The organism is Streptococcus sp. 2022WUSS037 (genome assembly GCF_044427225.1).
In the GTDB taxonomy this organism is placed as follows: Bacteria; Bacillota; Bacilli; order Lactobacillales; family Streptococcaceae; genus Streptococcus.
The window spans coordinates 1-57,208 of record NZ_JAOTGJ010000011.1; the positions used below are offsets into that span (position 1 = coordinate 1).

Sequence of the window (57,208 nt, forward strand, 5' to 3'; positions counted from 1 at the left end):
GAACGATGACAGCGGAATTATTTATCAAGTGGTATCAGGAGCAGCTATTGCCATCCTTGACAGAACCCCATGTCATCATTATGGATAATGCAGCTTTTCATCCCAAGAAACAACTAGATGAGCTTGCTGTGGCTAAGGGACACTATTTTCTTCCGCTTCCACCTTATTCCCCGGAACTTAACCCAATTGAACGATTCTGGGCTGGCTTGAAAAGAAAAGTGGCTGAGTTATTGAGGAGATTTCAATCGGTTGAGTATTCTTTGGAATACTATTTTAAAACTAAATGACTATAATAAATGGAAGGACGAAAATCGTTTCTCCAAAATTTTCTTTCGAGACTATCGCAGAGATGTGCAGACTGTCACTTACAAAATAGAGACAGAAATAGAAAAGCAATCAGAAAAGCCCTTCTCTCTCATCGCAGTGATAAAGAATTTCAATAAGTATACTCACTATATTTATGGTGATCAAATTGCTTCTGCTGCGGGATTAGAAGTAGTGGCGCCACGAACAGAGAAGGTTCCTAAAGAGAAGAAAGAGAAAGAACGCAAAGAACGAAAAAAAGATCGTTCGAAAAAGAACCGTCACTCACACAAAGAGCATAAAAAACAACATCGTACCAAAGAATTAACTGGACGTAAAAAATAGATTGGCAGTCAATCTCGGACTGTATTGATAGCGTAGAGGTTAAGGGTTCTCTAAGGAGAATGTATCGGCGGGAGCAAGGTCACCATAGGTATAACCGAGATTAAACCATTTTTTCCTTTGCTCAGAAGTGCCGTGGGTAAAACTGTCTGGAACGGTACGGCCGTAGGCTTCCTGTTGAAGAGTATCGTCACCAACTGCATGGGTAGCATTCATGGCTTCGTCAATATCACCAGCATCCAAGATGCCTTGTCCATCAACATATTTGGCTCAGGCTCCTGCATAATAGTCAGCTTGCAATTCTAAACGAACATTTAGCGCATTGCCTTCCTTATCGGATAGTTGAGCCCGTTTTTGATGGTAAGCCCCAAGAACTTCTAATTCATTTTGAACATGGTGACCAACTTCATGAGCGATGACATAAGCCATGGCAAAGTCACCAGCAGCCTTATATTTGCTAGATAATTCTTGATAGAAAGAAGTATCAATATAAATCTTGCGGTCAGCAGAGCAATAGAATGGACCGGCTTGGGCGGAACCAACTCCACATCCGGTTTGGGTTTGGTTTGTATAGAAAACCAGGGTTGGCGCTTGGTAGGTCAGACCATTTCTTGCAAACTCTTGTGTCCAAAAATCTTCTGTTGAGGCTAGTACCTTACTCATGAATTCTGCATCTGCATCTGCATCTGATACACTGGTACCACTTGTAGTGACTTGACTAGACTGATAAGGATTGGTGTTGGTCGTTGGTGAGAGTAGGCCACCTAGATTAGACATGCCGCCAAAAGCGAAGAGGAGGACCACTAGCACCAATTTTCCTTTCCAACCCAGACGGGAGAAGAGTAGGCTTAGTAAGAGATTACCCCCAGCAGAACCACCAGAGAAAGATGATCCCGAGCTCCTTTGACCTCTGCGGTCCTCAATATTAGAACTTTTTCGTAAATCATCAATTTTCATATAAAACTCCTTGGAATTGCTATTAAAATCCCTATTTTCTCACAAACTATTATATAGTAAAATGCAGAAAAAAACACTGGAAAACTACCAGAAATGTGACGTCCAGTTCTGTATAAAAGTGCATTTTTTGGTATAATAGTAGGGATACAGACAGAAGGAGTGGACATGGTTGAATATTTATCGGTTAGCCATCTAACCAAGTATTTAAAATTAAAATTTGACCGCGATCCGTATTTGGAGAGGGTCTATTTGACTGGGCAAGTGTCCAATTTCCGTAAGCGTCCTAGCCATCAATATTTTTCGCTCAAGGATGATAAGGCGGTCATTCAAGCGACCATGTGGGCAGGCGTCTATAAAAATCTGGGCTTTGAGCTTGAAGAGGGAATGAAAATCAATGCGGTTGGTCGTGTGCAGCTATACGAACCAAGTGGATCCTATTCCATTGTCATTGAAAAAGCAGAGCCAGATGGGATTGGAGCCTTGGCTATCAAGTTTGAACAACTGAAACAAGCTCTGACCCAGGAAGGCTTATTTAAGCAGGAATTCAAACAGGAGTTGCCACGGTTTACTAAGAAAATTGGTGTAATTACCAGTCCGAGTGGTGCTGTTATTCAGGATATTATTACTACGGTCCGTCGGCGTTTTCCAGGCGTAGAGATTGTTCTCTATCCGACCAAGGTGCAAGGAGATGGGGCTGCTCAGGAAGTTGTTGCCAATATTCAAAGAGCCAATGAACGGGATGACTTAGATGTTCTCATCGTTGGTCGAGGTGGTGGTTCTATCGAAGACCTTTGGGCCTTCAATGAGGAAATTGTGGTTCGGGCTATTTTTGAATCCCGAATTCCTATCATTTCTAGCGTAGGTCATGAAACAGATACAACTCTGGCTGACTTTGTGGCAGATAGACGAGCGGCTACCCCAACAGCTGCCGCAGAATTAGCAACTCCTGTGACCAAGGCAGATTTGCTGGGCTACCTCAATCAGCAGGAAAATAGAGCCTATCAGGCCATGACCAATCGTTTGAAATTCCTGAGAGGTCAGCTTGAAAAAATTAGCCAGTCAGTTATGTTCCGCCAGCCTGAACGCTTGTATGATGGCTATTTACAAAAATTAGACCGCTTGACCAATCAATTGCAGACACGGATGAAAGAACTCTATAGCCAGCAGAAACAGGCTAGTCTCCTACTACAGCAACGATTACAAGGTGTGCATCCAGGTCGTAAAGTAGAGAGTTTCCAAGAGAGAATTATCCAGCAGGAACGACTCTTGAAGAGCAATATGGCCAATATCTATGACAATAAGATGGCTAAGGCGGACAAGCTGATCGAGGCCTTGACCATGCTGGATACCAGTCGCATCGTGGCCCGTGGCTACGCCATGATTCGTCAAGATGGTCGAGTGATTGATAGTGTAGAAAATGTACAAATGGGTGAAAACCTAACCATCCAGATGAAGGATGGTCAACTTGATGTGGAGGTAAAACATGTCCAAACAGACGAAAACATTTGAAGAAAACTTAGCTGAATTAGAAGGAATCGTTACCAAATTGGAGCGAGGCGATGTGGCTTTGGAAGAAGCACTTGCTGAGTTTCAAAAGGGAATGGTCCTATCGAAAGACCTACAAAAGACACTAGAAGAAGCTGAAAAGACCTTGGTCAAGGTCATGCAGGCGGATGGCAGTGAAGTGGAGATGGACTAGTGGTTGCCAGTAAATTGCAGCGACTTGAGGAAGCCATGGTAGACTTTTATCAACCTCAGGTAGCAGAACGCCTCAACCAATCGGTTCTTTATTCGCTACAGGCTGGCGGGAAACGAATTCGCCCCTTGCTTTTATTGACTATCTTAGAGTCTTTTGGAATGGAATTAAAACAAGCTCATTACCAAGTGGCAGCATGTGTCGAGTTGATTCATACGGGAAGTTTGATTCACGATGACCTGCCTGCTATGGATAATGATGATTACCGTCGTGGTCGCTTGACCAACCACAAGGTTTACGATGAAGCAACAGCAATTTTAGCAGGGGACAGTCTCTTTCTAGATCCATTTGGTTTCCTAGTCCAAGTTGATTTACCAGCTGAGACAATCCTTGCTCTCGTGAGAGAGCTTTCCCAGGCATCTGGGACCTTTGGAATGGTTGCTGGGCAGGTCCTAGACATGGCAGGAGAAGGGCAATCTCTTTCCTTGGAGCAATTACAAGCCATTCATGCAAATAAGACTGGGAAATTATTGACCTTCCCCTTTGTAGCAGCAGGTATCATTGCAGGTCAATCGGACGTGGTAATCAGCCATTTGCGACAAGCAGGTCAATTAGTTGGTCTAGCCTTTCAAGTTCGGGATGATATTTTGGATGTGACAGCCACTTTTGAGGAAATCGGAAAAACTCCTCAAAAAGATGTAGTGGCAGAGAAGTCCACCTACCCTGCTCTGATGGGCTTGGAGGCCTCAAAAGTATTTCTAGAAGATAGCTTGAATCAAGCAATCAACGAGCTAGATCAAGTGGCTAAACAAGTCCCATTTTCAACAGAAAAAATCAAAGAAATCATAGAAAGTTTACGAATCAATGGCTAAGGAAAGAGTAGATGTACTAGCTTTTAAACAGGGGCTTTTCGAGACGAGAGAGCAGGCCAAACGTGGTGTTATGGCTGGACTGGTTGTATCGGTGATCAATGGCGAACGTTATGACAAACCCGGCGAGAAGATTGATGAGGGAATTGAACTCAAAATCAAGGGGGAAAAACTCAAGTATGTCAGTCGTGGCGGTCTCAAATTGGAGAAAGCCTTGCAGGTTTTCCAAATATCAGTTGAGGGTCAAACGACGATTGACATTGGGGCATCAACAGGTGGATTTACGGATGTTATGTTGCAGGCTGGTGCCAAGCTGGTTTATGCTGTGGATGTCGGTACCAATCAACTCGCTTGGAAATTACGTCAGGACGAGCGCGTGATCAGCATGGAACAGTACAATTTCCGCTATGCTGAGTTGGAAGATTTCGAACTTGGTCAACCAAGTTTTGCGTCCATTGATGTCAGCTTTATCTCCCTGAGCTTGATTTTGCCAGCACTCCATCGTATTTTATCGGAAGGCGGCCAGGTTGTTGCCCTGGTTAAACCCCAATTTGAAGCTGGACGGGAACAGATTGGGAAAAATGGCATTGTCAAGGATAAGGCAGTTCACTTGAAGGTCTTGGAAGATGTGACAAAGATGGCGGTGGAAACAGGTTTTTCTGTCAAAGGACTGAGTTTCTCACCAGTTCAAGGCGGTCATGGCAATATCGAATTCTTGGCTCATTTAGAGAAATCAACTCAACCAAACCAGATTGACAAAGAGGTCATATCAACTACAGTCTATCAAGCACATGAGGAATTTAAAAAGGATGAATAAACGAGAACGATTAGAAGTCATTAAAGATTTGGTAGTCCGATTTCCTATTGATACACAGGAAGAAATTGTTGAACGTCTAGAAGCAATGGGTGTCCATGCGACACAAGCAACGGTTTCACGTGATATCAAGGAATTGGGCATTATTAAGGTTCCATCAGCAGATAAGGGATATATTTACGGTTTACCAAAGGCAGGTCTTGTTAAGGTAAAATCGCAGAATGTTTTTGAAGTCTCAGTGATGGATAAAATGATTAATCTCCGTCTGGTACCCGGAAGTTCTGCTGTGGTCAAACGCCAGATTTTGGAACAATTTCAAGAACATGTTTTTTCAATTATTGCTGACGATGATAGTATTTTAGTCATTGTAAAAGATGAAGGAGTTATTCCAAAGCTTGAACAAACGGTTAGAGGGTGGTAGCCATGTTACTAGAAGTGTCCATTAAAAACTTCGCCATTATTGAGCAGGTATCACTGAATTTTGAAAACGGGATGACCATCCTATCTGGTGAAACAGGTGCAGGTAAATCCATTATCATTGATGCCATGAATCTGATGCTAGGGGCGCGTGCGACGACAGATGTTATCAGACATGGGGCCGCTAAGGCTGAGATTGAAGGTCTTTTTTCCTTTGAAAATAGCAGAGCTCTAGAGCAGATTTTGCTTGAACAGGGGATTGAAGTGGCGGACGAACTCATTATCCGTCGTGAAATCCTACAAAATGGCCGTTCGGTCAGCCGTGTCAATGGACAAATGGTCAATTTATCTGTCTTGAAACAGATTGGGCAATATTTAGTAGATATTCATGGTCAACATGACCAGGAAGAATTGATGAAATCCCAGCACCATATCCGTCTTTTGGACAGTTTCGGAGAAGATGAGTTTTGGAGTCTTAAAGACCGTTATCAGACAACCTTTGATGCCTATCGTAGTCTTCGCAAACGAGTTCTTGAAAAGCAAAAAAACGAGCAAGAACACAAGGCGCGGATTGAGATGTTGGAATACCAAATTGCTGAAATCGAAGCAGCAGATTTGAAGTCTGGCGAAGATATTCAACTCAATCAGGAACGCGATAAACTGCTCAACCACAAACAAATTGCAGATACACTGACCAATGCCTATGCACTGTTAGACAATGAAGATTTTTCAAGCTTGAACAACCTACGCTCAGCTATGAGTGACTTGCAAAGTCTGGAAGAATTTGATCCAGACTACAAACAGCTCTCTTCTAGCCTGACAGAAGCTTATTATGTCGTTGAAGATGTGACCAAGCGTCTCAGTGATGTGGTGGACAATCTAGACTTTGATGGCAATCGTCTCTTGCAATTGGAAAGTCGTCTGGATTTGCTCAATACCATTACGAAGAAATATGGTGGAACTGTCGATGATGTTTTGGATTATTTTAGTAAAATCAGCGAAGAATACAATCTATTGACAGGCAATGATTTATCTGGTGATGATTTGGAAGTTCAGCTTAAGAACTTAGAGAAAGAATTGGTTGAACGAGCAGGTCAGCTCAGCCAATCACGCCATGAATTGGCAGCTGTTTTAGAAGATATTATCCGCCAAGAATTGCAAGACTTGTATATGGAGAAAGCTCGTTTCCAAGTTCGATTTACCAAAGGAAAATTTAATCGAGAAGGAAATGAAACGGTAGAATTTTACATCTCCACCAACCCAGGTGAAGACTTCAAGCCTCTGGTTAAGGTGGCTTCTGGAGGAGAATTGTCTCGCTTGATGTTGGCCATTAAGTCAGCCTTTGCCCGTAAAGAAGGTAAAACTTCTATTGTCTTTGACGAGGTGGATACAGGAGTTTCAGGTCGTGTAGCCCAGGCTATTGCCCAGAAAATCTATAAAATCGGTCAATATGGTCAGGTCTTGGCTATCTCACATTTACCACAGGTCATTGCCATCGCGGATTATCAGTTCTTTATTGAGAAAATTTCCGACGAACATTCGACCGTTTCTCGTGTCCGTCTCTTGACCAAAGAAGAGCGTATTGAGGAAATTGCCAAGATGTTAGCCGGTGACAAAATCACAGATGCAGCCCGTAATCAAGCAAAAGAATTAGTAGAAAAAGGTTAGGTGACTAGCCTTTTTGCTTATGTCCAAAGTTTATTTTTTGGTCAAAATTTGTTATAATAGATGGCAAAATTGAAGAGAATTGTAGGATGAAATATGTCAAAGATTAAGATTGTTACGGATTCAAGTACGACTATCGAACCCAGTTTGGTCGAAGAATTGAATATAACAGTTGTTCCATTATCTGTTATGGTTGACGGAGTCGTCTATTCAGATAATGACCTTACAGAAGGGGAATTTTTGGGATTGATGCGAGGATCGAAAAACTTGCCAAAAACAAGTCAGCCCCCAGTAGGTCTCTTTGCGGAAACTTTTGCTGATTTGGCTAAAGACGGCAGTCAGATTATCGCCATTCTCCTGTCGCATGCCTTGTCAGGGACAGTAGAAGCTGCTAGACAAGGAGCAACCCTTTCTGGCGCTGATGTGACAATACTCGATTCAAGCTTTACAGATCAGGCTGAAAAATTCCAAGTTGTAGAAGCAGCACGCATGGCACAAGCTGGTGCCAGCAAAGAAGAGATCCTTGCAGCTATTGAAACAGTCAAAGAAAAAACGGAATTATACATCGGTGTATCAACCCTAGAAAATCTAGTCAAGGGTGGTCGTATTGGACGTGTTCAAGGGATGTTGAGTAGCCTACTCAATATCCGTGTCATCATGGAAATGAAAGACCATCAGCTAACTCCGATTGTCAAGGGACGAGGCAATAAGACCTTTAAAAAATGGCTGGAAGAGTTCACGGCAACTCTAGCAGATAAAAAAGTAGCCGAGATTGGTATTTCCTATTCAGGAACGGCAGATTTTGCAAATGAAATGAAGAGTCAATTACAAGAGTACGTCTCAAAAGAAATTTCTGTCTTAGAGACAGGCTCCATTATTCAAACTCATACCGGTGAGGATGCCTGGGCTATTTTGATTCGTTATGAATAACAGGAAGTTGATTCAAGGCTTTGTTTACTTTTTCCTCTGTCTTTTAGCTTCTATTTTCCTTTTTCACCACATGATTCCCTCCGCTCCGTCTTTGTTGACAGACAAAGAAATTAGTAGTAAGGAGCGGACAACACTCACCTATCTTGCTTTAGGAGATTCCCTGACGGAAGGTATTGGAGATACAACTGGACAGGGGGGCTTTGTTCCCTTGTTGGCTCAATCTCTAACTAACGATTATGGTTATGAAGTAGATTATAAAAATTTCGGAGTTTCTGGGAATACCAGTAATCAGATTCTTAAGCGAATGAAGGAAGATGGAGAGCTGATAAGCTACTTAAAAACAGCAAATCTGTTAACTCTGACAGTTGGTGGCAACGATTTGCGCAAAGCTATTATTAAAAACATTGCCAATCTCAAAGTTTCAACTTTTGATAAGCCCGCAAAAGATTACGGAAAACGATTGGATACAATTATTAAGACAGCGCGTAAGAATAATCAAAATCTTCCCATCTATGTTGTCGGGATTTACAATCCACTCTACCTCAATTTTCCTGAATTGACAGAGATGCAGACAATTGTTGATAATTGGAATACTATGACAGAACAGATAACTGAAAAATATCAACATGTCTATTTTGTTCCGATCAATGATTTGCTCTATAAAGGATTGGAAGGGGAGGCTGGTATTAGTCAAAATGGTAGCCAAGTTACCAATAATTTACTGTATGAGGAAGACAGTTTCCATCCCAATAATACTGGATATGAGATTATGAAAAAAGCGATATTGGAGAGAATGAATGATACCACGGAAAGCTGGGAACCTTAATATTTGGAAATGGCTATTTTTAGCCCAGTTGGCTTTATTGATTGGTTGCGGAATAGTCCTCTATACACGGATTCAAACAGATAGAGAGGATTTAACGAAGCTCGTTCAGACTAGTACAGAAGATACCAAGGTTGGGACCTTCTCCACTAATAGGGAACAGCTCAACCAAACCCTCACTAACTATCTAAAAGATTATCAGACGGAAGAGTTTTCCTATCAATTATTCGTAACGAGTCAGCAAGTTGTTTTTGAAGGCAGCTATCAGATTTTTGGTGTGACTATCCCACTCTATATTTATTTTCAACCTAGCAAAGTGGAAGATGGCAGTATTTTGTTACGGATAATAGAAATATCAGCTGGCAGTTTATCCTTGCCGAAAGCAGAGGTATTAGCCTATTTACAAAAAAATTATAAACTACCTGCCTTTGTAAAAATAGACTCTGAACAAGCGCAAGTACAGGTTCAACTGACAGAACTGAAGAACAAATTTGGTCTGTATGGAAAGGCGAATACGATTGATTTGTACAACGATCAATTCATTGTTGATATCTACAGAAAAAGACAGTAAAATAGCGTTAAAAACTTGACCAAACGCCTAAAATTCGGTACTATATAGAAGTGAGTAATAACTCAGAAAATTATTGGAGGACTTAGCAAATGGCTAATAAACAAGATTTGATTGCAAAAGTTGCAGAAGCAACTTCATTGACTAAAAAAGACTCAGCAGCAGCTGTTGATGCAGTATTCGGAGCAGTAGCAGACTACCTTGCAGCTGGTGAAAAAGTACAATTGATTGGTTTCGGTAACTTTGAAGTTCGTGAGCGTTCAGCACGTAAAGGTCGCAACCCACAAACTGGTAAAGAAATCGAAATCGCAGCTTCAAAAGTTCCAGCATTCAAAGCTGGTAAAGCTCTTAAGGATGCAGTAAAATAAAACAGTCTGGGGATAGACTGTTTTATCCCTCGCCTAGAAATAAAAGAGCGAGGAATAACGTGAAAAAGCCTATTGTATCAACGTTTCTACGCTGTGCAGTAGGCTTTTTTCTGTATTTTGGGACAAATAAGGGGCAAAAGCATTTTGCGTCAAAAGAGGGAGAAGCTTTATACTCAATGAAAATATAAAGTAGCCTAGGAAACGAAGCCGAAGATAGAACTCTGTTACTTTCTTATTTCAAGGTAACAGGCTGAAAACCTCCACTGGAGTTTTTCACTCATCAAGGCTCTTGACAACGGTTAATTTTGATTTTCGAAGAGTATTAGTAGTTCTCTACAGTACACATTCTCGTTTTAAGACAACAAAAAAACCAGCCTTGGCCAGCTGATTTTTTAGGAGATTTATGAAAAATTTTAGGATACACTTATAGTATACTCGAATTTTCAGATTCTTCATCGGTCTGTAGACCTATTTTGTTAAAAAATAAACATGTGTTATAATAGAAAAAATAAAAAAAAGGGGAGATTTTTTATGACAATCCGTAAAGCTAGACAATCTGATATTCCAGTTTTAAATGAATTGCTTCAAGATATTTTACAGGTGCATCATCAGGCACGACCAGATATTTTTAAAAGTGCAGGTCAAAAATTTTCTGAGGCTGAATTAGTAGCACTTTTGGAAAATCCAGATAAGCCTATTTTTGTCTTTGAGCTAGAGGGACAAGTGGTTGGGCATCTTTTTTGTGAATTATCTACCGCAACAGGCGATGTTTTAGAACCAGTTAAAACCTTGTTTATTGATGATTTGTGTGTAGCCAATTCGGCGCGTGGTCAAAAAATTGGCGAGCAACTGTATGAATTTGCTCTTTCCTATGCTAAGGAGCAGGATTGCCACAATCTTACCTTGGATGTATGGGCTGACAATGCAGGAGCTGTCCGTTTTTATGAACGCCAAGGAATGAAACCGCAAAAGTTCCGTATGGAGCAAATAATAGAGTAAGGCTGGGCAAAAAGCCCAGAACCACTACTCAGAGTTCGTGTCAACATCTCAGCGCAGTGGTTGATTGGCAGATTTGTTCGTGTTTTGCACTCCAAATCTGACCATTACGACTGTTGCGAACAAAGTTCGCTTCATCTCCAACCTCCAAAGGTTCCCCGAACCTTTGGAGCTATGCGGGGGTGGGAGTGAAACAGTCTGGGGATAGACTGTTTCAGCTCAACAACTTAAAACGAAAAATTGTTGACGAACTCTTTTTATTTTGGTCGTGTTCTTTCCCACTCCCAATGTTCTCTCATTTTTGCTAATAAGTTTTGAGCAGTTTCTAGGTTGCTGTGCTTTTCTTTTCGCAGGAGTTGGGCTAGTTGGTCTACTTCATGCTCCTCGGCGCCAGCAAGTAGCGCTAGGGATTTTGCGTGGAGCTTCATGTGACCAGCCTGAATCCCTGAAGTAACAAGAGCACGCAGGGCAGCAAAGTTCTGACAGAGACCGACAGAAGCGATGATAGAAGCTAATTGGCGTGCCTTTGGTTGTTGGAGAAGGTCAAAAGCGACTGCTACCTTTGGATTGAGCCCGATAGAGCCACCGACGGAGGCGATCGGAAGAGGTAGGGTGATGGAGCCGACCAAGTGCTCGCCATCAATAGACCAAGTAGAAAGCCCTTTGTATTGCCCATCACGGCTGGCATAAGCATGGGCCCCGGCTTCGACTGCCCGCCAGTCATTTCCTGTAGCGATAACGACAGCATCTATACCATTAAAAATCCCCTTGTTATGGGTAGCAGCTCGATAAGGGTCCACTTGCGCCAGTTTGCTTGCTAAGGCTATTTTTTGAGCAGTTTCTTGAGCAATGGCAGAGCTGGTAGCCAGACTAGAGATGGCTATATGACATTGGGCGGTTACCAGTGACTCCGTTGCATAGTTGGAGAGGATTCCCATCAAAGCCTGTCCCTTGCTGAGCTTTTCTAAATCATCCTTAATCGCTTCTAACATGTTATTGAGGATATTGGCTCCCATGGCTTCTTGTACATCAACTTGAAGATAGACAATCAAAAACTCATCCTTACTCTCAACAGTCAATTCTCTTGCACCGCCCCCTCGTTTGACAATGGAAGGGTGTGCTTGATTGGCAGTTTCTAAAATACTCTCCTTCTGGTCAAGAATCGCCTGTGTCGCTCTGCTATGGTCCGAAATATCGTAGAGCGCAACTTGTCCAATCATGATACGGTTATGAATAGTCGTTGTAAAACCGCCAGATTTAGCAATGATTTTGGCTCCGAAAGACGCAGCTGCAACCACAGAAGGTTCTTCAGTAACCATCGGTACAGAATAAGTTTGTCCATCCACTAGAAGTTCTGGAAGTACAGAAAAAGGTAAGGAAAACGTTCCTAGATGATTTTCTGCCATCTTTCCCGCAATTGCTTCTGGCAGGTTTTTGTCTTTGTATAGAATGTCTAAGCTATCTTCGGATAGGGAACGATTCTGACGGAGAATATCAATGCGCTCTTGGCGTGATTTTTTATAAAATCCGGAAAAAGTTGACATAGTTTCCTCTTTCTATAGGAAAGCGCCCCTTGGTGAGAGCCAAAGGGCGCCGTTTTGGCTTCTATTTACGATAGATACGTTTGTGATTGTCCACTTTGATAAGGGCAAAGGGAGTTTGGTCTTCTGGTAGGTCAAGGGATGAACCAGTTTCATCAAGGGTAATTTCTTCAAAGAAGACTTGTTCGTATTCCTCAATGCTGAGTTTAGTACGCTGATTGAGTTGTTCTAAGCGATTTTCCTGCAGGTGGTCACGATAGCCTTCCACGAGTTGACCACTGAAAATTTCACAGACAGCACCGCTACCATAGCTATAAAAGAGGATTTGATCCCCTGTCTCTAAAGCTCTGCTATTTTCCAAAAGGGAAAGGAGGGAGAGGAAGATAGAGCCAGTGTAGATGTTGCCGACAACCTTATTATAGACGATTGCTTCTTGGAAACGCTCTGTCAAACGTTCCAATGTTTCTTCGTCCTGAGTGATAGCCTGCAATCCTTTAAGACCTTGTTTGGAGAAAGGAATGTGTAAGCACATGGCAGCAAAATCGTTGAGGGTTTTGCCTGTTTTTTGTTGATAGTAGTCGAAAGTTGTCGTCAAGCAATCGGTGTACTGTTCAGTTGAAAATTTACCATCAACACGTGGATATTTGTCGTAGTTAGGACGCCAGAAGTCGTAGATGTCACGTGTCTGGCAGACATTATCATTGTTGAGGACCAAAATTCGTGGGTTTGCGGTTACCAACATGGCAACTGCACCAGCACCTTGGGTAGGTTCACCGCCAGAAGCGACTCCATATTTTGCAATATCACTAGCAATGACTAGGACTTTTGATTCTGGGAATTGAGCGATATGGCTTTTGGCAAGACTTAGTCCAGCCGTTGCACCGTAACAAGCCTCCTTCATCTCGATGGAACGAGCGAAGGGCTGAATACCGAGTAATCCATGAATGGTGACGGCAGCAGCCTTACTTTGATCTACGCTAGATTCTGTACCGACAATAACCATGTCAATGGTTTGTTTATCTTCTTCTGTCAGAATGGTTTCGGCAGCCGTTGCACCAAGACTGATAATATCTTGAGTGATAGGAGCTACAGCCATTTCAGACTGAAGAAGACCAATCTTAAATTTATTTGGGTCCACATTGCGGGCTTGGGCTAAATCAGCCAAATCTAAAACATAATCGGGTGCCGCAAATCCGATTTTATCAATACCGATGTTCATAATATATCCTTTGTGTACAAATGATAGGTTAACTTGTTTGCGCATTGGAAACGATTAGGGAGATGCCCTGACCGCCTCCGATACAAAGTGAGCAAAGACCAAGCTCTTTTTCTTGCTTGATTAATCCGTGAATCAGAGTGACTAGGATTCGACTACCACTAGCTCCGATTGGATGTCCAAGGGCGATAGCACCACCATTGACATTGACTTTTGCAGGATTAATGCCGAGTTGTTTGACAACTGGAATTGATTGGGCTGCAAATGCCTCGTTGAGTTCAAATAAGTCAATATCTTCGACGGATTTGCCGATTTTTTCAAGGGCTTTTTGACTAGCTGTTATAGGACCTAACCCCATATAGGCAGGATCTAAACCGCTTGTTGCATAGGCCTCAATATAGGCGAGTGGCTGGATATTTAGCTCACTGGCTTTTTCATCAGACATGAGTACCAAGACAGCACAGCCGTCGTTGATGCCAGAAGCATTGGCTGCGGTGACGGTTCCATCTTTTTTGAAAGCTGGACGGAGTGTTGCCAATTTTTCAATTGGCGTCAGACGAGGATACTCATCTGTGGCAAAAATAGTTTCGCCTTTTCGGTTTTTTAGTCTAATAGGAACAATTTCGTCAACAAATCTTCCCTCAGCAATAGCTTTTGCAGCCTTCTCTTGGCTACTGTATGCAAAAGCATCTTGCTCTGCGCGACTGACTTGATAGCGTTCAGCAACATTTTCTGCAGTAATGCCCATGTGATAGTCGTTGAAGGCATCTGTCAAACCATCTGTTAACATGGAATCTTCCAGACTAATATGCCCTAATTTACTACCAAACCGGCTAGTTTTGGATAGATAAGGTGCCTGGCTCATGATTTCAATGCCTCCAGCCACAACTACATCATTGTCACCGAGAAGGATTGATTGTGTGGCAAGAAGGACTGATTTGAGACCAGAACCACAGACTTTATTGACTGCATAGGCAGAGGCTGTCTGAGGAATGCCTGCACGAATAGCAATTTGACGTGCAATATTTTGTCCTTGTCCTGCTGAGAGAACATTTCCGAAGATAACTTCATCAACGCTGTCTGCAGGGATGTTTTTATTAGCTAAGGCTGTTTCGAGGACTTGCGCCCCTAAATCAGCGATTTCAATATCTTTCAGACTACCTCCGAAACTGCCGATGGCAGAACGATAGGCAGACACGATAGCTACTTTTTTCATGATAACTCCTATAGTGGTATCGTTTTGAACTGTCGTGTTCAGCCTTACTATTATACCATTATTTTGTCTTTTTTCTAAGAAGAAAGATAGGTCTAGAGACTGAATTTACATGAAAGAGTAATGAAAGCGTACACAGATTGTGGAAAGGCTGGCATTTTTTTACCTTTTCGTGTAAAATAGAGAAGTATAAGAGGGGAACCTCAAAATTTAAAGGAGAATCCATAAATGGTAAAATTGGTTTTTGCTCGCCACGGTGAGTCTGAATGGAACAAAGCTAACCTTTTCACTGGTTGGGCTGATGTTGATTTGTCTGAAAAAGGTACACAACAAGCGATTGATGCAGGTAAATTGATCAAAGAAGCAGGTATCGAATTTGACCTTGCTTTCACATCAGTTTTGAAACGTGCTATCAAGACTACAAACTTGGCTCTTGAAGCATCTGATCAATTGTGGGTACCAGTTGAAAAATCATGGCGTTTGAACGAACGTCACTACGGTGGTTTGACTGGCTTGAACAAAGCTGAAGCAGCTGCTGAATTTGGTGATGAGCAAGTTCACATCTGGCGTCGTTCTTATGATACTTTGCCACCAGAAATGGCTAAAGATCATGAGTATTCAGCACACACTGACCGTCGCTATGCACACCTTGATGATTCAGTTATTCCAGATGCAGAAAACTTGAAAGTAACGCTTGAGCGTGCTCTTCCATTCTGGGAAGATAAAATTGCTCCAGCATTGAAAGACGGTAAAAACGTATTCGTAGGTGCACACGGTAACTCAATCCGTGCCCTTGTAAAACACATCAAACAATTGTCTGATGACGAAATCATGGATGTGGAAATTCCAAACTTCCCACCACTTGTATTCGAATTGGATGAAAACTTGAACATTGTGAAAGAGTACTACTTGGAAGCATAATTCATTTAAGGCCTGAGTTCGCTCAGGCTTTTTTAGTTTTGAATATCGGATTTTTCATAGAGAGTATGGTATACTGGTGGTATTAAAAGGTAGGAGGAGTTTATTATGACAAGTAAAAAAATGCTACATGCATGTTTGCGTGTTGAGAACTTAGAAGCATCTCAAAAATTTTATGAAGAAGCATTTGGATTTAAGGAAACCCGTCGCAAGGACTATCCAGAGCACAAGTTTACCTTGGTTTACTTAGCACTTGAAGGGGATGACTTTGAGATTGAATTGACCTACAATTATGATCATGGTCCCTATATCGTAGGGGATGGCTTCTCGCATCTAGCTCTTTCTTCGGATGACTTAGAAGGGGACAATGCGAAACATAAAGAATTGGGCTATCCAACGACAGACATCAAGGGCTTGCCAGGAAGTCCAGGTCGTTATTATTTTGTGACAGATCCAGATGGCTACCGTGTGGAAGTCATTCGTGCAGATTAATTTAGAAAAGATTGCCTAGGCAGTCTTTTTCTTTTCAGAAAAAAATCAGAAAATGGCAGAAGGGAGGGCATTAGGAAGTAAATCAATTATTTATACTCAATGAAAATCAAAAGTAGCCTAGGAAACGAAGCCGAAGATAGAACTCTGTTACTTTCTTATTTCAAGGTAACAGGCTGAAAACCTCCACTGGAGCTTTTCACTCATCAAGGCTCTTGACAACGGGTAATTTTGATTTTTGAAGAGTATTACCTAATCTTTTTATGAGTTTTTATAGAACTGTCTTGACAAGAGCCTTTAAATGATTTAGCATAGTTTATATATGTTTTGAATGGGAGGTTGGAGATGAAAAAAGTTAGTTTTTGGTTGGGAATCAACATCGCCTTGCTCGGCATGATGGTAAGTTTGGCTGTATGGTTATTTGCAGGACTTCAAGAAAGACAGGTTAGTCAGTTTATCGAGGAAAAACAACAAACCATCCTTGCTAAAGGAAAAAGCAAAATTCAAGAGGGGAATATTGATACGACCCATGTTGTGGCTGCCTTACCTACAGATGATGCAGGTCAAGTCTTAGGACCTGTAGAAAGTCGAATGATTTCGTATGTTCAAAGACGCTTTGGTCATAAAAAACCAGCAGGAAAAATTCAAAAACTGGTCTTTGTTTCGTCAATAGAGGGAAAAACGAATTTTAAAAATGTAACAGCTCGTGAAATTCAAGCGGAGCACTATAAAGTAGACAACTTGCAAATTAAAAAGCAGGATAAACTCCCGTCTGAGCGTGTGTTGTTGACGCAGGACAATGAATTGTTTACCCTGGAAGATTTATTACCTAATTTATCCTCTGCAGCAAGTATTATTGTTGATCAGCTAAGAGACGCCTTACTTGCTCAAGGAATGGAAAAGACTGATGTAGAAGCGATTGTCAAAAAATTTGAAACAATAGACTTAAATGCTATCTCCTTTAGTTATGGAGACAGCCAATTAAACTTACAATTACCAGATGGTTACGGCATCAACCAGTTGGTTCTACCAATTTCAGATTTGTACCCAGTAGTGAAGAGTGATTACCTAGTAGATGCTGATAAGGTTGGCTATGATGAGTATATGGCTGCACAAGTTGTGGATAAGAAACATTTGAGACAGGTAGCTCTAACCTTTGATGATGGACCAAATCCGAACACAACACCGGTAGTTTTAGATTTACTGAAAAAATATAATGCCAAAGCAACTTTCTTTGTAGTTGGTAAGGCTGTAGCTGGGAATGAAGCTATTCTCCGTAGAATGGTAGCAGAAGGGCACGTCATCGCCAACCATACGTGGAATCATCCTAATCTGGTCACTATTTCTGGGGAGCAAGTACAGAGAGAAATTCAAGATACACAGGCAGCTATTGCTGAAGCTACAGGTATTGTACCAACAATGGTTCGCCCTCCGTATGGTTCGGTTAACCAGGCTGTTGTCAATCAGATGGGAATTCCATCGATTTATTGGTCGGTCGATTCTAAAGATTGGAAGAGTCGCAATCCCCAAGCCATTTTGAAAGAAATAAAAGAACAGACTTGTCCAGGAAGTATTATCCTAATGCATGATATTCATCAGTCAACAGTTGATAGCCTCGAGTCTGTATTGCAATACTTAACAGGTGAGGGCTACAATATGGTTACTGTAACAGACTTACTCGCCAGTCCTCTCAATCCTCAATTAATCTATTATTCACAAGAATTATCTGGTCCAGCCCAGTAAGAATGATAAAAGGCTTAGAATCATGTTAGTAGAAACACTGGTTCTAAGCCTTTTGTATATTGTTCATTATATTTTGTAGAGCTCTTGATTCTTGAGAATGACTTCTTGGACGGAGGCATACTTTTTCAATTGTTTTAATTCGCTAGGACTAGATACTAGGGTGATGACAAGTCCCTCCTTGCCCATGCGTCCAGTACGTCCAGAACGATGAGTGTAGGCTTCTTGGTCAAAAGGAACTTCAAAGTTGAGGACACATTCTAAGTTGTCAATATCGATACCACGTGCGACCATATCTGTAGCAAGTAGAAGATTGAGTTCGTGATTTTTGAAACGTTCGATGATGACCTTGCGGAATTTTACGTTGACATCAGAGGCCAATGAAACTGCATTCACTCCATTATAGAGTAGTTTATCTTCGCTTGCACCAAGGTCTGATAGGCTGTTAAAAAATGCAAGAGCACGAAAATCAGGGATATTGGCAAACTTACGTAGAGTTTCCAAACGTTCACGCTTATCTACCATCATATAGCAATGCTGGATATTATCCAATTTCTGCTCAGATAAATCAATACTTTCAATGTCTTCGGCAATTTTTTGACGGTCAAATTTAGCTGTTGCACTCATGTAGATCAACTGGTGGTCACGAGGTACATAGTTAATAATCTTTTCGACAAACTGATATTGAGAATCGGAGAATAGCTGATCAAATTCATCTAGGATGATGGTGTTAATATTCATCATCTTGATTTTTTTCAATTTAATCAACTCGAAAATACGACCAGGTGTTCCAATCAGTATTTCTGGTCCTTTTTTTAGTCGCTCAATCTGGCGTTTTTGACTGGAACCAGATAAGAATAGTTGAGCAGTCAACCCAATTGTCTCCGACCAAGTCTTACAAACATCAAATATTTGGCCAGCCAGCTCTGTATTTGGTGCGAGGATGAGCAATTGTTGGGCTTTTTTAGGAGTTAGGGCTAATAGGCTAGGCCAGAGGTAGGCAAGGGTTTTACCAGTACCAGTTGGACTAATTGCTAGTAGAGATTGGCCATTTTTAATTGGCTCGAAGGCTTGAACTTGGACTGGTGTAAAGTCCTCAAAGCCAAGTTGAGTCAGCTGGTCTATCCAGCCGGTTGGGAAGTTAGTTTTCATGGGTATCCGCCTTAAAGATTATTCCTGCGTCTTGACGCATGGTGTAAAGTGTTTGATGGACGCTTTCTGCCACATCCAGCCATTCATTGGCTAGGTCGTGATTGCCTGTCTGTATAGCTTGGGCAATGGCTTGTACCTCTTCTAGCATAGCATCTTCCTGAGCTCGGATAGGTAGGACTACTTGGCTACCATCATGTTTTGTGAAAATAGCAGAGCTGATATGCTGGCATGCGTTGAGTGTTAGTGTTCCATCATTTGTATAGATTTCGCTCGCTAGATTGCTCGTAATATTTTTTCCTGCCTGAATGTGGACGATATAGTTGTCATAAATGAGTTGTCCCGAACCATTTAAGTCAATACTAGAAGGTAGCTGTTGTGCTACATAGCGGGCCGTTCTGGGAGTTCCCAAAATGCCGATAGCGGCGTAGAGCGTATAGACACCTAGATCCATGAGAGCACCACCGGAAAAATCAGTTGAAAAGATATTTGGCATTTGCCCACCTAACAATTCAGGCATCTTAGAAGAATACTTGGCATACCCAAATGAACCACCTAAAATCGTTTTATCCGCCAAAAATTCACGGATAATGGTTTGAGCCTGTTCGTGATAGTTTCGAGCAGCCTCAAAGAGGAAAACATTATTTTCTTGGGCAACGCGACGCAATTGTTCTAATTCCTGAGGTGTAGAAACCATGGGTTTCTCAACAATAGCATGTTTACCAGCAGCTAGAACAGCTTTTGCCTGTTCAAAGTGCAGGGCATTTGGACTGGCAATATAGACAACATCAATGGGAGCAGAAAGAAATTTTACCCATTCTGTGTATAAATCGACTCCTTCATACTGCTCTGAAAAGGCAGCAGCAGTTTCTAGTTTACGGGAGAAAACAGCCTGTAGCTGATAATGTCCACTTAAATGGGCCGCCTCTATAAAACGATGAGAGATGTCTGAGGTGCCAACAATACCAAAATTAAGCATAAATTCTCATTTCTTTTGTGTTATCCTTTTCATTATACCATGTTTCATGGTAAAATAGTATTGAAAATAGAAGGAGATGATGATGACTCAGAAACCCATTATTATTGGCGTAACCGGCGGATCTGGGGGTGGCAAGACAAGTGTGTCGCGTGCCATTCTGGATAATTTCCCAAATGCTCGCATATCAATGATTGAACACGATTCTTACTATAAGAATCAGTCACACCTAACCTTTGAAGAACGGATACTGACCAATTATGACCATCCACTGGCTTTTGATACGGATTTGATGATTTATCATATCAGTGAGCTATTAGCAGGACGTTCAGTGGATATTCCGATTTATGATTACACTCAGCACACACGTTCAGAGAAGACCTATCGTCAGGAACCACAAGATGTATTTATTGTGGAAGGTATTTTAGTATTGGAAGACAAACGGTTGCGGGATTTAATGGATATTAAGATATTCGTCGATACTGATGACGATATTCGTATCATTCGCCGCATTAAGAGAGACATGGAAGAGCGTGGCCGTAGCTTAGATAGTATCATTGAGCAGTACACCTCGGTGGTGAAACCAATGTATCACCAGTTTATCGAGCCAACCAAGCGCTATGCAGATATCGTCATTCCTGAAGGCGTCAGCAACGTTGTAGCCATCGACTTGATTAACACCAAGGTGGAGAGTATATTAAGAGAGCGTGGTTAAGATGCCGAAGCAAAGAATATTACCTCATATCATATTAGGGATTATGGGTGCTAGCGGTCAGATGGTAACTGGCAAACAGATTACCGACTATGTTCAACGTGATTTAGGAGAATTTTGGCAGGTAGCTCATAGCCAAGTCTATCCAGAGCTAAAACGCATGACCAAGGAAGAGTTGATTACCTGTCATGCGGTTCCTGGCAACGAAAAAGAAAAGCAGTATGCAATGACTGCCACAGGTCGTCAGATTTTAGACGAATGGTTATCTGTTCCAAATGATGAAACTCCTCAACAAAAGGATTTGTTTTCTATTAAAATGTTCTTTATCCGTGATAAGAATGATCCACGGATACCAGGTTTATTGGAGAATCAAATTGAATTAGTCACCAAGCACTTGAAACACCTAGACAGTCGTAAAGTTGAGTTGTTCTCAACCAAGGAGAGTATCCAAGATAACTACGGTCATTACTTGATTTTGACCCGAGCCATTGAGCGCAATCGTGCCCAGCTCAAATGGTTGGAAGATACCCTAGCAAGTTTGTAACGGTTCGGATTTCCGAATCGTTTTTCCTTGTGTCCTGTTTTGGATTATGTTAGAGTAAGAAGAAATGTGACTAATTGGAGGAATGTATGTCAATCAAACAGATGGTTAGTATGGCGCTAGTAGTTTGGAATTTAGTTGTCTTCATTACCTATGGTATGGATAAAGGAAAGGCAAGAAAGAACGTCTATCGGATTTCAGAAAAGACCTTATTACTCATGTCCTATTTTGGTGGCGGGCTGGGTGCCTGGGCAGGTGGAACCCATTTTCGGCATAAGACACAGAAAAAGTATTTTCAACTAGCCTGGTTTGTCGGTGTCGCCATAGATTTGGCACTTCTTTACTGGATTTGGTTGGCAAGCTAGAAGAGGTTGGCTATCCAGCCTTTTTTTGTTTTCTGAAAATGCGAAAGAACCTATGAAAGCGATGAAAATCACGAATCTTCCACTAAATTGCCGACTATTTCTTGACAACTTACTTTTTTTTTTAGTACAATGATAAACGTGCCTTTTGGCATAAAAAAAGAAATGTAGGCATTTCAAATGGAGGTTTATATGATGAAACGCAAAGAACGGATTGACCGAGCAAGGTTGCACAAATTAGCCAGACTAGGAATTGGGTTGGTAGCTTTTACAGCATTGGGAGGAGTGCAGCACCCGATAGGATTAGAAACTGGTGGTTCAACAAAGGTTTATGCTGAGGAAAGTAAGTCAATAACTTACCGTGTTCACTATTTCCTAAATGACACTAAAGAAAATGGAGGCTTACCATCCTATACAGATATCGCTCCATATAAAGAAGGAACTATCATACAGGGAGAAACAATAACTGAAATTGCACCACAGATAGATGGATATGTTCTAACAAAGGAAACTTGGAATAGTGATAAAGACGTTGTTACTTACGATAAAATGACGGCTATTGAGGCATGGAGTGATGCAGAATATGTTAAGTCCATTATGTTCTTCTACGATAAGGTTGAGTCTTCCGTTGTTGAAAAGCCAGCTGAAACACCAACGGAGCAACCGCCTCAGCCAATCACTTTCCCAGTTCGCTATGTTTCCGTTGACTATGCTGCTGATAAAGGTGTGGTCATTACAGGTGTTCTCTATGAAACAACGGCTACTGTTGAGCCTGGCGGAACTGTCATTATTGAGAATAAAACATTCGATGGTTATAGTCTAGATACAATGGAAGGACCTTGGAAAACCGAGCATAGCTATGAAGATGTTGTAGCTGCAGGCTGGTCAGATGGAATTGACCTTCGGTATTCTGCTAATACACCAACTATTGATAATACCACCGACACGGCTAATAGTTCAGTGGATGTCGCTTTCCAAGAAGCTAGTATCCGACTCTACAACTTGCTGATGACAGCTAGTCGCTTAAATCCAGAAGACTATACAGCAGAATCCTATAATAAATACTATGATTCACACGATGAGTTTGGATTATATGGAACAATTATATCTGTTCTGGACGAATATAAAGAAGTAGTCAATGGGAATATTAAACTAGAGGATAGATGGGATAATGGAGCTTCACCAAAAGCATGGTTGACGGTAGTATACAATGCTAATAGTACCGTTTTAGAGCAGGCTTTGGCAGGATTAGTAGCTATTCAGCAAGAGACACCAAGTGACAGCAGTTCTGCAGGTACAGACGAGGGGACAACTGGAAAAACTTCGCAAACTCCGACAGACAAACCAGTCACCCCTCCAGCTGAAACTCCTTCAGTCGAGCCACCAGCAACCCCACCAGCTGACAGCAAGCCGACAGAGACAAGTCCAGTTACCAATCAGTCAACACAAAATCAACCAGCCCAAACAGGTGATCTTGGTTCCCAAACTGATAAGAAACCAGTCAGTCAACCTGCTCAAGAAAGTCAGTTGGCACAGCTTCAAGTCAAACAGGCAACTGTCAAACCTGCATCAACTAGTCAGTCACAGGCAAAAAGTTTACCAGCTACTGGTGAAGCCAGCTCCGTCCTACATCTGACAGGTATGGGCTTATTGGGACTAGCAGGTCTGGTCGTGAAAAGACGTTCAGGCAAGTCATCTTAATTAAGAACCCTGTAAACGAGATCGACAGGTCTCGTTTTTTGCTGATTTCTAACAATACCTACTGTCAAGCTCCGTCTTTCTATGCTATAATGTTTTTATGACTAAAGAAGAAAAAATTTCAAATTATCAACTATTATTGGCTCAATTGGAAGCTCTTCTTGATGGTGAAACCAATGCTTTGTCCAATCTGTCCAACGCTTCAGCTCTGCTCAATCAAGCTCTGCCTAACTCTGTCTTTACAGGATTTTACTTGTATGATGGTAGTGAATTGATTTTGGGGCCTTTTCAGGGTGGCGTTTCCTGTGTTCATATTGCACTTGGAAAGGGTGTCTGCGGTGAGGCTGCTGCCAAGGGTCAGACCATTCTCGTAGACGATGTTCGTCTGCATGACAACTACATTTCCTGCGATGCGGCAGCCCTGTCAGAAATCGTTGTGCCAATGGTGAAAAACGACCAATTATTGGGCGTTTTGGACTTGGATTCGAGATTGGTAGCTGATTATGATACGATTGACCAAGACTATCTAGCAAAGTTCGTTGCTCTCTTGGTTGAGAAGACGGACTGGAATTTTGCTATGTTTGGAGAAAAACGCTAATGTACCAAGCTTTATATAGGAAGTACCGAAGCCAGACCTTTGGAGAAATGGTGGGGCAGGAGGTGGTGGCGACCACGCTCAAGCAGGCCATTGAGCAGGGGAAAATCAGCCATGCCTATCTTTTTTCTGGACCTCGTGGAACGGGTAAGACTTCGGCAGCCAAGATTTTTGCCAAGGCCATGAACTGTCCTAATCAGGTTGGAGGTGAGCCTTGTAACGATTGCTATATCTGTCAGGCCATTACCGAGGGCAGTCTGGAAGATGTGATTGAGATTGATGCGGCTTCCAACAATGGTGTGGATGAGATTCGTGATATTCGTGATAAATCGACCTATGCACCTAGTCTTGCGACCTATAAGGTCTATATCATCGACGAGGTCCACATGCTGTCTACTGGAGCCTTCAATGCCCTCTTGAAGACCTTGGAAGAGCCGACTGAAAATGTGGTCTTTATTCTAGCAACGACGGAATTGCACAAGATTCCTGCTACCATTCTGTCAAGGGTGCAACGATTTGAATTTAAGTCCATTAAGGTGACGGACATTCAGGAGCACTTGGCTGCAATTTTGACCAAGGAAGGGCTAATCTTTGACGAGCAGGCTCTGACGATCATTGCGCGTCGGGCAGAAGGGGGGATGCGGGATGCCCTATCCATTTTGGATCAGGCTCTCAGCCTTAGTCAGGATCAGCAAGTGACCTTGGAAATTGCTGAGGAAATTACGGGTTCTATCAGCTTGCGTGCCTTGGATGACTATGTGGCAAGTCTGCGTCAAAGGGATAGTGTCACAGCTCTCCAGCATCTACAAACCTTGTTTGACCAAGGAAAGAGTATGAGCCGTTTTGCGACAGATCTTTTGCACTATTTGAGAGATGTCCTTATCGTGCAGACGGGTGGTGAGGATACGCATTTAACAACAGGTTTTTCAGAAAATCTAGCTCTTGAGCAGGCACGGATTTTTACCATGATAGAGATGGTGACCAGGGGGGTGGCGGACATCAAGTCCAGTCCTCAGCCGAAGATTTACGCTGAAATGATGACCATTCGTTTGGCTGAAGATAGTTCTCCTTCGGGGGCAATGGCAGAGCTGCCAGCTGATTTACTGGGTCAACTAGCCAGTCTGCAACAACAAGTTGCGGATTTACAGAAACAACTAGGTCAATTATCTAGTCAACCAAGTACTGTTAAGCCAGTTTCACGCAAGCCACAGGCTCCGAAGAAGTACCGATTGGATACCAGCAAGGTTCATGCAATTTTGCAGGAAGCTATGGAAAATCCAACCTTGGCGCGTGAAAATTTGACTCGCTTGCAGAATGCTTGGGGAGAAATTATCGAGAGTCTGTCAGGAGCAGATCGTGCCTTGCTTGTTGGTTCTCAACCAGTTGCTGCCAATGAAAATCATGCGATTCTAGCCTTTGATTCTCCGCTTAATGCTGAACAGACGATGAAGCGTGACAATCTCAATACCATGTTTGGAAATATTCTCAGCAAGGCTGCAGGTTTTTCGCCACAGATTTTAGCTATTGCTCAGGAAGATTGGGTAAGTATTCGTGCTGAATTTTCGGCGAAAGCAAAAGGGCAAAAGACACAAGAAATCGAAAAAGAAGCTAGTCCAGTCCCAGAAGAATTTGGCTTTCTCGCAGATACAGTTGAGATTAGAAATGATTAGAAAATGAGGCTGAGCAAAAAGCTCAGCACCGCTTCTCAAAGTTAGTGTCAACATCTCAGCGCAGTGGTTGATTGGCAGATTTGTTCGTGTTTTACACTCCAAATCTGACCTAATCAACTGTGCGGGGGTGGGAGTGAAACAGTCTGGGAATAGACTGTTTCAGCTCAACAACTAGAAATAAAGACTTGTTGACGAATTCTTCTATGAATGGTCGAGTTCTTTCCCACTCCCGAATAGTTTTGATAGATATTTTATACTATATTCAATCCTAAATATTTTTCATATCTCCTTAAGAAAGCACCAATTAGATTGGTGTTTTCTTGTTTAGAAAAGACTCGAAACCTATCAAGAAAGCATATAAAAATTCAGCCAGTTGACTGAATTTTTGGTATAATCTATTTTATGAAACTTCCACAATTTCTTTTTTTAGCCATTACAACTATTTTAGCTGTTTATTTTATGAATGCATCGATTTTGACAGGAGATTTCTTGATTGCAGGTATCTACGCCTTTATCGCCTATCGGAATCTTCATTTTGCCTACAAGGTGACTAAATTTATTCGTTTGGTGGAGAAGCAGACCAAGAAGTAAGGCTGATTTCTCCGCTGGAGATAATTTTTGCTTTGCCGTTATCTAACTGGATAACCAGGTTTCCTGTATCAGTAACAGCGATGGCAGTACCCTTAAATTCAACTTGATTTTCTGCAAAGCTCACTTGTTGGCCAACGACAAGTGATTTTTCTTTGTAAAGGGCAATTAGTTCCTTCTCATCGGTTTCTAAGAAGGCTTTCCAGATGGCAGTAATGAGTTGATTGCGGGTAAATGGTGGTTGTTCCTCGAAAAGATTTCCTGCAGATTGTTGTAATTCCTTAGGGAAATCGTCTATGCGGACATTGATGCCGACACCAATAATGACATCGGTTACCCGTTGGTTTTCCATAGAAGAAATAGCCTCAGTGAGGATGCCAGCGACCTTTTTGTGTCCGAGATAGATGTCATTGACCCACTTGATTTGGACGTCCAGGTCACAGAGGGACTGGATGGCCTTCACAACAGCAGCTGCAGCTAAAATGGTGTAGGGCTTAAATTCTAGAAATGGAACATTGGGAGAGAGACGAAGCGACATATAAATGCCACCTGACTTGGATGCATAAAAGGGTCTCCCAAATCGTCCCTTGGCTTTATTCTGATAGGGAGCTAGATATAGGGCAGGACTAGTATGACCTGATTCAATACCTTGTTTGGCATCTAGTTGGGTCGAATCGCTGTTAGCTTTCAGGTAGACAGGCAGTTGGAGTTCCTTTGCAATCAAGTCTGGCAGTAGCAAATCCCCATCGGCCAATTTGTAGCCACGATTGCGGGCAGCCTCAATAGTTAAACCATGCGTTTCTAACTGACGAATGGCTTTCCAAACTGAAGTCCGAGAAATACCCAATTCCTGAGCCAAATCTTCTCCGCTCATGTAGTCGTCTTTTTCTTTTAATAGTAAATAAATCTTCTGGTAGGTTTTCATGTCTTCATTATAGCAAAAAATTCGTCTAAAACGTGATATAATAGTTTCAAATAAGGAGGTTTTCATGAAGACACTTGATTACATTGTTACATTGACCAACACTCCGTCGCCAACTGGTTTTACGACGGATATTATGAATTACATCAAGGCAGAGGTTGAAAGTTTCGGCTATGTTGCTAGTAAGACCGCTAAAGGTGGTGTTTTGGTGACAGTTCCGGGGGAAAATGACCAGGAACACCGCATGGTGACTGCTCACCTGGACACACTGGGGGCCATGGTTCGTGCAGTGAAACCGGATGGCCGACTCAAAATGGATTTGGTGGGAGGATTTGGATACCCTTCTATTGAGGGAGAAAATTGTTTGATTCATTGCGCTAAAAATGGCAAGACTTTCACAGGTACTATTCTCATGCACCAGACCTCTGTCCATGTCTATCGGGATGCCAGTACCGCTGAGCGCAATCAGACCAACATGGAAATTCGTTTGGACGAAAAAGTGACCAATGCGGACGAGACGCGGGCCTTGGGTATTGAAGTCGGAGATTTTATATCATTTGATCCTCGGACCGTCGTGACTGAAACTGGCTTTATCAAGAGTCGTCACTTGGATGATAAGGTATCCGCAGCTATCTTGCTTCATCTTTTGAAAGTTTATAAGGAAGAGGGAGCGATCTTGCCTTATACGACACATTTCTATTTTTCAAACAATGAGGAAATCGGCTACGGTGCTAACTCCAGCATTCCTGCTCAGGTGGTTGAATATTTGGCAGTCGATATGGGGGCAATGGGAGATGACCAGCAAACTGACGAATACACAGTTTCTATCTGTGTCAAGGACGGCTCAGGTCCCTACCATTATGAACTCCGTCAGCACTTGATAGCCTTGGCTGAAAGAGATGGAATTCCTTACAAGCTGGATATTTATCCTTACTATGGTTCCGATGCTTCGGCAGCTATGCGAGCAGGTGCAGATGTTAAGCATGCCCTACTGGGTGCTGGCATTGAATCTAGCCATTCCTACGAGCGGACCCATTTGGATTCTGTAGTTGCGACTGAGCGGATGGTAGATGCCTATTTGAAATCAGCAATGGTAGATTAAGATGAATGAAAGCCGTTTTTTAGAGTTATTCAATGACTTGGATAAGGTCTTGCGTAAGGTGTGCGGTGTTGCGGATGGGGAATATGCAGATGTAGGCTCTATGTTGACCAAGGCAAAGGAATTGACGCGACATAATCCCGTTGAGGCGAACTGGGATAAACTCTATGTGGCTCGTCAGTTGCGTAATCTCATGGTTCATGAGAAACGAACAGGTTTGAAGGAAGTAGCCCAACCTTCGCAGGAATTGATCACTGTTTTGGAAAAAGTGATAGCCCAGTACCAAGAACCGGTTACCATTGTTGACTATTTGCAAAAGACCCAGAAAATTAAGCCGGTTATTTTTGAAGCCAAGGACAAATTGATAAAGGCTTTAGAAATTGTGGAGCAAGAGCATTTTTCTAAGTTTCCTATTTTTTCTGATAAGGTTTATCAAGGCCTGGTTTCTGACAAGGGATTGACAAATTGGTTGGCCAAGGCAAGTAAGGAAACGGGCTCTATACGTGAAAAATTGATGGAGGCTAGTCTTGAAGATGTACTAGCTTGTGAGGAAGATAGTATTCAGGTAATTGTTCTGCCAATAACAGCCCATCTTTATCAGGTAATTAATCATTTTGAGGGGCGTAAGCGCACAACCGTCCTAGTCAGTCGTCAGGCGAGCGGGAAGCTTCATTCGCCAGAGGATATAGTCGGAATTATCACGGCTCAAGACTTAGTAGCAATTTATGGAATGGTGGATTGAGCAGAAAGGAGAAATCATGTCAACAAATCGTTTAGCCTGGGATGAGTATTTTGCGGCGCAGGCGCTCTTGATTGCCAATCGGGCGACTTGTAAACGTGCCAAGGTCGGTGCTGTCTTGGTCAAGGATAATAAGGTTGTAGCAACAGGCTACAATGGCTCGGTTTCAGGGACAGAGCATTGTTTGGAACAGGAATGCCTAATGATTGACGGTCATTGTGCTAGGACCTTGCATGCAGAAGTCAATGCCATCTTGCAGGGAGCAGAAAGGGGCATTCCACATGGATTTACAGCCTATGTAACCCATTTTCCATGTCTTAACTGCTCCAAGCAATTATTACAGGTTGGTTGCCAGCGTGTTGTCTATATCAATGAATACCGAATGGACGACTATGCCCAGTACTTGTATAGAGAAAAGGGATGTGAGTTGGTTCATTTACCGCTGGAAACGGTCAAACAGGCCATTGCAGAAGCAGAATTTATTTAGTAAGGGAGGTTGTCTTGCACACCTCTCTTTATTTTTTGGAAAAATACTAGGATAGTCGCCTAATATATGCTATACTAGAAACGTTATTAAGTCCCGAAAAGGTAGTCCGTAGACTAGTTAATATTTGCAGAAACACATAAAAACAATGGAAGAAACTGGTAACTTTTACTAGTGATTATAAAACTTTATACATTTCAGTTACTTTTTTTCAAATAGGGCTGGACTTATACAGTTTGGTATTGTTTTTGCTCTTTGAGCATCTGGAAATTTCCCTTGCTCAAGACATCTGTCTCTCGCAAAGAACTAGTCTTCGACTAGTTCTTTGTAACCTTAGTAACCCGCTAGTTTCTAGCATATATTCTATTTTAAGGGGGACATGTTTATGTCAGAACGTAAGTTGTTTACGTCTGAATCTGTTTCGGAGGGTCATCCGGATAAGATTGCAGACCAGATTTCAGATGCCATTTTGGACGCTATTTTAGCAGAGGATCCAGATGCGCACGTAGCGGCGGAGACGGCTGTTTATACAGGTAGTGTTCATGTGTTTGGAGAGATTTCAACCACTGCCTATGTGGATATTAACCGTGTGGTACGTGATACGATTGCGGAGATCGGCTATACAAAAGGTGAGTATGGTTTTTCAGCTGAGTCGGTTGGGGTTCATCCGTCACTTGTAGAGCAATCGCCAGATATTGCCCAAGGCGTTAATGAAGCTTTGGAAACTCGTCAAGATGCTAGTCAAGATCCATTGGATTTGATTGGTGCAGGTGACCAGGGGCTCATGTTTGGTTTTGCAGTAGATGAAACGCCAGAGCTCATGCCATTGCCCATTTCACTGAGTCACAAATTGGTGCGTCGTTTGGCCGAGTTGAGAAAATCTGGTGAAATTGCTTATCTGCGTCCAGATGCTAAGTCACAAGTAACAGTTGAATACGATGAAGACAATCAACCTGTTCGTGTGGATACTGTCGTTATTTCGACCCAGCATGATCCAGAAGTTAGCCAGGAACAAATTCGTCAGGATGTCATTGAGCGTGTCATTAAGGAAATTATTCCAGCTCAATATTTGGATGACCAAACCAACTACTTTATCAACCCAACTGGTCGTTTTGTTATTGGTGGACCTCAAGGGGACTCTGGTTTGACAGGTCGTAAGATTATCGTTGATACCTATGGTGGTTATTCTCGTCATGGTGGCGGTGCCTTTTCTGGTAAGGATGCGACCAAAGTGGACCGTTCTGCTTCTTATGCGGCACGCTACATCGCAAAAAATATCGTCGCAGCTGGTTTGGCTAAAAAGGCGGAAGTCCAATTGGCTTACGCTATCGGTGTTGCTCATCCAGTTTCAGTTCGCATCGATACCTTCGGTACGAGTACAGTAGCGGAAAGCAAATTAGAAGCAGCTGTTCGTCAGATTTTCGATTTGCGCCCAGCTGGTATTATTCAAATGTTAGATCTCAAACGTCCGATTTATAAACAAACTGCAGCCTATGGACACATGGGACGTACCGATATTGATCTCCCATGGGAGAAATTGGACAAGGTGGAAGCCTTGAAAACTGCTGTTTTGTAATGAAATAGTTGTCCATTTAGTGAGAAGTTTATGAAAGCGTTAATTGTCTTTGCACACCCTAGAAAAGAAAGCTTTACACATGCTTTGGTTGATAGAGTGGCGGAAGCTCTGCTGGAAAATGGAGCAGAAGTCGTCATACGAGATTTATACGAAATAGGATTCGATCCCGTGTTACGTGGAGAAGATACCATTCATATTGAGGATGGTAAATTTGTACGTCAGGCAACTGTTTTTCCAGCAGATGTTCAAGTTGAAATGGATTTGATTGCCGAAAGCGACTTACTAGTCTATATATTTCCGAGTTGGTGGAATGGAATGCCTGCTATTATGAAAGGTTACGTAGACCGTGTATTTCAACATGGCTTTGCTTACAGTTTTGAATCTGATGAACCACGTAAATTATTTTCCACTAAGAAAGCTATTTTCTTTACGCCAACAGGGCAGCCGCAAAATGCAGATGGAAGTCTGACACCGATTGATCAAGCGATGAAAACCCTGACCTCAGAATGGCTTTTCAACAGCAACGGTGCTCAAGTCATTGACCATATCTTCTATGGGCGAGTACCTTATTTAACGAGAGAAGAGCTGGAGCTGTATCTCGTGGATGCAAGGGAGCAAATTCAGAGAATTTTTCATAAATGATGAAGAGAGATTCACTAATAGTATATAAATATGAAGGACTGAGTTCATTAGCTCGGTCCTTTTGCCTGCACGACAAACGCAAGAAGAAAACATTGTTTTCAGAAAACTTACTTTCATATTTTATCGTCATTTAGTTTTTCTTTTATTACTTCGTTAATTCGCCTTGCCTAACTTCAGTTATATCTGTGGCTCATTACCTCGTACTAAAAGTAAACTAAAAGACTATATACAGTTTTTTAGCAAAAATTTATGCTATAATTAGTCTGAGTTTGAGGAATTACTCATGACTAAATGTAAAAAAACTATGAAAATAAATTAAAAAAATGCATGTAATAAGAAAATGGTTACATGCATTTTCTTCAAGCGTACGGCGTGTTTTGCCTGCTATATAACTAGCTTTTTCCAAGACTTTATGATAGAATGAAACGTATGCCTTTTTAGGCAAATTAAGAAAGTGAATGTTAGTATGAGAAAAATTGTAATTAATGGTGGAAAAACACTGAAAGGGTCGGTTACCGTTAGTGGTGCAAAAAACTCAGTTGTTGCTCTTATTCCGGCCATTATTCTTGCAGATGGGATTGTTACTCTGGACGGAGTACCTGCAATCTCGGATGTAGATAGCTTAGTTGATATTATGGAAACAATGGGCGCGACCGTCAAGCGTGATGGTGAGACGCTTGAAATTGATCCTCGTGGTGTGCAAGATATGCCAATGCCATTTGGTAAAATCAACAGTTTACGTGCTTCTTATTATTTCTACGGGTCACTCCTTGGACGCTTTGGTCAGGCAATCGTTGGTCTGCCAGGTGGCTGTGATTTGGGACCGCGTCCGATTGATTTGCACTTGAAGGCTTTTGCGGCCATGGGTGCTGAAACGACTTATGAAGGTGAATACATGCGTTTGGCAACTAATGGTCAACGCATTCAGGGAGCGCATATCTTCATGGATGTGGTCAGTGTCGGTGCAACAATCAATACCATTTTGGCTGCGGTTAAGGCTGAGGGTCGTACGGTTATTGAAAATGCGGCGCGTGAACCTGAAATTATTGATGTGGCAACTTTGCTTAACAATATGGGGGCACGTATCCGTGGTGCTGGTACAGATATTATCACCATTGATGGTGTGGACAGTCTAAAAGGAACACGTCATCAAGTGATTCCAGACCGTATTGAAGCAGGGACTTATATTGCCCTTGCTGCTGCTGTTGGTGAAGGTATTCGTATCGATAATGTCCTTTATGAACACTTAGAGAGTTACATCGCTAAGTTGGAAGAAATGGGTGTTCGCATGACCATTTCTGAAGATAGTATTTTTGTTGAAAAGCAAGAGAAATTGAAGGCGGTAAGCGTGAAAACTTCACCTTATCCAGGTTTTGCGACAGACTTGCAGCAACCCATTACACCTTTACTGCTTAAGGCAGAAGGTACTGGTACGATTGTTGATACGATTTATGAAAAACGTGTTGGACATGTGCAGGAGCTTGCAAATCTTGGAGCAAAAATCTCTACTCGTAACAACCATATTGCCTTTGAAGGTCCAAATCAACTGACAGGTACATCTGTTAAAGCTACTGATTTGCGTGCGGGAGCCGCAATGGTTATCGCTGGTTTAATGGCTCAAGGGCGTACAGAAATTACAAACATTGAGTTTATTCTACGTGGTTACTCAAATATTATTGATAAGCTGACAGAATTAGGTGCAGATATTCAATTGATTGAGGATTAGAGAGCCTAATTGAGAACTACAATCTCAAAACGTAAACGATTTAAAAAACGAAACAATCTGGGGCTGGGAGTAATTCTCAGCCCCTTGGGTACACTATGACACTTTGGACAAGACTAGCAAAGTTTGCTTGCTTTGAAACAGAACGCTTGATTTTACGCCCATTTTCCTATGAAGATGGAGAACATTTCTTTGAAATTGTATCCAATCCAGAAAATCTTCCCTTTATTTTTCCGGCCTTGGAGGATAAGAACCTGGCTCTTGCGACTATGGTTGGAAAATTCATGCGGTCACCTTTGGGCAAATGGGCTCTGGTGGATAAGGTTTCTAGGCAGATGATTGGTGCGCTTTGTTTTGAAAAATTAGATGAACGTTTGCTAACTGCGGAGCTCAGCTATTTCCTAAAAAAAGACTACTGGAGTCGAGGGCTGATGACGGAAGCGGTGAAAAATCTGGTCTTTCTAGCCTTTTATGAATTCGGTCTGAAGGAATTGACCATCATCACCCATGAGGAAAATGTGGCCAGTCAGATGGTAGCTAGAAAAGCGGGCTTTGTGCAGATCGAGCAATATAAGGGAAGTGACCGTTACAGTCACAAAACAAGAAATTATAGAAAATTTAGCTTGAAGAAGACAGATTTTATATTAGAAATATATGAGGAGAATGAATGATTACCATTAAATCACAACGAGAAATTGATGCAATGAACCGTGCTGGAGATGTTCTGGCTGGTATTCATATTGGTTTGCGAGAGATTATCAAGCCAGGTGTGGACATGTGGGAAGTAGAGGAATATGTCCGTAAAACGTGTAAGGAAAAGAATGTTTTGCCACTCCAAATTGGTGTTGATGGAGAATTGATGGATTATCCTTATGCGACTTGTTGTGGATTAAATGACGAGGTCGCTCATGCCTTTCCGCGTCATTACAAACTTAAAGAAGGTGATTTACTGAAGGTCGATATGGTTTTGAGTGAGCCCTTAGACAAAGCGGTAATTGATGTTTCTAAGCTCAACTTTAATGATGTCAAGGCTATGAAGAAAATCACCCAGACCTATCGTGGTGGTTGTGCGGATTCCTGCTGGGCTTATGCGGTTGGTCAGGTCTCTGAAGAAGTTCAAAACTTGATGGACGTGACTAAGGAATGTTTGTATCGTGGTATCGAGCAAGCCGTTGTTGGCAATCGTATCGGTGATATTGGTGCAGCCATTCAAGAATATGCAGAAGGTTTGGGCTACGGTGTTGTTCGTGACTTGGTGGGTCACGGCGTTGGACCAACCTTCCACGAAGAGCCGATGGTTCCTCACTATGGAACTAAAGGGCGTGGACTCCGTTTGCGTGAGGGCATGGTTTTGACTATCGAGCCTATGATTAATACAGGGACTTGGGAAATTGATACGGATATGAAGACTGGTTGGGCTCACAAAACACTTGATGGTGGCTTATCTTGCCAATATGAGCATCAGTTTGTCATTACTAAGGATGGTCCAGTTATTTTGACCAGTCAAGGTGAAGAAGGGACCTATTAATTCTCGGAGAGGTCGTGAATAATAGGTGAATGAGGAAGGAGGAGAGAATGAAGAAAACCAAAATAGTTGAAGGTTTGAAAACATTCTGCTCAACCTTCTTTTCTTTTTATCGTTCTGCTGATAGCGATGTAACAAGTGTTGCAGTAGCTTACTATTTGTTAATTTCTATTTTCCCTATTCTTCTAACTCTTGCGAATTTACTGCCATATTATCCATTTGATGTGGATATGATTTTATCGGTTGTAGCTGAATTTGTGCCAGACAAGCTCTATCCTTCGGTTTCATCTTTTATCACTTCTGTATTAACAAAGCCGTCGTCATCATGGTTAGGGATTTCAATTCTGACCACTCTTTGGACCCTGTCACGTAGTATGACCATTTTGCAGAAGGCCTTTAATAAGGCTTATGGCATCAATGAACACCGTGATTTTATTATTGGGCATTTGATTGGCATATTTTTAGGAATTGGTCTGCAGGTAATTATCCTCTTAAGTATTACGCTTTTGACTTTCGGGCAGGCAGTTTTTTCTTATATTAATAAGCTGGTTCCTATTGAAGATGCCTGGCTGAAGGGACTTCTAAGTCAAACACAGTTAGTAGGTTTAATGGCTCTGTTTGCCGCCTTGGTTATGCTTTATTTCTTTTTGCCAAATGTTCGGATAAAAAAAGTTCGATATGTTTTTCCAGGAACCTTGTTTGTTCTGTTGACGATGACTTCTATTGGAAAGTTATTTTCGATTTATGTTGATAATTATGCCAATAAGTTGCTGGATTTTAGAATAGTAACAGCTGTCGTCTTTCTTGTTTTTATGCTTTGGTTCATTTTTATGGCTCAAGTACTCATCATTGGTGCAATGATTAATGCTACGGTTCAAAGTATGCAGGTAGAAGAGTTTCATGCTAGAGATGGGGATATTGTTTCTATCTTGAATAGGCTCAAGGCAAGATTTACAGCGATAGATAAAGAATGAGGTGGAAGAATTCCCACCTCATTTCTTATCTTTAAATACAAATAATTTACTTAAAACGTAGTTTAGGACAATAACTAAGACTTGCGAGAAAAGTGTCGCAATGGCATTGACCAGGTTGATGTTGTTATGTACAAATTGTCCAATCAATTGTGGATAGGCAGCTACGAGTATATAGGCTAAAGCCATATCCAAAACAAGAGTGACAATTCGAGCGGTAGTGAATTTGATGAGGCGTTGTCCCCAGCCTGCTCTGGCTTGTTTGAAAACGAACCGGTCATTGGTCCAGAAGGCAAAGAGAATAGCGACAGCATTTGCCAGAAGGGTGACCAGAAGAATGGAAGGGATGACTAGAAATAGCCCCATTCGAGTAACCATATAGACAAGGGTAGCTGCAACCCCTGCAATCAAATAAAGGATGACTTCATTATTTATGAGTTGATAAAATAGTTTTTTCATAAGAACTAGTCTATCATTTTTCTTTCATTTATGCTATACTAGACAACGTTGTTGAGAAAATCAATGACCCTTGGGGCTTGCTCACTTTACCCAAGCATATTTCAAGCTTTTTCGCTAAAGGAGAATTTTATGAATACATCTAAATGGACTGCCAGAGATATGGCAGAAATTGCTCTGGTCGCGGCTATTTATGTGGCCTTGACCTTGACTCCGCCCTTGAATGCCATTTCCTTCGGAGCTATTCAGTTCCGCTTGTCAGAAATGCTCAATTTCTTGGCCTTTTATAATCGCAAGTATATCATCGCTGTGACCATCGGTTGTATGATTTCCAATTTGATAGGATTTGGGGTCATTGACCTCTTTGTAGGTGGATTCTCGACATTAATCTTCGTTACCTTGGGAGTTATTCTGTTTGAAAAATACAAGAAGGACTATCTATTCGGTGGATTATTTAACAAGGCTTTCTTTTATTTCTCATTCTTTTTTGCGGCAACTATGTTTACCATTGCTTTAGAATTAAAAGTCTTATATGATTTGCCATTCTTTCTAACTTGGTTGACAACAGCAGCAGGAGAATTGCTTTCTCTATTAGTTGGAGCTGTTGTTATCGATAAACTATCCAAGAAAATAAATTTTGAAAAGTAAGTATACAATAAATGTGAGCAGACACTTTCGGGTGTCTTTTTCTATCTAAATTTTTGTCAGGGCTTACATTTTAGGGTATACTAGAACTAGCAAATACAGGAGGTCTTTTTATGAAGACATATCAACTAGCAAATGGTGTGACTATTCCAAAAATTGGTTTTGGGACTTGGCAAATCAAGGATGGCGAAGAGGCTCATCGTTCGGTGCTCTATGCCTTGGAAGCGGGCTACCGTCATATTGACACAGCTCAGATTTATGGCAATGAAGCCAGTGTCGGTCAGGCCATTGCGGACAGTAGTGTGGCACGGGAGGATATTTTCCTAACGACAAAAGTTTGGAATGACAAGGTTGGCTATGAAGATACCCTTGCTTCAGTAGAAGAATCCATGCAAAAACTTCAGGTGGATTATCTGGATTTGTTACTGATTCATTGGCCAAATCCCAAGGCTATTCGCGACAGCATTGGCTGGAAGGAACGCAATGCCCAGGTTTGGAAGGCATTAGAAGAGCTCTATCGTGCTGGAAAAGTGAAAGTAATTGGAGTTTCTAACTTTATGGAACACCATCTAGAAGCTTTGCTGGAAACAGCTGAGATTATCCCGATGGCTAATCAGATTATGTTAGCTCCAGGTACTCCTCAGTCAGAATTAGTTGCCTACTGCAAAGCCAAAGGCATTCTCTTGGAGGCCTATAGCCCATTTGGTACAGGGACACTTTTCCAAAGCCAAGAAGCAGCTGATTTGGCTAAAGAAGCTGGTTGTAGTGTTGCACAGTTAGCACTAGCTTGGTCTTTAGATAAAGGCTTTCTCCCTCTCCCGAAATCAACTAGTCCAGAAAATATTAAGGCGAATTTGGAAATTGATGGCTTGGCTATTAGTCCGACAGCAGTTGCAAAGTTGGATAAACTAGAAGGAGTAAAAGGTCGCCTTGACCCGGATCAGGCTGAATTTTAATTAGCTATTGAGAGCATGTAGTTTATCTACGTGCTTTTTCTATTGAGTCATTTGTACCGCTTTCATGTTATAATAGTAGCTATGGAAGAAAAATATTTGAAAATTGCTCAGGAATTGGGCGTTAGTTTAAAACAGATTGATACGGTTCTCTCTTTGACGGCTGAAGGCAACACCATTCCCTTTATCGCTCGTTATCGAAAGGATGTGACTGGGAATTTAGATGAAGTAGTCATCAAGTCTATCCTTGATCGGGATAAGGCTTTGACTGCTCTCGCTGACCGTAAGGCTACTGTCCTTGCCAAGATTGAAGAACAAGGAAAATTGACAGACCAGCTCCGTCAGGCTATCGAGGAAGCGGAAAAGTTGGCAGATGTGGAAGAACTCTACCTGCCTTATAAGGAAAAACGTCGGACCAAGGCAACGGTGGCGCGTGAGGCTGGACTGTTCCCGCTGGCTCGTCTAATTTTGCAGAATGTGGCTGACTTGGAAGAACAGGCTGCTAGGTTCATCTGTGAAGGTTTTGATACTGCTCAGGCTTGTTTGGCTGGGGCTGTGGATATTTTGGTGGAAGCTATCTCAGAAGACAATAAGCTTCGGGCCTGGGTCTACCATGAAGTACAGACCAATTCAAGCCTGACTTCAGAGCTAAAAGATCAAGAAGCAGATGAAAAAGAAGTCTTTCAGATTTACTATGATTTTTCTGAGAAGGTGGCAAAAATGCAGGGTTATAAGACCTTGGCCATCAATCGTGGGGAGAAATTAGGCATTCTCAAGGTTTCTTTTGAACACAATGTGGATAAAATGGTCCGTTTCTTCGAACTGCGTTTTCCACAGTCTAATAGCTACATCAAGGATGTCATCCAGCAGGCAATCAAGAAGAAAATTTTGCCTGCTATGGAGCGTCGGATTCGGACAGAATTGACAGAAGAAGCAGAAGAAGGAGCAATCCAACTCTTCTCTAAAAACCTACGTAATCTGCTTCTCGTATCTCCCCTCAAAGGCAAGGTTGTTCTTGGTTTTGACCCTGCTTTTCGGACAGGAGCTAAGCTGGCGGTTGTAGACCAAACGGGCAAACTCTTGACGACCCAGGTCATCTATCCAGTTGAGCCGGCTGGTCAGCGACAAATTGCCCAGGCCAAGAAAGACTTGGCAGACTTGATTGGGCAATACCAAGTGGAAATTATTGCTATCGGAAATGGAACGGCCAGCCGTGAGTCGGAGGCTTTCGTCGCTGATTTGCTCAAGGATTTCCCAGAAGTTTCTTACGTCATCGTCAATGAAAGCGGAGCCTCTGTCTACTCAGCTTCTGAATTGGCCAGATATGAGTTCCCAGACCTCCCTGTGGAAAAACGCTCTGCCATTTCCATCGCCCGCCGTCTGCAAGACCCTCTGGCAGAGCTGGTCAAAATCGATCCCAAGTCGATCGGTGTCGGCCAGTACCAGCACGATGTCAACCAGAAATCTCTGTCCGAAAGTCTGGATTTTGTGGTCGATACGGTGGTCAACCAGGTCGGGGTCAATGTCAATACGGCCAGTCCTGCCCTTTTGGCTCACGTGGCTGGTCTCAACAAGACCATTTCGGAGAATATCGTCAAGTACCGCGAGGAAAATGGTGCCCTGACTTCTCGTCAGCAGCTTAAAAAGGTTCCTCGTCTGGGTGACAAGGCCTTTGAGCAGGCAGCTGGTTTCTTGCGCATCCCAGATGCGACTAACTTTTTGGACAATACTGGCGTGCACCCCGAGTCTTACAAGGCTGTGGAAAACCTGTTAGAACTTCTAGCTATTGACCACTTAGATGAAGCTGCGCAGGAAAAATTGAAGCAGGTGGCTATCGCAGATACAGCTGAAAAAATCGGTGTTGGTCAGGAAACCTTGAAGGACATCATCGCAGACTTGCTCAAGCCAGGTCGTGATTTACGGGATGACTTTGAAGCACCAGTCCTCCGTCAAGATGTCTTGGATGTCAAGGACTTGGTAGTCGGACAGGAATTGCAGGGCACGGTCCGCAATATTGTGGACTTTGGAGCCTTTGTGGACATCGGTGTCCACGAGGATGGTCTGGTCCACATTTCACGCATGGTCAAGCGCAAACGGGATAAAAATGGACGCCAACAAGCCTTGCCACATCCAAGCGAAGTTCTCGCAGTTGGGGAAATCGTAACGGTCTGGGTGGTAGAAGTTGACATCAAACGCAACCGTATCGGTCTTAGTCTTTTGAAACCAAATGGATCTGAATAAGTATGTGCAAGAAGTCTCCTTGCAAGACTTCGGTAAAACATTTCGCCATCAGGCTATCTGGAATAGGCGACTACGGTCAACGGGTGGTCGCTTTTTTCCAAGGGATGGGCATTTGGATTTCAATCCCAAGCACTTGGAGGAGCAAGGTTTAGAAGTCTTTCGGAAGATTGTCCGCCACGAGCTCTGCCACTACCATCTCTACTTTGAGAAGAAAGGCTATCGGCACAGAGACAGGGATTTCAAGGAATTGTTGGCTGCGGTGGACGGCCTGCGCTATGCTCCCAAACTGGAACAAGCGGCCAAGCCTAGTCTGCTGTATACCTGTCAATCCTGTGGACAAGTCTACCAGCGCAAGCGCCGCATTGACCTAAAAAAATACCGATGTGGGAAGTGTAGGGGGCTTCTAGTGAAAATGTTTTAAAATGAGAAAACCAGTCCTAAGATATTCACTTAGGGCTGGTTTTATGTGTTTATGGTATTGTTTTTTTTTTGAAACTGGTAGAACGAAAAAATGTGTTATGATATAACTAGGGAAAACACCGAGGGCGGAACAGGCAGCCGCCGCACCTTTTGGGTCTGAAAGAGATGTAGGAATGCCACTCTACCGATGTTTTTTCAAATTTTGGGAGACGTTTCGTTTCCTTTTTTTGTTCTAAAGGATTAGATATAAGTAAAAGGATTAGGGTTGAAGGATCGGTTCTGGGAGTTGTAAAATGATATTTTTATCATTTTTCACAACTTTGCTTGAATGGTGTGCAAGTTGTTCGATGTAGTATTGTCTACTAGTATTGAAAAGTGTAATGAGTTCGGAGTATAGAGATTGACCATGGAGTTCCATCAGGATTTCGCAGAGTTTTAAAACACGGAGATAAGCAGACTGGAGATCTTTACGGATTTGATAGGTATCATAGCGATTGGCTTTGCTACGAATATCTGTGGTATGGGAGAAAACTGTTTCAAATTCCTGCTGACTTTCTTTTAGGTTCTCAAAAAATCTTTTTAAACCAAGGATTTCGATATATTCAATTGTTTCTGGACTGGATAAACGATTAAATAGTTTGTCCAATTCTAGACTTTCTTTTTCATAATCAAGTCGATGTATGTCTCGGAAAGGTTTTACAATTTCTGTTAACTCACTATAAGCAGTTTTTTCAGATTGTCGTTTACTCGTTTCGAAGGCGGCTAGACTACGTTTAAAAATAGAAAAGTCACTATTACGGAGTTGATTGGCATCCTGAATCTTTTTTGTTAATTCCTTGCCTTTATCTTGATTGATAGCTTTTTGGTATTGGGTGAAGGCTGCTTGCCATGTATCTATTGCTAGGGTCAAATGCTTATCTTGATTGAAAGGAATTTGACTTTGTTGTAATGATTTGAGACTGCGAGAATTAAGTTGGTAAAAGTTGCTGTTGTCCAACTTTTGCAGTGGTAATGGTTTCACTTTACTTGTTCGTATGCTTGTGTTTGATGCAGAGTGATTTTCTTTTTTTGCTGTCATCAGCTATCCTCATTTCTTATGTGATGGTACTATGATAGCAATTAAACAATCTATTCAACAGGACATTTTTGTCCCGAAAATGAACTTGGAAGTAATGAAGTGCTGATTTTACTGCCTGATAACAAGAAATGAACTGCTAGGTCGGTAAATTGTTCCTTTGAGGGAGTCTATTCCACAGATTAGTTGATAGTTTTAAACCTTGTCACATAAAAATTGAGAAAATAGATCGTATTTTTTGTATTTTATTGTTACCAAAAGAAAAAAATCTAAAGAAGTTTTTGCTTGTCAGCTTTCAGTCGATGAATTAGTCGACTGATTTTTAGTTTGTTAGCTGATTGAAAGATTTTTTTGAAGCATGAAATAATTGTACAGCAATAATCAGTATATTATGCAACAATAAATAAGGTGTTTTTATCTGTCTCATGATATAATTTTATAGAAGGCTCTTACGCTATTTCTGGGCGTAAGTTATAAAGAATAAGGAGAAACTATGATTACTTCTGAAGAGATTAAATTACGTCTATGGAATGGTGCCAATGAACTACGTGGCTCTATGGATGCTAGTCGGTACAAAGATTATATGCTTGGGCTCATGTTCTACAAGTTTTTAAGTGACCAAACCTTAAAAACCTTTGCCAACACATCAGGCTTGACCAAGGAAGACAATTGGTATGAGGAGTATGTGCTGGCTCATCAAGAGTATGGGACAGAGCTAGAAAAGATGATCCAAGACGTTTTGGGCTATTTTGTCCGTCCAGAACACCTCTACCAAACTTGGATTAAGGATATGAACGAGGGGCGGTTTGAAGTTCAGAAGGTGACGGATAGCCTGAGCCAATTTGAGCGAAGTATTGCCGTAGCCAATGGTTCAGATGATTTTCAAGGCCTTTTTGCCAGCTCTACCCTTGATCTGACGGATACAGCACTGGGAAGCAACCTTAATGAACGGAGTAAAAACATCCAAGCTCTTATCCGTTTGTTTGAGGATTTGGACATGGTTGCCCTGCAAAGTGGAGATGTTTTGGGGGACGCTTATGAGTATCTGATTGGACAATTTGCTATGGAATCTGGTAAGAAGGCTGGTGAGTTCTACACGCCCCACCAAGTCAGTGAAGTCATGGCTCAAATTGTTGCGACCAATTCTTCTATTTCATCCATCTATGACCCAACCGTTGGCTCAGGTTCTCTCCTTTTGACAGTCAAAAAACACCTGTCGGAAGACAGGCAGAGAAGTCTGAACTACTATGGTCAGGAAAAGAATACGGCAACCTATAACCTGACCCGTATGAACCTCCTGCTCCACGGTGTCCGTCCTGAGAAGATGAGCATTAAAAACGGTGACACCCTTTCACAAGACTGGCCAGAAGATCCAGAACGCCCAAATGAAGGAGTGCAGTTTGATGCTGTGGTTATGAACCCACCTTACTCTGTTAAAAATTGGAACCGTTCAGGTTTGAAACCTAGCGACCCACGTTTTGAAATCGCTGGTGTACTTCCGCCTGACTCAAAAGGAGACTTTGCCTTTCTTTTGCACGGTCTTTATCACCTTGGAACCCATGGTACCATGGCCATCGTTTTGCCACACGGTGTTCTCTTCCGTGGAGCAGCTGAGGGCGAAATCCGTAAGCGGTTGATTGAGAAAAACCAGATTGATGCCGTTATTGGTCTGCCAAGTAACCTATTCACAAACACAGGTATCCCCGTTTGTATCATTATCCTCAAGAAAAATCGGGAGCTGAATGAACCTGTACTCTTTATCGATGCCTCACGCAACTTTATCAAGGCAGGCAAGCAAAATGCCTTACAAGAAAAAGATATTGCTAAGATTGTGGATGTATATACGAACAGAAGCGAAGAAGAGGGATACAGCCACCTAGCAAGCCGTCAGGAATTGATTCAAAACGACTATAATATGAACATTCCACGCTATGTGACGGCTCTTGATGAAGAAATTCCTCACGATGTGGATGCTCATCTATACGGTGGTATTCCAAAGAGAAATATTCAGTCCTTGAGAGTGCTCAATCAAACTGTCAAAGAGGTCTTGGTTCAAGCCTTTAGCGAGGATCGTCCTGGCTACCTGACCTTGAACCAGACTATTGAAGAATTTTCAGGAGCCGTCTTGTCTAGTCCAGTCGTTCGGGAAGAATATACTCAAGTCAAGTCGACGATTGCAGCCTTCATTGAGGAATATTGGACAAAATTGCACCGTTTACAGACGGATACCAATACAAGACAATTAAAAGAAGCCATGTTGGCAGACATCAAGGAACGCTTGTCACAATTTGACCAAGTTGACATCTATGAGGGCTACCAGATTATCGCAGAAATTTGGACCAAGACTCTGACACATGATGCCGAGCTGATTGAGCAATTAGGCTTTTATGAGGCGGGTCGTACCCGTGAGCCGAATATGGTCAGCAAGGGGAAAAACAAGGAAAAGGTTCAAGATGGTTGGAATGGTGTGATTATTCCTAACAGTCTGATTGCCAGTGAGTGCTATGGTGAGGAGCTTGCCCATATTGAAAGCTTGAAAAATCGGATTTCGGAAATTGACAGTGAAGTCAGCGAATTGGTTGAAAATGCCAAGGTGGAAGATAGCGAGGAGTACAATGCTCTCTTTGATGTCCTGAAAAAGAATGACGATGGGGAAGCGCAGGATAGTTTTGAAGGGAAATTGGTCAAGGCTGCCTTGAAAGAGGCGACAAAAGGCACAGTAGAATTTGGTTTCTTGAAGCAAGTGGATGATCTAGCCAAGGAGAAGTCGACAGTAGCCAAGGAAATCAAGACCAAGGAACAAGAACTCAAGGAATTGGTGTCCAACCGCATCCAAGTCTTGACAGATGAGGAAGTTGATCAGCTACTCTATAAAAAATGGTTTGGTCAGGTGACAGACAAGGCACTGGAACTGGTTGAATTGCCATTAAAGGCTGAAATTGCTATTATCGAAGAACTCCATAATCGCTATGCTGAAACCTTGGATGATATGGATGCAGAAATTGCCCTGCTTGAAACAGAACTTGAAAATCTGATGAAAGAACTGGTGGTGTTATCATGATAAATGAGAAAGAAATGTTCTTATACAAAGCGTCCAAGAATATAAAAAGAAAATCATCAGCAACTCTTTTCGGTCATTTTCCGAAAAGGGAAGAAAAATCGAAAGAAGTTGGGGGAGTGTAGAAATGCCGAACAAAGACAGAAATATCCCCAAACGCCGTTTTAAAGCGTTCGAAAATGCAGATGCTTGGGAACTGCGGAAGTTGGGGGAAGAGGTTCATTTTTATAATGGACGAGCATATAAGCAATCGGAACTATTGGATTTTGGAAAATATAAAGTTGTTCGAGTAGGGAACTTTAATACTAATGAAAAGTGGTATTACTCAAATTTAGAGCTAGAAGATAATAAAACCATAGATACTGGGGATTTAGTATACTTATGGGCAACGAGCTTTGGTCCTGAAATTTGGAAAGGTAAAAAGTCTATTTATCATTATCATATTTGGAAATTGATAATAAAACAAGTTGAAAAAATAGATAAGAACTATTTATATACATGGTTGTACCAGGATAAGGAGAAAATTGCTCAGAATACAAATGGCTCCACAATGGTACATATTACCAAAGAAATGATTGAGGATAGAGATTTCGAGTTCCCCTCCCTCCCTGAACAAAAAGCCATTGGCACTTTCTTCTCCACCCTTGACCAGCAAATCACCCTTCATCAGCGTAAACTGGACAAATTAAAGCATGTAAAACAGGCATATTTGAGTGAAATGTTCCCCGCTGAAGGAGAGCGTGTGCCAAAACGCCGTTTCCCAGGCTTTACTGACGCTTGGGAACTGCGGAAGTTGGGGGAGGTGGCTACAAGAGTTACTAGAAAGAATAGTGATTTACTGACTGAGTTGGCATTAACAATATCAGCTCAATACGGACTTATTGATCAAACGGAATTTTTTGATAAGAGGATAGCAAGTAAGGATGTCAGCGGTTATTACCTTGTAAAAAATGGTGAGTTCGCTTACAACAAAAGTACTTCTTCCGATGCACCTTGGGGAGCTGTGAAACGGCTAGATAGATATGATATGGGTGTTTTATCTACGCTCTATATTGTATTTGGAATATCTAACTTTGAAAGGGTTTGTTCGGACTTTTTGGTAACATATTTTGATACAAATTTGTGGCATAAAGAAGTACAAGCAGTGGCGGCAGAAGGTGCTAGAAATCATGGATTGCTAAATATATCTGCGAGTGACTTTTTAGATATTGCATTATATTTTCCCAAGTCTCTTCCCGAACAAAAAGCCATCGGCACCTTCTTCTCCACTCTCGACCAGCAAATCACCCTTCATCAGCGTAAGTTAGAAAAGCTCAAAAACTTGAAAAAAGCACTTTTAAATGAGTTGTTTGTATGATTTTCAGCGTAAGTATCAGCTAACTATTTGGCTTTAGAAAGGAAATGTATGGAAACTATCTCAAAAACTGCATCAGAACGGGAATTTCAAGAACAGTTCGTTCGGGAATTGTCCAAGTTTAAGTGGCAGACACCTGAACATCTCAATGGAAACTTGCAGAAAGTTACAGTTCAGGATTTGATAAAAAACTGGCGGACAGAGCTCAATCGGATGAATGCGGATGTCTTGGAAGGTGTTGCTCTTACCGATAGTGAGTTTGACCAAGTCATGTCTAAGGTCAAGCAGATTTCCAACAGTTATGAGGCCGCAAAAATCTTATCCATGGAAGGCTCTACAGGTAAAATTGATGGTATTTACCGTGACCAACATCCTCATGTGACCAAAAAGCAAATCACATTAACCATTTTGAAAAAGGCTCAGGTTAGTGGAGGAGATTCTAGCTATCAGGTGGCTCGTGAAGTTTGGTCGGACAATGGCAATCGCTTTGACCTTGTCCTACTGATCAACGGGCTACCCTTGATTAACATTGAGCAAAAGCGGAGCGACAAGTCTTTGGACGAGGCTTTTGGTCAGTTTAAACGCTATTATGCCGATGGGGAATATACCAATAACTTCATGGCCTTTTCACAAATGATGGTGGTCACAACAGACATTGAAACCCGGTATTTTGCAACGCCTAAGTCTATCCAAGATTTCAATCCTGCCTTTGTATTTCATTGGTCTGTCACCAAGAAGGATCAGGAAACAGGAAAACAGTTGGGGCAGCGGGTTTTGACAGACTATCGGGAAGTTATTGAGCATTTTTTGATGGTTCCCATGGCCCATCAGATGGTTGGTGATTACCTCATCATTGACGAAGATCCGGATAATGAGGAGAATAGACGGCATATGCTCATGCGACCTTATCAGGTCTATGCCTTGCAGGCGGTTGAAAAGGCGGCATTTGGCTGGGATAATGTGGATAAGGTGCCACATGGTGGTTTTGTCTGGCATACCACAGGCTCTGGAAAGACCATTACCAGCTTCAAAACAGCCCAATTCTTATCAACACGAACGGAGTTTGACAAGGTTATCTTCCTCCTGGATAGACGGGATTTGGATGAGCAGACATCAAAGGCATTCAAGGCTTATTCGACCTATGAGTCTGTCAATGTGGATGACACCAAGAGTACCTATCAGCTACGGAAGCAACTTATGTCCGCTAAGAGTGGCATTGTTGTGACAACCACCTTCAAATTGAGTAACTTGGTCAAGGACTTGATAGATGGGGATGATAGGACTTTGGCAGACAAGAAAATCATTTTCATCATTGACGAAGCCCATAGGACAACCATGGGCGACATGATGGGGATGATTAAGGACTATTTCTTTAAAAACGGTCTCTTCTTCGGCTTTACTGGTACGCCCCTCTTTGATGAAAACAAGGTCAAGGGGAAAATTAACGAACGTAGTGAGTTGATTAACACGACTGAAAAATTATTTGGTCCCCTCCTTCATCAATATACCATTGATGAAGCTATTGCGGATGGAAATGTCCTGGGTTTCCATGTGGATTATATCAACACAGGGGAATTCAGGAGTTATGAAGACTTGCGTGAAGATCTGATTGAATGTTTATCAGAAAAACAACCTGAAAAAGGTGTCAAAGAGATTGAACGTCAGGTCATGATGCTGTCTGAATTGGATGTTGAAAAAAATGCAGCCAAAGAGGGATTGTTAGTTTATCAAGACCAGACCCATATTCCAAGGGTAGTAGAGGAGATTTTGTCAGACTGGCAGGAACAATCACAGGGTGGTGAGTTCAATGCCATGCTGACGGTTGCTTATAAGGAGCGGGTTATTGCCTACTATCACGAGTTTAAAAAGCAAATAGCAGAGCAGTTTGCGGATGGGGCTGCTAAGCCCAACATTGCCATGACCTTTAGTTTTGGGAATGAAAACGACCCTGACAATATTGCTCGGGAAGTCATTGAAGAGATGTTTGCGGATTATGAAGGATTTACAGGCATCCGTTTTATTGCTGGTGATAAGAAAAAGGGCGAAGATGCCTATTTTGAAGATGTGACTGATCGTGCTAAGCGTGGTGGAAGTGGTCGTAATCCGAAGAATATTGATATTCTTATCGTAGCAGATCAGCTCTTGACGGGGTATGATGCCAAACGGTTGAATACGCTGTATGTGGACAGACGATTGGAATTGCAGGGCTTAATTCAGGCTTATTCTCGCACCAATCGGGTCTTTGGTTCCAGCAAGGAGTTTGGGACCATTATCAACTTCCAATACCCTAGAATAACAGAGGAGATTGTAAAGGAAGCCTTGTTGCTCTATGGTAGTGGGGGAAGCAATAGCCATGTTCTGGTTGAAAAATATGATGTGGCAGTTGCTATTCTGCGGTCAAAAGTAGATGCTCTGAGGTCGGAGTTGCCCAACCCGACCAAGTGGATTGACATCCAGTATGATGAGGAGAAAAAAGAGGCTTTCAAGACAGCCTTTAAAGAAACTCTTAAGCAACTGGAACGTGTCAAGCAATACTATGAGTTTGTCTGGGATGATGAAGCCTTTGAGCTGGATGAGCATAGTTGGCTCCAGTACATCGGTGCTTATAAGAACCTGTTTCCTAGAGTCATTGACGGGGATGACTTCCTTCCAAGAGAGCTGAAGGGACGCACCAAGTTGCAGGGTAGTCAAATTATTGATGCCCAGAGCTTATTTGCCTTGATTGGAAATAAAACGACTAATGAAGGTGGTTTCCAGGTAATCAATGATAGTAATTTGGTCTTGATTTTGGAGCAAATTCAAGAATTGAGTAACTTGGGTGAAAATGAGCTGGCAGAAGCCTTGAAAACCTTTATCAATGAGGAACTGGTCACAGGTCACTTGTCTGACTCTGTCGATTTTGATGTCGCTTTTAAAGAATGGCAAGAGAACCGACAGTTTGCTGTCATCAAGGAATTTGCAGGTCAATGGGGAATTGATAGCGACTTGCTCAGAAAATCCTTGCAGGAATACAATGCAAACAAGCCAGAAGATATTCCTTTCCGTGAGGAAATTGCGGCGACCCTTGACCCTAGTCAAGCCACCAATGAGTTCGCTGGTAACAAGCTAAAACTCAATATGAATTTGAACAAGGTTCTACCACAATGGATGGCAGAAACCAAGCAAAAATACAAATAAGACCACTAAGGCCAAGATTTTTCTTGGTCTTTTTCGTCGTTTTCAGAAACTAACAGAAAACACTTTCTAGTAGCTATCAAATGAATAAATAATCATCTTTCTTCCTTGTAGAATATGCTCAAAAATGAAGACGCTTGGGAACTGCGGAAGTTGGGGGAACTAGGAACAGTTGCAATGTGTCGTCGTATTTTTAAGGAACAAACTTCGGAAATTGGAGAAATTCCCTTTTATAAGATTGGTACATTTGGAGGAACCCCTGACGCTTTCATTTCTAAAGAATTGTTTGAGGAATATAGGAATAAATATTCTTATCCAACTAAAGGTGATATTTTAATTTCTGCCTCAGGGAGTATTGGAAGAACAGTAGAATTTTTGGGCAAAGATGAGTATTTTCAAGATTCAAATATTGTTTGGCTAAAACATGATGGAAAAATTGATAATATTTTTTTAAAACAATTTTACTCCATTGTTAAGTGGTCAGGAGTTGAAGGAAGTACTATAAAAAGATTATACAATGAGAATATTTTAAATACAGAAATAGTATTGCCCACCCTCCCCGAGCAAAAAGCCATCGGCACCTTCTTCTCCACCCTCGACCGTCAAATCACCCTTCATCAGCGTAAGTCGTAGAAGGGAAAAATAGTATGAATAAAATTACACGAGAAACCTTACTTCATGAATATTTTAAAGAATGGACAAGACTGTTTAAAGAAGGGGCTGTTCGCCCAATTACCCTTGAAAAGTATCGAAATAACCATTATCATTTAAAAAATATTGTGCCTGACTTGGCTTTATATCAGTTGGATAGAACGACCTATCAGCAAATTTTAAATGAATATGCTCTGACCCATGAACGGCAGACGGTCATCGACTTTCATCATCAGCTCAAGGGTGCAGTCTTGGATGCTGTTGATGAAGGTTATATTGACCGAGACCCGACCCGAAAAGTGATTTTTAAGGGGAAGGCACCTAGAATTAAAAAAATGAAGTACCTTAACCAGTTTGAACTCCACAATGTTCTTTCTGATTTGGACTTGGAATGTCGTATCAACTGGGATTGGCTCATTTTGCTCATTGCGAAGACGGGTCTGCGATTTTCAGAAGCTTTAGGTCTGACTCCAGCTGATTTTAACTTTGTTCAGCAGAATGTTTCTGTGACAAAGACTTGGAATTACAAGGGAAATGGTGGTTTTTTACCTACTAAGAATAAATCTTCTGTGCGTAAAGTGCAAATTGATTGGCAGTTGAGTATGCAATTCCAGCAATTGATAAAAGATTTACCTCAGGATAAGCCTATATTTGTCAATGGTCCAGTCTGCAACTCCACTCCAAATAAGTGGTTGGAGCGGCACTGCAAAAATGTAGGTGTACCAGTCATTTCTATTCACGGGCTGAGACATACCCATGCCTCTCTTTTGATGTATGCAGGTGTTTCAATAGCTAGCGTATCAAGACGCTTGGGACACTCCTCCATGACAACCACCCAAAAAGTCTATATGCATGTCATCTCTGAACTTGAAAATCAAGACACAGATTTAGTCATGCGTTACCTATCTGGCCTAAGCTAGACATCAAATCGACTTACGCTGATGAAGGGTGATTTGCTGGTCGAGAGTGGAGAAGAAGGTGCCGATGGCTTTTTGTTCGGGGAGGGTGGGGAACTTTGCAATACTTTCAGCAACTAAATTCCAATCTGACCTCGGCATCTTCGTGCCTGATGTATCGTTTGCAACAAGTTGAAAAGCATTGCTCTGAATGTAGGTATATAGAAAGCAACTATGCCAAACGTCCGATTTTAAATTCCAAAAGTCACCTAGAGCTATACCTTTAAATTCTGCATACCACCAATTTTTTAAATATGGACGCAATTTTCCAAATAATACATCTCCTTCGTTAAACTCTAAACCTTTTCGATCATCATTTACTTTCTGGAAAATATCCTTATTCAAAGTCCCTAATCCTGAGTTAATATCTTCAAACTCCAATCTTGGCAGAACTTTACTAGATGATGTAATGTTTGAGCGATAAACCATCTCCCCCAACTTCCGCAGTTCCCAAGCGTGTTCGTTTTTAAGTTTCCAAATCCGCAGTGGTGAAGCGTATCTTGGGAAAGATGAGCAGTTCCATTGCTTAACTTTCATCTGTTTTCGGAAAAAATTCTGTTAATTTCGTTTACAACCCTTGATTTACTAATATCAGTCCTCGGGCTGATTTTTTTGGTGGGGATTGTGATATACTATAATAGAATCGAGGTGAGTCTATGACACAAAAGAGAGAAGAACGCTTAATTGAGCTGTATGAAAAAGGGATTTTGACCAAGGAAGAGGCTCGTGCCTGTTTTAAGGAAATGAATCAGGAACCTGACTTTCTGTTTGTGGAAGAAAAAGCCAAATTAAATTTTACTCTACCTAGCTTTAAGGTATTTGCCTCTTCTAAACTCAAACAGGCGTATAGTTTTGAAGGGATTGAGTCGCTCTTTCTGAAATTATCCGAAGGTCGACTTCAATTGACCAAGTCAAAGACAAATCAGATTGGTGTTGAGATTTGCTACAATCAGGATGCACCCGAAGATAAACTTCCTCGTATTTATGTTGAAAAAAAATGTCTCTATTTCAGCAGTGGTTTGGCCTGTCGTTTGACAATCAGCTTGCCACAGGAGTGGATGTCTGTATTGGATTTGGAATTGGGGCAGGCCGATGCTCGCTTGGATTATTTACCGTTTGAAGATATTTCCATCCGCAGTTCAAGGGATAAAAAACAACAGGATATCCGCTTGACGACCTGTGGTGGTTACCCCCAACATTTGAATGTAGAGTTGGTCCAGGCACCATTGACCTTACAAACGAGTAAGGGACAAGGGATTCGTGGACAGATAGAGTCGCCATCTGGTCAGGTTTTGGTCAACCGAAAAAAGAAAGCCAGTCCCTACCAGTTTGAAAAATCGGGCAATGATGTACTCTTTATCAAGGCACAGACTGAACAAGGTGCCTTCTATGTGAAAGGAATAAAAGATGTCGATTGATTTGTATAAAGTAAGACAGGGTAAGATTTTGTCGGGTGTCCTTGCAGGGCTAGCCCATAAACTGGGCTGGGAAGCATGGGTGACACGCGCAATATTTATTGCAGGCCTTCTTTTGGGAAAATCTTTTCTCTTGTTGGTTGCTCTTTACGTAGCAGCAGCCTACTTTTTACCATATAAAGAAGATCAGGATGCGGAACGCTATGGAACAGGACCACGTAAGATAAAAGATGCGGAAAAGATAAATAAGTCTTGGTTTGGATAGAACGAAAAAAACTTGAGTTTAAAGGCTCAAGTTTTTTTATGCTTAGTTAGTATGGCTAGCGATGATTTCCATTGGGCCTGTAAAGGTCCAGTCTGTCACATCAGCTGGTAAGACAAAGTGGCTTCCTTTTTCAAGTGGGTAGTTGGTTTCGCCGACTTGGATGGTGCCTTGACCTTCGATGATACTGACCAGTAGGTAAGGTACTGTCTGTTTCATTTTGACTTCTTGGTCAATATTCCATTTATATACGGTAAAGAAGGGATTGGCAACCAGAAGTGTTGAGTCAAGATTGCCTGCCTTGAGGTGGGCCGGTGTTGAGTTAGCTACAGGTCCGATGGTCAGGACATCAATCGATTTTTCAATGTGTAGTTCACGGAGGTTTCCTGCGTCGTCACGGCGGTCAAAGTCATAGACACGGTAGGTTGTGTCACTAGATTGTTGGGTTTCTAAAATCATGATACCTTTACCGATAGCGTGCATGGTGCCGCTTGGGACGAAGAAGAAGTCGCCTTTTTTTACAGGTACATGGGTCAAGAGATTGTCCCAATCCCCAGCTTCGATTTGCTGGCGGAGTTCTTCTTTGGATTGGGCATTGTGGCCATAAATGATTTCAGCGCCGTCTTCGGCTTCTAAAATGTACCAACATTCTGTCTTGCCCAGTTCGCCTTCGTGAGCCAAGCCATAGCTATCATCAGGATGGACTTGAACGCTGAGCCAATCTTCAGCATCAAGAATTTTTGTTAATAATGGAAAGACATCATCTGTTGGATTGCCAAATAAATGCTTTTCATTCTTATAGAGGTCATCCAGTCCTCTTCCTTTATATTGACCGTTTGAGACTGTTGTTACGCCATTTGGATGGGCAGAAATAGCCCAGCATTCACCAGTCTTTTCACTAGGAATGTCGTAGTGGTAGTTGGTTCTTAGGCGATTGCCCCCCCAAATTTTTTCCTGCATGACAGGTGTGAGAAACAATGGTTCCATGCTTTTCTCCTTAATAGTAAGATTTCTTCTATATGAATTATAACAGAATTATTGGAAATAGTTAGTAAAGCGAGGGTTGATATTTAATCTATTGAAATAAAACTATATTCCTGAGAAAACTTTGAAATGAGCCCATTTTTTTTACTAAAACGAGTCATTTCTATTCTCCCCCAACCCCTTGCTTATGGTATAATATAATAAAACTGAAAGTGAGGGAACAAATGACCGTTTATGTAAAAGATCTGGTCGATAATCTGCGGATTGAATGTGCTTACAGTACGGAAGAGCTCCTGAAAAAGCCCATTACAACGGCAGACATTACCCGTCCAGGATTGGAAATGACTGGCTACTTTGATTACTATGCTCCAGAACGGATTCAGCTGATAGGGATGAAGGAGTGGTCTTACCTGATGGCCATGACTGCACATAACCGCTATCAGGTGCTCTCCCAAATGTTCCAGCCTGAAACACCAGTTATTATTGTGGCGCGTGGTTTGGAAATTCCAGAGGAGATGTATAAGGCGGCGAAAGAAAAGCAAATTGCCATCTGTAGCAGTAAAACAGCGACCAGCCGTCTATCAGGGGAATTGTCTTCCTATCTGGACAGTCGATTGGCACAACGGACCAGCGTTCACGGTGTTTTGATGGATATTTACGGTATGGGTGTCCTTATCCAGGGAGATTCTGGTATCGGTAAGAGTGAGACGGGTCTTGAATTGGTCAAGCGTGGACACCGATTGGTGGCGGATGACCGAGTTGATGTCTTTGCAAAAGATGACGTAACCCTTTGGGGTGAGCCAGCGGAAATTCTGCGCCACCTATTGGAAATCCGTGGTGTAGGAATTATCGACATCATGAGCTTATATGGTGCTAGTGCCGTAAAAGATTCTTCAGAAGTGCAGTTGGCTGTTTATCTTGAAAATTATGAAACGGGTAAGGTCTTTGACCGTCTGGGGAATTCTGGTGATACCATTGAAATTGCAGGTATTTCAATACCTCAAATCCGCATCCCTGTTAAGACTGGTCGCAACATCTCTGTGGTTATTGAGGCTGCAGCTATGAACTACCGTGCTAAGCAAATGGGCTATGATGCAACGAAAATCTTTGAGGAGCGTCTAGGCAATCTCATCGAGCAGAATAGAGAAGAGGGCTAATATGGATCCAATTGCGATTAGATTAGGTCCTTTAGAAATTCGCTGGTATGCCATCTGCATCTTGCTAGGCTTGGTCTTGGGTGTTTATTTGGCGACCAAGGAAGCACCACGCAAGAAGATTTTGCAGGATGATATTTTAGACTTTATCTTGCTAGCCTTTCCGCTTTCCATTATCGGAGCCAGAATATATTATGTCGCTTTTTCATGGAGCGAGTACAAGGATAATCTCTTATCTGTCTTTGCTATCTGGAATGGTGGAATTGCTATCTATGGTGGTTTGATAACAGGGGCAATCGTACTCTATTTCTTCAGCCTGTACCGTTTTATTAATACACTAGACTTTCTGGATGTGGTGGCTCCTTCTGTCATGATTGCGCAAGCCATTGGACGATGGGGAAATTTCTTTAACCAGGAGGCCTATGGTAAGGCTGTGGACAGCTTGAACTACCTACCAGCCTTTATCCGAGACCAGATGTATATTGATGGTGCCTATCGTCAACCGACCTTCTTGTTTGAAAGTCTGTGGAATCTGCTTGGTTTTTGCTTGATTTGTGTCCTACGCAGAAGGCCAAAATTCCTCAAACAGGGGGAAATCACAGCTTTTTACCTGATTTGGTATGGTTTTGGACGTCTTTTGATAGAAGGCCTGCGGACAGATAGTCTCATGTTCTTGGGCATCCGTATTTCCCAATGGCTGTCTGGCATTCTTATCTTGGTAGGAATCAGCATGGTTATGGTGCGGAGAAGAAAAACCTCTATTCCATTTTATCAATCATAAAGGAGAAGTTATGATTATTGAAATTTCAGTCTTGATTATTGCCTTGTCCATCGCGGCTGTGGCAGTTTACATTGTTTTGCTCTTGAAAAAATTAGGAACAGTGACGGATGAGGCACAACAAACCCTCAAGGTCTTGACCAGCGATGTCAATGTGACACTTTACCAGACCAATGAGCTCTTGGCCAAAACCAATGTTTTGGTGGAAGATGTCAATGGTAAGGTTTCGACCTTGGGTCCCCTCTTCGTTGCAGTTGCGGACTTGTCCACTTCTGTGTCTGACTTGAACGCTTCGGCGCGTGATTTGACGGCCAAAGCCAAGTCGGCAGGTGCCAATACGGTCAAAGCTGGTGGAGCTATCTCTGCCTTGTCAACAATTTCATCTCTCTTAGGTAAGAAAGGAGAAAAAAATGGTAAAAAAATCTAGTGTCTTAACCAGCCTCTTATTAGGTGTAGCAGGAGGTGCAGCTGCAGCCGCATTTCTAGCAAGTAAAACTGGTAAATCGGTGAAAGAAAAAGTCGTTAACTTTGCTAATGACTACAAAGAAAACCATGAAGAAATCAATGCTGATTTGGTCAGCAAGGCTCAGGACTTGGGCAAGCAAGCCTCAGAACGCTTTACAGAAGTCAAAACTCAGTTGGAAACTGGGGAATTGACAGTGGAAGATTTGGTCAAGTCAGGTAAGGAAAAATCTGTCGAAACCTTCGAGCAAATCAAGGAAAAAATCGCAGAGCAAAACCTGTCAACGGCTGATATATTGGAAGCAATCAAGGCTAAGACGGCTAAAGCTCCAACAGTGGATTTGACGGAAGAAGATATTGAGGATGCTGTGGTGGTGTCTGAGGATATTGAAATTGATATCGAAGATGTTCAAACTGAAGTGGTATCAGAAACTGTTTCAGATGTAGCAAGCGAAACTGCTTCAGAAACAGTTGAAGGATAAAAAATGGCTCGTTATCAACTGTAATGAGTTGATGTTGACTACACTGAGAGAGGATTTATTGATCCTCTCTTTTTTAATGCTGAAGGTACTTTGTATATTTATACGATTTTGTGAGAATATGGTACAATAGGAGCAGAATAAATAAAAGTAGGAAGTCTTATGAAATTACCACGTTTTGGCGTTGAGGAATGGCTGAATGTCCATGAAAACAGCGCGGTTTATGATATTGCCGGGGTGTCCATTTCTTCATTGACTTTGGAGGAACTGTTTACCTTGTCGGGAACCAATCCTGAGGATTTTTATGAGAAATTGCAGGGTACTAAGCTCAACTATGGCTGGATAGAGGGTTCGCCAGCATTTAAAAAATCGGTTAGTCAACTCTATACAGGCGTCAAGCCAGAACAAATTCTCCAGACCAATGGGGCAACAGGGGCCAACTTGTTAGTTCTTTATAGTTTGATCGAACCAGGAGACCATGTCATTTCCCTTTATCCGACCTATCAACAACTCTACGATATTCCAAAGTCCTTGGGAGCGGAAGTGGATTTGTGGCAGATTGAGGAAGAAAATGGCTGGTTGCCAGACTTGGAAAAACTGCGTCAGCTCATTCGCCCAAATACCAAGATGATTTGTATCAACAATGCCAATAATCCAACTGGTGCCGTCATGGATAGGATTTATTTGGAAGAATTGGCTGAAATTGCTGCTGAAGTTGGGGCTTATATTCTATCGGATGAAGTCTATCGTTCCTTTTCTGAGCTGGATGTGCCATCCATTATAGCAGTCTATGACAAGGGGATTGCTGTCAATAGCTTATCCAAGACCTACTCCCTACCTGGTATTCGTGTGGG

Annotated in this window: 57 protein-coding genes, 2 pseudogenes and 1 riboswitch (1 of these 60 cut by a window edge); of the genes and pseudogenes, 48 read left to right on the plus strand and 11 right to left on the minus strand. The window is 42.0% G+C overall.

All coding sequences use genetic code 11. The features are described from left to right. Nucleotides 1–287, plus strand: a 287-nt coding sequence (locus ODU55_RS05685) for a transposase (protein ID WP_398582203.1), incomplete at its 5' end; no start/stop codon positions are given. Next, entirely contained in the window at nt 250–648 is a 399-nt protein-coding gene (locus ODU55_RS05690; protein ID WP_029186524.1) for a hypothetical protein, read from the plus strand. The genes ODU55_RS05685 and ODU55_RS05690, both read left to right, overlap by 38 nt. Nucleotides 649–687: 39 nt before the next feature. Here the strand turns inward: ODU55_RS05690 and ODU55_RS05695 are convergent. Beyond that, nucleotides 688–1,602: pseudogene (locus ODU55_RS05695) on the minus strand (neutral zinc metallopeptidase). Between the two features lie 165 nt (nt 1,603–1,767). Between ODU55_RS05695 and xseA the strand changes: the two are divergent. The 11 genes from xseA (at nt 1,768) to ODU55_RS05750 (ending at nt 10,751) form a co-directional block, all read left to right on the plus strand. Next, on the plus strand, nt 1,768–3,111 hold the full coding sequence (xseA, locus tag ODU55_RS05700) for an exodeoxyribonuclease VII large subunit (RefSeq protein ID WP_398582204.1): 1,344 nt from the start codon (nt 1,768–1,770) through the stop codon (nt 3,109–3,111). Continuing rightward, nucleotides 3,086–3,301, plus strand: a complete 216-nt coding sequence (locus tag ODU55_RS05705) for an exodeoxyribonuclease VII small subunit (protein ID WP_398582205.1) — start codon at nt 3,086–3,088, stop codon at nt 3,299–3,301. Before xseA ends, ODU55_RS05705 begins: the two co-directional genes overlap by 26 nt. Continuing rightward, nucleotides 3,301–4,170: a polyprenyl synthetase family protein gene (locus ODU55_RS05710; RefSeq protein ID WP_398582206.1), complete on the plus strand. Its 870-nt coding sequence runs from the start codon at nt 3,301–3,303 to the stop codon at nt 4,168–4,170. Before ODU55_RS05705 ends, ODU55_RS05710 begins: the two co-directional genes overlap by 1 nt. Next, a complete protein-coding gene (locus ODU55_RS05715; protein WP_398582207.1) occupies nt 4,163–4,984 on the plus strand; it encodes a TlyA family RNA methyltransferase in 822 nt (273 codons plus the stop codon). Before ODU55_RS05710 ends, ODU55_RS05715 begins: the two co-directional genes overlap by 8 nt. After that, complete coding sequence (locus ODU55_RS05720) at nt 4,977–5,402, plus strand: arginine repressor (protein ID WP_398582208.1); 426 nt, start codon at nt 4,977–4,979, stop codon at nt 5,400–5,402. Before ODU55_RS05715 ends, ODU55_RS05720 begins: the two co-directional genes overlap by 8 nt. A 2-nt stretch (nt 5,403–5,404) precedes the next feature. Continuing rightward, nucleotides 5,405–7,066: a DNA repair protein RecN gene (recN, locus tag ODU55_RS05725; RefSeq protein WP_205028606.1), complete on the plus strand. Its 1,662-nt coding sequence runs from the start codon at nt 5,405–5,407 to the stop codon at nt 7,064–7,066. A 93-nt stretch (nt 7,067–7,159) separates the two neighbouring features. Further along, nucleotides 7,160–7,993 (plus strand): DegV family protein, encoded by an 834-nt coding sequence (locus ODU55_RS05730; protein ID WP_398582209.1) that lies wholly within the window; start codon nt 7,160–7,162, stop codon nt 7,991–7,993. Further along, complete coding sequence (locus ODU55_RS05735; RefSeq protein ID WP_398582210.1) at nt 7,986–8,819, plus strand: SGNH/GDSL hydrolase family protein; 834 nt, start codon at nt 7,986–7,988, stop codon at nt 8,817–8,819. Before ODU55_RS05730 ends, ODU55_RS05735 begins: the two co-directional genes overlap by 8 nt. Beyond that, complete coding sequence (locus ODU55_RS05740) at nt 8,791–9,387, plus strand: YpmS family protein (protein ID WP_398582211.1); 597 nt, start codon at nt 8,791–8,793, stop codon at nt 9,385–9,387. The genes ODU55_RS05735 and ODU55_RS05740 overlap by 29 nt, the downstream gene beginning before the upstream one ends. Before the next feature lie 89 nt (nt 9,388–9,476). Next, complete coding sequence (locus ODU55_RS05745) at nt 9,477–9,752, plus strand: HU family DNA-binding protein (RefSeq protein WP_024385016.1); 276 nt, start codon at nt 9,477–9,479, stop codon at nt 9,750–9,752. Nucleotides 9,753–10,283: 531 nt separating this feature from the next. Next, a complete protein-coding gene (locus tag ODU55_RS05750; RefSeq protein ID WP_398582212.1) occupies nt 10,284–10,751 on the plus strand; it encodes a GNAT family N-acetyltransferase in 468 nt (155 codons plus the stop codon). Between the two features lie 254 nt (nt 10,752–11,005). On the opposite strand, the gene ODU55_RS05755 is transcribed toward ODU55_RS05750, so the two are convergent. From ODU55_RS05755 to ODU55_RS05765, 3 genes are all read right to left on the minus strand, one after another. Then, on the minus strand, nt 11,006–12,292 hold the full coding sequence (locus tag ODU55_RS05755) for a hydroxymethylglutaryl-CoA reductase, degradative (protein ID WP_398582213.1): 1,287 nt from the start codon (nt 12,290–12,292) through the stop codon (nt 11,006–11,008). Nucleotides 12,293–12,353: 61 nt separating this feature from the next. Continuing rightward, nucleotides 12,354–13,508: a hydroxymethylglutaryl-CoA synthase gene (locus ODU55_RS05760; RefSeq protein WP_398582214.1), complete on the minus strand. Its 1,155-nt coding sequence runs from the start codon at nt 13,506–13,508 to the stop codon at nt 12,354–12,356. A 28-nt stretch (nt 13,509–13,536) separates the two neighbouring features. Then, on the minus strand, nt 13,537–14,721 hold the full coding sequence (locus tag ODU55_RS05765; protein WP_398582215.1) for an acetyl-CoA C-acetyltransferase: 1,185 nt from the start codon (nt 14,719–14,721) through the stop codon (nt 13,537–13,539). 225 nt (nt 14,722–14,946) lie between these two features. Here ODU55_RS05765 and ODU55_RS05770 point away from each other — a divergent pair, with 225 nt between their 5' ends. From ODU55_RS05770 to ODU55_RS05780, 3 genes are all read left to right on the plus strand, one after another. Then, a complete protein-coding gene (locus ODU55_RS05770; RefSeq protein WP_029186538.1) occupies nt 14,947–15,639 on the plus strand; it encodes a phosphoglycerate mutase in 693 nt (230 codons plus the stop codon). Between the two features lie 105 nt (nt 15,640–15,744). Then, complete coding sequence (locus ODU55_RS05775; protein ID WP_398582216.1) at nt 15,745–16,128, plus strand: VOC family protein; 384 nt, start codon at nt 15,745–15,747, stop codon at nt 16,126–16,128. 342 nt (nt 16,129–16,470) lie between these two features. After that, nucleotides 16,471–17,868, plus strand: a complete 1,398-nt coding sequence (locus ODU55_RS05780) for a polysaccharide deacetylase family protein (protein WP_398582217.1) — start codon at nt 16,471–16,473, stop codon at nt 17,866–17,868. Nucleotides 17,869–17,934: 66 nt separating this feature from the next. Here ODU55_RS05780 and ODU55_RS05785 read toward each other — a convergent pair whose 3' ends face one another. Together ODU55_RS05785 and ODU55_RS05790 are read right to left on the minus strand one after the other, a co-directional pair. Further along, the gene (locus ODU55_RS05785) at nt 17,935–19,017 is read right to left on the minus strand and encodes a DEAD/DEAH box helicase (RefSeq protein WP_398582218.1); all 1,083 of its coding nucleotides are present in this window, start codon (nt 19,015–19,017) and stop codon (nt 17,935–17,937) included. After that, nucleotides 19,007–19,993 (minus strand): Gfo/Idh/MocA family protein, encoded by a 987-nt coding sequence (locus tag ODU55_RS05790; RefSeq protein ID WP_398582219.1) that lies wholly within the window; start codon nt 19,991–19,993, stop codon nt 19,007–19,009. The genes ODU55_RS05785 and ODU55_RS05790 overlap by 11 nt, the downstream gene beginning before the upstream one ends. A gap of 82 nt (nt 19,994–20,075) precedes the next feature. On the opposite strand from ODU55_RS05790, the gene udk reads away from it, so the two are divergent. The 7 genes from udk (at nt 20,076) to ODU55_RS05825 (ending at nt 26,159) form a co-directional block, all read left to right on the plus strand. Then, on the plus strand, nt 20,076–20,705 hold the full coding sequence (gene udk, locus ODU55_RS05795; protein ID WP_002936217.1) for a uridine kinase: 630 nt from the start codon (nt 20,076–20,078) through the stop codon (nt 20,703–20,705). Nucleotide 20,706: 1 nt separating this feature from the next. After that, on the plus strand, nt 20,707–21,246 hold the full coding sequence (locus ODU55_RS05800; protein WP_172023928.1) for a PadR family transcriptional regulator: 540 nt from the start codon (nt 20,707–20,709) through the stop codon (nt 21,244–21,246). Between the two features lie 86 nt (nt 21,247–21,332). Next, nucleotides 21,333–21,608: a DUF1294 domain-containing protein gene (locus ODU55_RS05805; protein WP_398582220.1), complete on the plus strand. Its 276-nt coding sequence runs from the start codon at nt 21,333–21,335 to the stop codon at nt 21,606–21,608. A gap of 189 nt (nt 21,609–21,797) precedes the next feature. Beyond that, nucleotides 21,798–23,306, plus strand: a complete 1,509-nt coding sequence (locus ODU55_RS05810; protein WP_398582221.1) for an LPXTG cell wall anchor domain-containing protein — start codon at nt 21,798–21,800, stop codon at nt 23,304–23,306. 97 nt (nt 23,307–23,403) lie between these two features. Further along, a complete protein-coding gene (locus tag ODU55_RS05815) occupies nt 23,404–23,901 on the plus strand; it encodes a GAF domain-containing protein (RefSeq protein ID WP_398582222.1) in 498 nt (165 codons plus the stop codon). Beyond that, complete coding sequence (gene dnaX / locus ODU55_RS05820) at nt 23,901–25,568, plus strand: DNA polymerase III subunit gamma/tau (RefSeq protein WP_398582223.1); 1,668 nt, start codon at nt 23,901–23,903, stop codon at nt 25,566–25,568. The genes ODU55_RS05815 and dnaX overlap by 1 nt, the downstream gene beginning before the upstream one ends. A gap of 402 nt (nt 25,569–25,970) precedes the next feature. Then, nucleotides 25,971–26,159 carry a DUF3272 domain-containing protein gene (locus ODU55_RS05825; protein ID WP_002936839.1) on the plus strand — a complete coding sequence of 63 codons (189 nt, stop codon included), beginning with the start codon at nt 25,971–25,973 and terminating at the stop codon, nt 26,157–26,159. Here ODU55_RS05825 and birA read toward each other — a convergent pair. Continuing rightward, the gene (birA, locus tag ODU55_RS05830) at nt 26,125–27,081 is read right to left on the minus strand and encodes a bifunctional biotin--[acetyl-CoA-carboxylase] ligase/biotin operon repressor BirA (RefSeq protein ID WP_398582224.1); all 957 of its coding nucleotides are present in this window, start codon (nt 27,079–27,081) and stop codon (nt 26,125–26,127) included. The two genes, ODU55_RS05825 and birA, sit on opposite strands and share 35 nt — an antisense overlap. Nucleotides 27,082–27,145: 64 nt before the next feature. On the opposite strand from birA, the gene ODU55_RS05835 reads away from it, so the two are divergent. The 9 genes from ODU55_RS05835 to ODU55_RS05875 all read left to right on the plus strand — a co-directional run bounded on the left by ODU55_RS05835 (nt 27,146) and on the right by ODU55_RS05875 (nt 35,840). After that, the gene (locus ODU55_RS05835) at nt 27,146–28,180 is read left to right on the plus strand and encodes a M42 family metallopeptidase (RefSeq protein ID WP_398582225.1); all 1,035 of its coding nucleotides are present in this window, start codon (nt 27,146–27,148) and stop codon (nt 28,178–28,180) included. A 1-nt stretch (nt 28,181) separates the two neighbouring features. Next, entirely contained in the window at nt 28,182–28,919 is a 738-nt protein-coding gene (locus ODU55_RS05840) for a hypothetical protein (protein ID WP_398582226.1), read from the plus strand. 16 nt (nt 28,920–28,935) lie between these two features. Continuing rightward, a complete protein-coding gene (locus ODU55_RS05845; protein ID WP_398582227.1) occupies nt 28,936–29,403 on the plus strand; it encodes a deoxycytidylate deaminase in 468 nt (155 codons plus the stop codon). Between the two features lie 382 nt (nt 29,404–29,785). Beyond that, entirely contained in the window at nt 29,786–30,976 is a 1,191-nt protein-coding gene (gene metK, locus ODU55_RS05850; protein WP_024385002.1) for a methionine adenosyltransferase, read from the plus strand. 30 nt (nt 30,977–31,006) lie between these two features. Beyond that, nucleotides 31,007–31,618 (plus strand): NAD(P)H-dependent oxidoreductase, encoded by a 612-nt coding sequence (locus ODU55_RS05855; protein ID WP_024381638.1) that lies wholly within the window; start codon nt 31,007–31,009, stop codon nt 31,616–31,618. A gap of 466 nt (nt 31,619–32,084) precedes the next feature. After that, on the plus strand, nt 32,085–33,344 hold the full coding sequence (locus ODU55_RS05860) for a UDP-N-acetylglucosamine 1-carboxyvinyltransferase (protein WP_398582228.1): 1,260 nt from the start codon (nt 32,085–32,087) through the stop codon (nt 33,342–33,344). 95 nt (nt 33,345–33,439) lie between these two features. Further along, nucleotides 33,440–34,012, plus strand: a complete 573-nt coding sequence (locus ODU55_RS05865) for a GNAT family N-acetyltransferase (protein ID WP_398582229.1) — start codon at nt 33,440–33,442, stop codon at nt 34,010–34,012. Further along, nucleotides 34,009–34,869, plus strand: a complete 861-nt coding sequence (locus ODU55_RS05870; protein ID WP_024384998.1) for a methionyl aminopeptidase — start codon at nt 34,009–34,011, stop codon at nt 34,867–34,869. Before ODU55_RS05865 ends, ODU55_RS05870 begins: the two co-directional genes overlap by 4 nt. Before the next feature lie 47 nt (nt 34,870–34,916). After that, complete coding sequence (locus ODU55_RS05875; RefSeq protein WP_024380072.1) at nt 34,917–35,840, plus strand: YihY/virulence factor BrkB family protein; 924 nt, start codon at nt 34,917–34,919, stop codon at nt 35,838–35,840. Nucleotides 35,841–35,858: 18 nt separating this feature from the next. Here ODU55_RS05875 and ODU55_RS05880 read toward each other — a convergent pair whose 3' ends face one another. Next, nucleotides 35,859–36,296, minus strand: coding sequence for a GtrA family protein (locus ODU55_RS05880; protein WP_398582230.1), 438 nt, complete (start codon nt 36,294–36,296; stop codon nt 35,859–35,861). Nucleotides 36,297–36,325: 29 nt separating this feature from the next. Further along, a riboswitch (PreQ1 riboswitch) is annotated at nt 36,326–36,428 on the plus strand. Between ODU55_RS05880 and ODU55_RS05885 the strand changes: the two genes are divergently transcribed. The 4 genes from ODU55_RS05885 to ODU55_RS05900 all read left to right on the plus strand — a co-directional run bounded on the left by ODU55_RS05885 (nt 36,426) and on the right by ODU55_RS05900 (nt 40,553). Then, a complete protein-coding gene (locus ODU55_RS05885; RefSeq protein WP_398582231.1) occupies nt 36,426–36,941 on the plus strand; it encodes a QueT transporter family protein in 516 nt (171 codons plus the stop codon). Its footprint overlaps the riboswitch before it by 3 nt. Nucleotides 36,942–37,051: 110 nt before the next feature. Continuing rightward, nucleotides 37,052–37,894 carry an aldo/keto reductase gene (locus tag ODU55_RS05890; protein ID WP_398582232.1) on the plus strand — a complete coding sequence of 281 codons (843 nt, stop codon included), beginning with the start codon at nt 37,052–37,054 and terminating at the stop codon, nt 37,892–37,894. A gap of 81 nt (nt 37,895–37,975) precedes the next feature. Further along, entirely contained in the window at nt 37,976–40,132 is a 2,157-nt protein-coding gene (locus tag ODU55_RS05895; RefSeq protein ID WP_398582233.1) for a Tex family protein, read from the plus strand. Further along, a complete protein-coding gene (locus ODU55_RS05900; RefSeq protein WP_398582234.1) occupies nt 40,119–40,553 on the plus strand; it encodes a SprT family protein in 435 nt (144 codons plus the stop codon). The genes ODU55_RS05895 and ODU55_RS05900 overlap by 14 nt, the downstream gene beginning before the upstream one ends. Nucleotides 40,554–40,811: 258 nt before the next feature. Here ODU55_RS05900 and ODU55_RS05905 read toward each other — a convergent pair whose 3' ends face one another. Continuing rightward, the gene (locus ODU55_RS05905) at nt 40,812–41,630 is read right to left on the minus strand and encodes a DUF6261 family protein (RefSeq protein WP_398582235.1); all 819 of its coding nucleotides are present in this window, start codon (nt 41,628–41,630) and stop codon (nt 40,812–40,814) included. A 490-nt stretch (nt 41,631–42,120) separates the two neighbouring features. On the opposite strand from ODU55_RS05905, the gene ODU55_RS05910 reads away from it, so the two are divergent. The 5 genes and pseudogenes from ODU55_RS05910 (at nt 42,121) to ODU55_RS05930 (ending at nt 50,784) form a co-directional block, all read left to right on the plus strand. Then, entirely contained in the window at nt 42,121–44,688 is a 2,568-nt protein-coding gene (locus ODU55_RS05910; RefSeq protein WP_398582236.1) for a type I restriction-modification system subunit M, read from the plus strand. Between the two features lie 124 nt (nt 44,689–44,812). After that, nucleotides 44,813–46,042: a restriction endonuclease subunit S gene (locus tag ODU55_RS05915; protein WP_398582237.1), complete on the plus strand. Its 1,230-nt coding sequence runs from the start codon at nt 44,813–44,815 to the stop codon at nt 46,040–46,042. A 48-nt stretch (nt 46,043–46,090) separates the two neighbouring features. Next, complete coding sequence (locus tag ODU55_RS05920; protein WP_398582238.1) at nt 46,091–49,216, plus strand: type I restriction endonuclease subunit R; 3,126 nt, start codon at nt 46,091–46,093, stop codon at nt 49,214–49,216. 114 nt (nt 49,217–49,330) lie between these two features. Continuing rightward, a pseudogene (locus tag ODU55_RS05925) lies at nt 49,331–49,840 on the plus strand (restriction endonuclease subunit S); the annotation flags it as partial. 20 nt (nt 49,841–49,860) lie between these two features. Continuing rightward, a complete protein-coding gene (locus tag ODU55_RS05930; protein ID WP_398582239.1) occupies nt 49,861–50,784 on the plus strand; it encodes a site-specific integrase in 924 nt (307 codons plus the stop codon). A 3-nt stretch (nt 50,785–50,787) separates the two neighbouring features. Here the strand turns inward: ODU55_RS05930 and ODU55_RS05935 are convergent, their stop codons facing one another. Beyond that, nucleotides 50,788–51,357 carry a hypothetical protein gene (locus ODU55_RS05935; RefSeq protein ID WP_398582240.1) on the minus strand — a complete coding sequence of 190 codons (570 nt, stop codon included), beginning with the start codon at nt 51,355–51,357 and terminating at the stop codon, nt 50,788–50,790. 119 nt (nt 51,358–51,476) lie between these two features. On the opposite strand from ODU55_RS05935, the gene ODU55_RS05940 reads away from it, so the two are divergent. Together ODU55_RS05940 and ODU55_RS05945 are read left to right on the plus strand one after the other, a co-directional pair. Next, entirely contained in the window at nt 51,477–52,238 is a 762-nt protein-coding gene (locus ODU55_RS05940) for a hypothetical protein (RefSeq protein WP_398582241.1), read from the plus strand. Beyond that, on the plus strand, nt 52,228–52,500 hold the full coding sequence (locus ODU55_RS05945; protein WP_029185971.1) for a PspC domain-containing protein: 273 nt from the start codon (nt 52,228–52,230) through the stop codon (nt 52,498–52,500). Before ODU55_RS05940 ends, ODU55_RS05945 begins: the two co-directional genes overlap by 11 nt. Nucleotides 52,501–52,542: 42 nt before the next feature. Here ODU55_RS05945 and manA read toward each other — a convergent pair whose 3' ends face one another. After that, nucleotides 52,543–53,484, minus strand: a complete 942-nt coding sequence (manA, locus tag ODU55_RS05950) for a mannose-6-phosphate isomerase, class I (RefSeq protein ID WP_398582242.1) — start codon at nt 53,482–53,484, stop codon at nt 52,543–52,545. A 221-nt stretch (nt 53,485–53,705) separates the two neighbouring features. Here manA and hprK point away from each other — a divergent pair, with 221 nt between their 5' ends. The 5 genes from hprK to ODU55_RS05975 form a co-directional block, all read left to right on the plus strand. Next, nucleotides 53,706–54,638 carry an HPr(Ser) kinase/phosphatase gene (hprK, locus tag ODU55_RS05955; RefSeq protein ID WP_398582243.1) on the plus strand — a complete coding sequence of 311 codons (933 nt, stop codon included), beginning with the start codon at nt 53,706–53,708 and terminating at the stop codon, nt 54,636–54,638. 1 nt (nt 54,639) lies between these two features. Continuing rightward, on the plus strand, nt 54,640–55,416 hold the full coding sequence (gene lgt, locus ODU55_RS05960; protein ID WP_398582244.1) for a prolipoprotein diacylglyceryl transferase: 777 nt from the start codon (nt 54,640–54,642) through the stop codon (nt 55,414–55,416). Between the two features lie 13 nt (nt 55,417–55,429). Next, the gene (locus ODU55_RS05965; protein ID WP_398582248.1) at nt 55,430–55,840 is read left to right on the plus strand and encodes a DUF948 domain-containing protein; all 411 of its coding nucleotides are present in this window, start codon (nt 55,430–55,432) and stop codon (nt 55,838–55,840) included. Beyond that, on the plus strand, nt 55,824–56,357 hold the full coding sequence (locus tag ODU55_RS05970; RefSeq protein ID WP_398582245.1) for a YtxH domain-containing protein: 534 nt from the start codon (nt 55,824–55,826) through the stop codon (nt 56,355–56,357). Before ODU55_RS05965 ends, ODU55_RS05970 begins: the two co-directional genes overlap by 17 nt. Before the next feature lie 159 nt (nt 56,358–56,516). After that, nucleotides 56,517–57,208, plus strand: partial view of an aminotransferase gene (locus ODU55_RS05975; protein WP_398582246.1) — the 5' portion only. The gene runs 433 nt beyond the window's last position; only the first 692 of its 1,125 coding nucleotides appear in the window; the start codon lies at nt 56,517–56,519; its stop codon lies beyond the right edge, outside the window.

Excerpts from the sequence above, each read along its gene's own strand:
- ODU55_RS05880 (WP_398582230.1), bottom strand. The coding sequence starts at position 36,296 with ATGAAAAAACTATTTTATCAACTCATAAATAATGAAGTCATCCTTTAT.
- ODU55_RS05825 (WP_002936839.1), top strand. The coding sequence starts at position 25,971 with ATGAAACTTCCACAATTTCTTTTTTTAGCCATTACAACTATTTTAGCT.
- ODU55_RS05805 (WP_398582220.1), top strand. The coding sequence starts at position 21,333 with ATGTCAATCAAACAGATGGTTAGTATGGCGCTAGTAGTTTGGAATTTA.
- ODU55_RS05730 (WP_398582209.1), top strand. The coding sequence starts at position 7,160 with ATGTCAAAGATTAAGATTGTTACGGATTCAAGTACGACTATCGAACCC.
- ODU55_RS05765 (WP_398582215.1), bottom strand. The coding sequence starts at position 14,721 with ATGAAAAAAGTAGCTATCGTGTCTGCCTATCGTTCTGCCATCGGCAGT.
- ODU55_RS05895 (WP_398582233.1), top strand. The coding sequence starts at position 37,976 with ATGGAAGAAAAATATTTGAAAATTGCTCAGGAATTGGGCGTTAGTTTA.
- ODU55_RS05720 (WP_398582208.1), top strand. The coding sequence starts at position 4,977 with ATGAATAAACGAGAACGATTAGAAGTCATTAAAGATTTGGTAGTCCGA.
- ODU55_RS05840 (WP_398582226.1), top strand. The coding sequence starts at position 28,182 with ATGAATGAAAGCCGTTTTTTAGAGTTATTCAATGACTTGGATAAGGTC.
- ODU55_RS05760 (WP_398582214.1), bottom strand. The coding sequence starts at position 13,508 with ATGAACATCGGTATTGATAAAATCGGATTTGCGGCACCCGATTATGTT.
- udk (WP_002936217.1), top strand. The coding sequence starts at position 20,076 with ATGACTCAGAAACCCATTATTATTGGCGTAACCGGCGGATCTGGGGGT.
- ODU55_RS05735 (WP_398582210.1), top strand. The coding sequence starts at position 7,986 with ATGAATAACAGGAAGTTGATTCAAGGCTTTGTTTACTTTTTCCTCTGT.
- ODU55_RS05875 (WP_024380072.1), top strand. The coding sequence starts at position 34,917 with ATGAAGAAAACCAAAATAGTTGAAGGTTTGAAAACATTCTGCTCAACC.
- ODU55_RS05800 (WP_172023928.1), top strand. The coding sequence starts at position 20,707 with ATGCCGAAGCAAAGAATATTACCTCATATCATATTAGGGATTATGGGT.
- ODU55_RS05745 (WP_024385016.1), top strand. The coding sequence starts at position 9,477 with ATGGCTAATAAACAAGATTTGATTGCAAAAGTTGCAGAAGCAACTTCA.
- ODU55_RS05870 (WP_024384998.1), top strand. The coding sequence starts at position 34,009 with ATGATTACCATTAAATCACAACGAGAAATTGATGCAATGAACCGTGCT.
- ODU55_RS05780 (WP_398582217.1), top strand. The coding sequence starts at position 16,471 with ATGAAAAAAGTTAGTTTTTGGTTGGGAATCAACATCGCCTTGCTCGGC.
- ODU55_RS05920 (WP_398582238.1), top strand. The coding sequence starts at position 46,091 with ATGGAAACTATCTCAAAAACTGCATCAGAACGGGAATTTCAAGAACAG.
- ODU55_RS05935 (WP_398582240.1), bottom strand. The coding sequence starts at position 51,357 with ATGAAAGTTAAGCAATGGAACTGCTCATCTTTCCCAAGATACGCTTCA.
- ODU55_RS05845 (WP_398582227.1), top strand. The coding sequence starts at position 28,936 with ATGTCAACAAATCGTTTAGCCTGGGATGAGTATTTTGCGGCGCAGGCG.
- birA (WP_398582224.1), bottom strand. The coding sequence starts at position 27,081 with ATGAAAACCTACCAGAAGATTTATTTACTATTAAAAGAAAAAGACGAC.
- ODU55_RS05930 (WP_398582239.1), top strand. The coding sequence starts at position 49,861 with ATGAATAAAATTACACGAGAAACCTTACTTCATGAATATTTTAAAGAA.
- metK (WP_024385002.1), top strand. The coding sequence starts at position 29,786 with ATGTCAGAACGTAAGTTGTTTACGTCTGAATCTGTTTCGGAGGGTCAT.
- ODU55_RS05940 (WP_398582241.1), top strand. The coding sequence starts at position 51,477 with ATGACACAAAAGAGAGAAGAACGCTTAATTGAGCTGTATGAAAAAGGG.
- ODU55_RS05740 (WP_398582211.1), top strand. The coding sequence starts at position 8,791 with ATGATACCACGGAAAGCTGGGAACCTTAATATTTGGAAATGGCTATTT.
- ODU55_RS05970 (WP_398582245.1), top strand. The coding sequence starts at position 55,824 with ATGGTAAAAAAATCTAGTGTCTTAACCAGCCTCTTATTAGGTGTAGCA.
- ODU55_RS05865 (WP_398582229.1), top strand. The coding sequence starts at position 33,440 with ATGACACTTTGGACAAGACTAGCAAAGTTTGCTTGCTTTGAAACAGAA.
- ODU55_RS05810 (WP_398582221.1), top strand. The coding sequence starts at position 21,798 with ATGATGAAACGCAAAGAACGGATTGACCGAGCAAGGTTGCACAAATTA.
- recN (WP_205028606.1), top strand. The coding sequence starts at position 5,405 with ATGTTACTAGAAGTGTCCATTAAAAACTTCGCCATTATTGAGCAGGTA.
- ODU55_RS05855 (WP_024381638.1), top strand. The coding sequence starts at position 31,007 with ATGAAAGCGTTAATTGTCTTTGCACACCCTAGAAAAGAAAGCTTTACA.
- ODU55_RS05815 (WP_398582222.1), top strand. The coding sequence starts at position 23,404 with ATGACTAAAGAAGAAAAAATTTCAAATTATCAACTATTATTGGCTCAA.
- xseA (WP_398582204.1), top strand. The coding sequence starts at position 1,768 with ATGGTTGAATATTTATCGGTTAGCCATCTAACCAAGTATTTAAAATTA.
- ODU55_RS05750 (WP_398582212.1), top strand. The coding sequence starts at position 10,284 with ATGACAATCCGTAAAGCTAGACAATCTGATATTCCAGTTTTAAATGAA.
- ODU55_RS05900 (WP_398582234.1), top strand. The coding sequence starts at position 40,119 with ATGGATCTGAATAAGTATGTGCAAGAAGTCTCCTTGCAAGACTTCGGT.
- lgt (WP_398582244.1), top strand. The coding sequence starts at position 54,640 with ATGGATCCAATTGCGATTAGATTAGGTCCTTTAGAAATTCGCTGGTAT.
- ODU55_RS05785 (WP_398582218.1), bottom strand. The coding sequence starts at position 19,017 with ATGAAAACTAACTTCCCAACCGGCTGGATAGACCAGCTGACTCAACTT.
- ODU55_RS05945 (WP_029185971.1), top strand. The coding sequence starts at position 52,228 with ATGTCGATTGATTTGTATAAAGTAAGACAGGGTAAGATTTTGTCGGGT.
- ODU55_RS05860 (WP_398582228.1), top strand. The coding sequence starts at position 32,085 with ATGAGAAAAATTGTAATTAATGGTGGAAAAACACTGAAAGGGTCGGTT.
- dnaX (WP_398582223.1), top strand. The coding sequence starts at position 23,901 with ATGTACCAAGCTTTATATAGGAAGTACCGAAGCCAGACCTTTGGAGAA.
- hprK (WP_398582243.1), top strand. The coding sequence starts at position 53,706 with ATGACCGTTTATGTAAAAGATCTGGTCGATAATCTGCGGATTGAATGT.
- ODU55_RS05790 (WP_398582219.1), bottom strand. The coding sequence starts at position 19,993 with ATGCTTAATTTTGGTATTGTTGGCACCTCAGACATCTCTCATCGTTTT.
- ODU55_RS05885 (WP_398582231.1), top strand. The coding sequence starts at position 36,426 with ATGAATACATCTAAATGGACTGCCAGAGATATGGCAGAAATTGCTCTG.
- ODU55_RS05770 (WP_029186538.1), top strand. The coding sequence starts at position 14,947 with ATGGTAAAATTGGTTTTTGCTCGCCACGGTGAGTCTGAATGGAACAAA.
- ODU55_RS05915 (WP_398582237.1), top strand. The coding sequence starts at position 44,813 with ATGCCGAACAAAGACAGAAATATCCCCAAACGCCGTTTTAAAGCGTTC.
- ODU55_RS05910 (WP_398582236.1), top strand. The coding sequence starts at position 42,121 with ATGATTACTTCTGAAGAGATTAAATTACGTCTATGGAATGGTGCCAAT.
- ODU55_RS05755 (WP_398582213.1), bottom strand. The coding sequence starts at position 12,292 with ATGTCAACTTTTTCCGGATTTTATAAAAAATCACGCCAAGAGCGCATT.
- ODU55_RS05705 (WP_398582205.1), top strand. The coding sequence starts at position 3,086 with ATGTCCAAACAGACGAAAACATTTGAAGAAAACTTAGCTGAATTAGAA.
- ODU55_RS05905 (WP_398582235.1), bottom strand. The coding sequence starts at position 41,630 with ATGACAGCAAAAAAAGAAAATCACTCTGCATCAAACACAAGCATACGA.
- manA (WP_398582242.1), bottom strand. The coding sequence starts at position 53,484 with ATGGAACCATTGTTTCTCACACCTGTCATGCAGGAAAAAATTTGGGGG.
- ODU55_RS05835 (WP_398582225.1), top strand. The coding sequence starts at position 27,146 with ATGAAGACACTTGATTACATTGTTACATTGACCAACACTCCGTCGCCA.
- ODU55_RS05890 (WP_398582232.1), top strand. The coding sequence starts at position 37,052 with ATGAAGACATATCAACTAGCAAATGGTGTGACTATTCCAAAAATTGGT.
- ODU55_RS05715 (WP_398582207.1), top strand. The coding sequence starts at position 4,163 with ATGGCTAAGGAAAGAGTAGATGTACTAGCTTTTAAACAGGGGCTTTTC.
- ODU55_RS05775 (WP_398582216.1), top strand. The coding sequence starts at position 15,745 with ATGACAAGTAAAAAAATGCTACATGCATGTTTGCGTGTTGAGAACTTA.